58 protein-coding genes and 1 pseudogene (2 of these 59 running past the window's edge) are annotated in these 57,671 nt (G+C 37.4%); 28 read left to right on the top strand and 31 right to left on the bottom strand.

The features are described 5' to 3' along the window. From M2408_RS03515 to M2408_RS03505, 3 genes are all read right to left on the bottom strand, one after another. Positions 1-1,400, bottom strand: the 5' end (the start) of a protein-coding gene (locus M2408_RS03515) for a SusC/RagA family TonB-linked outer membrane protein (RefSeq protein ID WP_259179305.1). It extends 1,915 nt beyond the left edge of the window; the window shows 1,400 of its 3,315 coding nt (coding positions 1-1,400); it begins with the start codon at positions 1,398-1,400; its stop codon lies off the left edge, out of view. Between the two features lie 20 nt (positions 1,401-1,420). After that, positions 1,421-2,467, bottom strand: a complete 1,047-nt coding sequence (locus M2408_RS03510) for a FecR domain-containing protein (RefSeq protein WP_259179302.1) — start codon at positions 2,465-2,467, stop codon at positions 1,421-1,423. Between the two features lie 76 nt (positions 2,468-2,543). Beyond that, complete coding sequence (locus tag M2408_RS03505) at positions 2,544-3,152, bottom strand: RNA polymerase sigma factor (RefSeq protein WP_259179300.1); 609 nt, start codon at positions 3,150-3,152, stop codon at positions 2,544-2,546. 380 nt (positions 3,153-3,532) lie between these two features. Between M2408_RS03505 and M2408_RS03500 the strand changes: the two genes are divergently transcribed. Both M2408_RS03500 and M2408_RS03495 read left to right on the top strand, forming a co-directional pair. Next, positions 3,533-3,961: an ankyrin repeat domain-containing protein gene (locus M2408_RS03500; protein ID WP_310446239.1), complete on the top strand. Its 429-nt coding sequence runs from the start codon at positions 3,533-3,535 to the stop codon at positions 3,959-3,961. After that, the gene (locus M2408_RS03495; RefSeq protein ID WP_259179298.1) at positions 3,958-4,404 is read left to right on the top strand and encodes an N-acetyltransferase; all 447 of its coding nucleotides are present in this window, start codon (positions 3,958-3,960) and stop codon (positions 4,402-4,404) included. The genes M2408_RS03500 and M2408_RS03495 overlap by 4 nt, the downstream gene beginning before the upstream one ends. A gap of 219 nt (positions 4,405-4,623) precedes the next feature. Here the strand turns inward: M2408_RS03495 and M2408_RS03490 are convergent, their stop codons facing one another. Next, on the bottom strand, positions 4,624-5,214 hold the full coding sequence (locus M2408_RS03490; protein ID WP_259179295.1) for a hypothetical protein: 591 nt from the start codon (positions 5,212-5,214) through the stop codon (positions 4,624-4,626). A gap of 241 nt (positions 5,215-5,455) precedes the next feature. On the opposite strand from M2408_RS03490, the gene M2408_RS03485 reads away from it, so the two are divergent. Next, positions 5,456-5,812, top strand: a complete 357-nt coding sequence (locus tag M2408_RS03485) for a hypothetical protein (RefSeq protein WP_259179293.1) — start codon at positions 5,456-5,458, stop codon at positions 5,810-5,812. 218 nt (positions 5,813-6,030) lie between these two features. Further along, a complete protein-coding gene (locus M2408_RS03480; protein WP_259179292.1) occupies positions 6,031-6,807 on the top strand; it encodes a DUF4241 domain-containing protein in 777 nt (258 codons plus the stop codon). A 219-nt stretch (positions 6,808-7,026) separates the two neighbouring features. Here the strand turns inward: M2408_RS03480 and M2408_RS03475 are convergent, their stop codons facing one another. Next, positions 7,027-7,464 (bottom strand): hypothetical protein, encoded by a 438-nt coding sequence (locus tag M2408_RS03475; RefSeq protein ID WP_259179291.1) that lies wholly within the window; start codon positions 7,462-7,464, stop codon positions 7,027-7,029. Positions 7,465-7,723: 259 nt separating this feature from the next. On the opposite strand from M2408_RS03475, the gene M2408_RS03470 reads away from it, so the two are divergent. Continuing rightward, a complete protein-coding gene (locus M2408_RS03470; RefSeq protein ID WP_259179290.1) occupies positions 7,724-7,960 on the top strand; it encodes a hypothetical protein in 237 nt (78 codons plus the stop codon). 24 nt (positions 7,961-7,984) lie between these two features. Next, positions 7,985-8,512: pseudogene (locus tag M2408_RS03465) on the top strand (DUF2711 family protein); the annotation flags it as partial. Between the two features lie 173 nt (positions 8,513-8,685). Here M2408_RS03465 and M2408_RS03460 read toward each other — a convergent pair. From M2408_RS03460 to M2408_RS03445, 4 genes are all read right to left on the bottom strand, one after another. After that, positions 8,686-9,336: a hypothetical protein gene (locus tag M2408_RS03460; RefSeq protein ID WP_259179289.1), complete on the bottom strand. Its 651-nt coding sequence runs from the start codon at positions 9,334-9,336 to the stop codon at positions 8,686-8,688. Positions 9,337-9,346: 10 nt separating this feature from the next. Further along, positions 9,347-10,390 (bottom strand): SMI1/KNR4 family protein, encoded by a 1,044-nt coding sequence (locus M2408_RS03455; protein ID WP_259179288.1) that lies wholly within the window; start codon positions 10,388-10,390, stop codon positions 9,347-9,349. A gap of 124 nt (positions 10,391-10,514) precedes the next feature. Further along, the gene (locus M2408_RS03450; RefSeq protein ID WP_259179285.1) at positions 10,515-11,102 is read right to left on the bottom strand and encodes a suppressor of fused domain protein; all 588 of its coding nucleotides are present in this window, start codon (positions 11,100-11,102) and stop codon (positions 10,515-10,517) included. Between the two features lie 331 nt (positions 11,103-11,433). Continuing rightward, complete coding sequence (locus M2408_RS03445) at positions 11,434-12,180, bottom strand: SDR family oxidoreductase (RefSeq protein WP_259179284.1); 747 nt, start codon at positions 12,178-12,180, stop codon at positions 11,434-11,436. Positions 12,181-12,282: 102 nt separating this feature from the next. On the opposite strand from M2408_RS03445, the gene M2408_RS03440 reads away from it, so the two are divergent. Then, the gene (locus M2408_RS03440) at positions 12,283-12,621 is read left to right on the top strand and encodes a helix-turn-helix domain-containing protein (RefSeq protein ID WP_259179283.1); all 339 of its coding nucleotides are present in this window, start codon (positions 12,283-12,285) and stop codon (positions 12,619-12,621) included. A gap of 303 nt (positions 12,622-12,924) precedes the next feature. Here M2408_RS03440 and M2408_RS03435 read toward each other — a convergent pair whose 3' ends face one another. Further along, the gene (locus M2408_RS03435) at positions 12,925-13,287 is read right to left on the bottom strand and encodes a helix-turn-helix domain-containing protein (RefSeq protein WP_259179281.1); all 363 of its coding nucleotides are present in this window, start codon (positions 13,285-13,287) and stop codon (positions 12,925-12,927) included. A gap of 128 nt (positions 13,288-13,415) precedes the next feature. On the opposite strand from M2408_RS03435, the gene M2408_RS03430 reads away from it, so the two are divergent. The 4 genes from M2408_RS03430 to M2408_RS03415 all read left to right on the top strand — a co-directional run bounded on the left by M2408_RS03430 (position 13,416) and on the right by M2408_RS03415 (position 15,573). Then, a complete protein-coding gene (locus tag M2408_RS03430) occupies positions 13,416-14,207 on the top strand; it encodes an SDR family oxidoreductase (protein WP_259179279.1) in 792 nt (263 codons plus the stop codon). Between the two features lie 23 nt (positions 14,208-14,230). After that, on the top strand, positions 14,231-14,548 hold the full coding sequence (locus tag M2408_RS03425) for a nuclear transport factor 2 family protein (RefSeq protein WP_259179278.1): 318 nt from the start codon (positions 14,231-14,233) through the stop codon (positions 14,546-14,548). Positions 14,549-14,832: 284 nt separating this feature from the next. Beyond that, entirely contained in the window at positions 14,833-15,030 is a 198-nt protein-coding gene (locus M2408_RS03420) for a hypothetical protein (RefSeq protein WP_259179276.1), read from the top strand. 72 nt (positions 15,031-15,102) lie between these two features. Next, on the top strand, positions 15,103-15,573 hold the full coding sequence (locus M2408_RS03415) for an energy transducer TonB (RefSeq protein ID WP_259179274.1): 471 nt from the start codon (positions 15,103-15,105) through the stop codon (positions 15,571-15,573). 44 nt (positions 15,574-15,617) lie between these two features. On the opposite strand, the gene M2408_RS03410 is transcribed toward M2408_RS03415, so the two are convergent. Next, positions 15,618-16,046, bottom strand: a complete 429-nt coding sequence (locus tag M2408_RS03410; protein WP_259179273.1) for an NAD-dependent epimerase/dehydratase family protein — start codon at positions 16,044-16,046, stop codon at positions 15,618-15,620. A 316-nt stretch (positions 16,047-16,362) separates the two neighbouring features. Between M2408_RS03410 and M2408_RS03405 the strand changes: the two genes are divergently transcribed. Continuing rightward, the gene (locus M2408_RS03405) at positions 16,363-17,271 is read left to right on the top strand and encodes an SMP-30/gluconolactonase/LRE family protein (RefSeq protein ID WP_259179270.1); all 909 of its coding nucleotides are present in this window, start codon (positions 16,363-16,365) and stop codon (positions 17,269-17,271) included. Positions 17,272-17,644: 373 nt separating this feature from the next. Then, positions 17,645-18,157 (top strand): ClbS/DfsB family four-helix bundle protein, encoded by a 513-nt coding sequence (locus M2408_RS03400; RefSeq protein ID WP_259179269.1) that lies wholly within the window; start codon positions 17,645-17,647, stop codon positions 18,155-18,157. 70 nt (positions 18,158-18,227) lie between these two features. Here M2408_RS03400 and M2408_RS03395 read toward each other — a convergent pair whose 3' ends face one another. From M2408_RS03395 to M2408_RS03385, 3 genes are all read right to left on the bottom strand, one after another. Further along, positions 18,228-18,512 (bottom strand): hypothetical protein, encoded by a 285-nt coding sequence (locus tag M2408_RS03395; protein WP_259179266.1) that lies wholly within the window; start codon positions 18,510-18,512, stop codon positions 18,228-18,230. A 104-nt stretch (positions 18,513-18,616) separates the two neighbouring features. After that, positions 18,617-20,833, bottom strand: a complete 2,217-nt coding sequence (locus M2408_RS03390) for a S41 family peptidase (protein WP_259179264.1) — start codon at positions 20,831-20,833, stop codon at positions 18,617-18,619. A gap of 742 nt (positions 20,834-21,575) precedes the next feature. Beyond that, positions 21,576-23,558 (bottom strand): S9 family peptidase, encoded by a 1,983-nt coding sequence (locus tag M2408_RS03385; RefSeq protein WP_259179263.1) that lies wholly within the window; start codon positions 23,556-23,558, stop codon positions 21,576-21,578. A 615-nt stretch (positions 23,559-24,173) separates the two neighbouring features. On the opposite strand from M2408_RS03385, the gene M2408_RS03380 reads away from it, so the two are divergent. Then, complete coding sequence (locus M2408_RS03380) at positions 24,174-25,796, top strand: helix-turn-helix domain-containing protein (RefSeq protein ID WP_259179261.1); 1,623 nt, start codon at positions 24,174-24,176, stop codon at positions 25,794-25,796. Positions 25,797-25,885: 89 nt separating this feature from the next. Here the strand turns inward: M2408_RS03380 and M2408_RS03375 are convergent, their stop codons facing one another. Genes M2408_RS03375 through M2408_RS03365 form a run of 3 tightly spaced genes read right to left on the bottom strand, consistent with a single transcriptional unit; the run spans position 25,886 to position 27,738 of the window. Continuing rightward, entirely contained in the window at positions 25,886-26,050 is a 165-nt protein-coding gene (locus M2408_RS03375) for a hypothetical protein (protein ID WP_259179260.1), read from the bottom strand. Positions 26,051-26,057: 7 nt separating this feature from the next. Next, entirely contained in the window at positions 26,058-26,972 is a 915-nt protein-coding gene (locus M2408_RS03370; protein WP_259179259.1) for an AraC family transcriptional regulator, read from the bottom strand. 28 nt (positions 26,973-27,000) lie between these two features. Then, positions 27,001-27,738 carry an SDR family NAD(P)-dependent oxidoreductase gene (locus tag M2408_RS03365; protein ID WP_259179258.1) on the bottom strand — a complete coding sequence of 246 codons (738 nt, stop codon included), beginning with the start codon at positions 27,736-27,738 and terminating at the stop codon, positions 27,001-27,003. A gap of 554 nt (positions 27,739-28,292) precedes the next feature. Here M2408_RS03365 and M2408_RS03360 point away from each other — a divergent pair. Genes M2408_RS03360 through M2408_RS03345 form a run of 4 tightly spaced genes read left to right on the top strand, consistent with a single transcriptional unit; the run spans position 28,293 to position 32,739 of the window. Continuing rightward, positions 28,293-29,381, top strand: a complete 1,089-nt coding sequence (locus M2408_RS03360; RefSeq protein WP_259179256.1) for a phosphoglyceromutase — start codon at positions 28,293-28,295, stop codon at positions 29,379-29,381. 9 nt (positions 29,382-29,390) lie between these two features. Then, complete coding sequence (locus M2408_RS03355) at positions 29,391-30,983, top strand: LamG-like jellyroll fold domain-containing protein (protein WP_259179254.1); 1,593 nt, start codon at positions 29,391-29,393, stop codon at positions 30,981-30,983. Beyond that, positions 30,983-31,954, top strand: coding sequence for a metallophosphoesterase (locus tag M2408_RS03350; protein WP_259179252.1), 972 nt, complete (start codon positions 30,983-30,985; stop codon positions 31,952-31,954). The genes M2408_RS03355 and M2408_RS03350 overlap by 1 nt, the downstream gene beginning before the upstream one ends. A 32-nt stretch (positions 31,955-31,986) precedes the next feature. Beyond that, positions 31,987-32,739, top strand: a complete 753-nt coding sequence (locus M2408_RS03345) for a DUF2490 domain-containing protein (protein ID WP_259179250.1) — start codon at positions 31,987-31,989, stop codon at positions 32,737-32,739. 466 nt (positions 32,740-33,205) lie between these two features. Here M2408_RS03345 and M2408_RS03340 read toward each other — a convergent pair whose 3' ends face one another. Continuing rightward, complete coding sequence (locus M2408_RS03340; protein WP_259179248.1) at positions 33,206-33,577, bottom strand: response regulator; 372 nt, start codon at positions 33,575-33,577, stop codon at positions 33,206-33,208. A gap of 149 nt (positions 33,578-33,726) precedes the next feature. Beyond that, complete coding sequence (locus tag M2408_RS03335; protein ID WP_259179246.1) at positions 33,727-34,311, bottom strand: ferritin-like domain-containing protein; 585 nt, start codon at positions 34,309-34,311, stop codon at positions 33,727-33,729. Between the two features lie 389 nt (positions 34,312-34,700). Here M2408_RS03335 and M2408_RS03330 point away from each other — a divergent pair, with 389 nt between their 5' ends. Both M2408_RS03330 and M2408_RS03325 read left to right on the top strand, forming a co-directional pair. After that, positions 34,701-35,876, top strand: coding sequence for a GAF domain-containing sensor histidine kinase (locus tag M2408_RS03330; protein WP_259179244.1), 1,176 nt, complete (start codon positions 34,701-34,703; stop codon positions 35,874-35,876). Positions 35,877-36,056: 180 nt separating this feature from the next. Beyond that, positions 36,057-36,761, top strand: coding sequence for a hypothetical protein (locus tag M2408_RS03325; protein ID WP_259179241.1), 705 nt, complete (start codon positions 36,057-36,059; stop codon positions 36,759-36,761). Between the two features lie 232 nt (positions 36,762-36,993). On the opposite strand, the gene M2408_RS03320 is transcribed toward M2408_RS03325, so the two are convergent. Continuing rightward, positions 36,994-38,466, bottom strand: coding sequence for a WG repeat-containing protein (locus M2408_RS03320; RefSeq protein WP_259179239.1), 1,473 nt, complete (start codon positions 38,464-38,466; stop codon positions 36,994-36,996). A 193-nt stretch (positions 38,467-38,659) separates the two neighbouring features. Between M2408_RS03320 and M2408_RS03315 the strand changes: the two genes are divergently transcribed. After that, the gene (locus M2408_RS03315) at positions 38,660-39,004 is read left to right on the top strand and encodes a TfoX/Sxy family protein (protein ID WP_259179237.1); all 345 of its coding nucleotides are present in this window, start codon (positions 38,660-38,662) and stop codon (positions 39,002-39,004) included. 127 nt (positions 39,005-39,131) lie between these two features. Here the strand turns inward: M2408_RS03315 and M2408_RS03310 are convergent, their stop codons facing one another. The 3 genes from M2408_RS03310 to M2408_RS03300 all read right to left on the bottom strand — a co-directional run bounded on the left by M2408_RS03310 (position 39,132) and on the right by M2408_RS03300 (position 42,154). Beyond that, complete coding sequence (locus M2408_RS03310) at positions 39,132-39,914, bottom strand: type 1 glutamine amidotransferase domain-containing protein (RefSeq protein WP_259179235.1); 783 nt, start codon at positions 39,912-39,914, stop codon at positions 39,132-39,134. A gap of 202 nt (positions 39,915-40,116) precedes the next feature. Next, on the bottom strand, positions 40,117-40,953 hold the full coding sequence (locus tag M2408_RS03305) for an AraC family transcriptional regulator (RefSeq protein WP_259179233.1): 837 nt from the start codon (positions 40,951-40,953) through the stop codon (positions 40,117-40,119). 526 nt (positions 40,954-41,479) lie between these two features. Then, positions 41,480-42,154, bottom strand: coding sequence for a hypothetical protein (locus M2408_RS03300; RefSeq protein WP_259179231.1), 675 nt, complete (start codon positions 42,152-42,154; stop codon positions 41,480-41,482). A 364-nt stretch (positions 42,155-42,518) separates the two neighbouring features. Here M2408_RS03300 and M2408_RS03295 point away from each other — a divergent pair, with 364 nt between their 5' ends. From M2408_RS03295 to M2408_RS03275, 5 genes are all read left to right on the top strand, one after another. Further along, on the top strand, positions 42,519-43,106 hold the full coding sequence (locus M2408_RS03295) for a hypothetical protein (RefSeq protein WP_259179230.1): 588 nt from the start codon (positions 42,519-42,521) through the stop codon (positions 43,104-43,106). 142 nt (positions 43,107-43,248) lie between these two features. After that, positions 43,249-43,887: a pentapeptide repeat-containing protein gene (locus tag M2408_RS03290; protein WP_259179228.1), complete on the top strand. Its 639-nt coding sequence runs from the start codon at positions 43,249-43,251 to the stop codon at positions 43,885-43,887. A 653-nt stretch (positions 43,888-44,540) separates the two neighbouring features. Continuing rightward, on the top strand, positions 44,541-45,533 hold the full coding sequence (locus M2408_RS03285; protein WP_259179226.1) for an SDR family NAD(P)-dependent oxidoreductase: 993 nt from the start codon (positions 44,541-44,543) through the stop codon (positions 45,531-45,533). Between the two features lie 123 nt (positions 45,534-45,656). Beyond that, positions 45,657-46,487 carry an AraC family transcriptional regulator gene (locus M2408_RS03280; RefSeq protein WP_259179223.1) on the top strand — a complete coding sequence of 277 codons (831 nt, stop codon included), beginning with the start codon at positions 45,657-45,659 and terminating at the stop codon, positions 46,485-46,487. A gap of 321 nt (positions 46,488-46,808) precedes the next feature. Further along, positions 46,809-47,003, top strand: a complete 195-nt coding sequence (locus tag M2408_RS03275; RefSeq protein ID WP_259179222.1) for a hypothetical protein — start codon at positions 46,809-46,811, stop codon at positions 47,001-47,003. A gap of 68 nt (positions 47,004-47,071) precedes the next feature. Here the strand turns inward: M2408_RS03275 and M2408_RS03270 are convergent, their stop codons facing one another. Then, positions 47,072-49,186, bottom strand: a complete 2,115-nt coding sequence (locus M2408_RS03270) for a catalase (RefSeq protein ID WP_259179220.1) — start codon at positions 49,184-49,186, stop codon at positions 47,072-47,074. Positions 49,187-49,429: 243 nt separating this feature from the next. On the opposite strand from M2408_RS03270, the gene M2408_RS03265 reads away from it, so the two are divergent. Beyond that, positions 49,430-49,618, top strand: coding sequence for a hypothetical protein (locus tag M2408_RS03265; protein ID WP_259179218.1), 189 nt, complete (start codon positions 49,430-49,432; stop codon positions 49,616-49,618). An 81-nt stretch (positions 49,619-49,699) separates the two neighbouring features. Here M2408_RS03265 and M2408_RS03260 read toward each other — a convergent pair whose 3' ends face one another. After that, on the bottom strand, positions 49,700-50,140 hold the full coding sequence (locus M2408_RS03260) for a putative quinol monooxygenase (RefSeq protein WP_259179215.1): 441 nt from the start codon (positions 50,138-50,140) through the stop codon (positions 49,700-49,702). Between the two features lie 18 nt (positions 50,141-50,158). Next, positions 50,159-50,725 (bottom strand): sugar O-acetyltransferase, encoded by a 567-nt coding sequence (locus tag M2408_RS03255; RefSeq protein WP_259179213.1) that lies wholly within the window; start codon positions 50,723-50,725, stop codon positions 50,159-50,161. 173 nt (positions 50,726-50,898) lie between these two features. On the opposite strand from M2408_RS03255, the gene M2408_RS03250 reads away from it, so the two are divergent. Then, on the top strand, positions 50,899-51,795 hold the full coding sequence (locus tag M2408_RS03250; protein WP_259179211.1) for an AraC family transcriptional regulator: 897 nt from the start codon (positions 50,899-50,901) through the stop codon (positions 51,793-51,795). Positions 51,796-52,017: 222 nt separating this feature from the next. Here M2408_RS03250 and M2408_RS03245 read toward each other — a convergent pair whose 3' ends face one another. The 5 genes from M2408_RS03245 to M2408_RS03225 form a co-directional block, all read right to left on the bottom strand. After that, the gene (locus M2408_RS03245; protein WP_259179208.1) at positions 52,018-53,157 is read right to left on the bottom strand and encodes a PepSY domain-containing protein; all 1,140 of its coding nucleotides are present in this window, start codon (positions 53,155-53,157) and stop codon (positions 52,018-52,020) included. A 3-nt stretch (positions 53,158-53,160) separates the two neighbouring features. After that, positions 53,161-54,369, bottom strand: coding sequence for a DUF4374 domain-containing protein (locus M2408_RS03240; RefSeq protein ID WP_259179206.1), 1,209 nt, complete (start codon positions 54,367-54,369; stop codon positions 53,161-53,163). A gap of 34 nt (positions 54,370-54,403) precedes the next feature. Beyond that, entirely contained in the window at positions 54,404-56,761 is a 2,358-nt protein-coding gene (locus tag M2408_RS03235; protein WP_259179204.1) for a TonB-dependent receptor, read from the bottom strand. An 83-nt stretch (positions 56,762-56,844) separates the two neighbouring features. Then, positions 56,845-57,531 (bottom strand): hypothetical protein, encoded by a 687-nt coding sequence (locus M2408_RS03230; RefSeq protein ID WP_259179202.1) that lies wholly within the window; start codon positions 57,529-57,531, stop codon positions 56,845-56,847. Between the two features lie 112 nt (positions 57,532-57,643). Next, positions 57,644-57,671, bottom strand: partial view of a hypothetical protein gene (locus M2408_RS03225; protein ID WP_259179200.1) — the end only. The gene runs 1,169 nt beyond the window's last position; 28 of the gene's 1,197 nt are visible here — the last part of the coding sequence; its start codon lies off the right edge, out of view; it ends in the stop codon at positions 57,644-57,646.

The raw sequence follows: 57,671 nt of genomic DNA, 5'->3' as shown, positions 1-57,671 counted from the left end.
TTAACTTTATTATTACGGTAGGTAAGATCAATATTACTTCCCCAATTTTTGCGGTCAGACCCTTTCATTATCCCTTTTATATTCTGGTAATTAACTCCGACACCATATTGAAAAATGTCGGATCCGCCATCGATATAGAGGGAATGCTTATGGGTAAATCCAGTTTGCAAAGGCTTGTCTAACCAATAGGTATTCACGCCGGCACTAACGTTTTTAAGACGCTCGTTGTAGAGGCTATCCAGTAAAAGTAAATTATCTTTGGTTGGATTATAATCCTTAAAACTACTGGTAAAACGGCCTGATTTTTTTTCAAAGTCTAGCTTTTCTGCCGCGTTCATCAAATTATAACTTTGCAGATCATATAACTGGACACGTGTGTCGGCGGTATAGGAGACTCGTACCTGGCCACCCTTGGGTCTAATAGTTTCAATAACAATTACCCCATTGGCAGCCTGAGCCCCATAAATTGCTGTCGATGCCGCATCTTTTAGAATACTAATCGACGCAACCCGGTTCATATCCAAATCCACCAACTTTTGTAATGTTGTCTGGAAGCCATTGAGGATAATAAGTGGCTGATTTGGATCACTTGCAAAACGATCCCTTACATTATTGAGCGATATACTTGACTGTCCCCGAAGTTCTATTTGTGGAAGAGCGTTTGGATTGGCTCCCATATTAATATTTTCAGGCATAACGATGGACGGGTCCAAGGACTTAATACTTTCGAGAATATTCATATTCCCAACTCGCTTTAATTCCTCACCAGAGATTGTAGCCGTAGCCCCAGTAAACGAGTCTTTTTTTCGATTGATGATACCACTATTGACAATCACTTCAGAGAGCTGGTTAGTTTGTGTGGTTAGTTTGACTACGTATTTCGTCTGATTCTCGTTTAATATTACTGTTTTTGTCCCATAGCCCAAACTGCTTATTGTCAATGATTTCACTCCTTTAGGTAGCGAAAACTCAATAGATCCATTGGCACTTGATTTAAAAGAATCTCCATTGGAGAGCTTCATTGTAGCACCTTCGATAACATAATTGGTTATCTCATCCCGGATCTCGATTTGGATTTCACCGCTTTGCCTGAGGTTGCTTTTCAACTTGAGTGAAATAATACCATCTTTTATCGTGTAAGAGATAGGTTGGTTCTTAAAAATCATAGGAAGAACTTCCTCTATCTTTTTGCCGTCTACACGAATCGATACGGGTTTGGCAGCTTCTATCGTTGAACTACTATAGAGAAAAGAGAGATTTGTTTGCTGCTCAATCCTATGCAGTACTTCTTTCAGCGAACTTTTGTCCGTATTGAGCTTGATCTCTTGAGCCCAAAGGTCAAAGCAATAGCCGTTCATCGCTCCCAACAGAAAGAGCAAGCTCATGCGCTTTTTCATCATACTTGTTTTAAGGTAAATGGTTAGTTGTTTTTAATTACAATATGTTGATCTTTTGTTTCAAAGTAGAGTTCATCCGTTGAGGAAAGCAATGCTAGTAACGTTTTCAACTTATTATCCCGGCGAATTCGTCCGGTTAAACGGATATCCTTTTTAAGATAGCTAAGGTCAAACTCCACATTGTACCAACGTCCAATCTCTAAGGCCATCTCTGAAACAGGTATATTATTGAAGTTGAAATATCCACTTTTCCAAGCTATCGGATCAGCATCAGCGATATCTTTAACTGGAATATTTTGGGCGTTTCTCTGTATAACAGCCATTTCTCCGGGCTTGAGTAGCATGCTGGAAAATTGATTACTAAGTTGAACCGAACCTTCCAAAAGTGATACAAGGTTATCTTCCATGTTTGGGTATGCCCGAACATTGAATTTAGTTCCCAATACTTTGATCTCCGTAGTACCTGTTTTTACGATAAAAGGTTTTTCTTTATTATGTGCGACTTCGAAATAGGCCTCTCCTTCCAATCTCACCTGACGCATATTGCCGGTAAATTTTCTCGGATAATTGATCTTTGAATCCGAATTCAGAAAGACCTTTGTTCCATCGGGTAGGGTTAGATCGAAAGAAGCTCCTTTAGGTGCAGTAATTTGAATGTTTTCAATTTTATCTGCGTTTCCTCCAAGTGTGGCCGTTGTTAAATCATGTATCTCCAGCTCCTCTTTGCCACCATCTATGGATAACAATGCATGCCGAGAAGCGGGTTGAATCATGGCGATATTTAAAGGCTCAGGCTTGTCGTTAATAATGGAATAAGTGCCTATTCCAAGAACTACAAAAAATATGGCTGCTGCTGCCCACTTCCAGATCTGTAAGGATCTGACTTTTGGCTCAGGCTTGATACGAACCATGAGCTGTTTCCAAATTTCTTTCTGGGCCTGTTCTTCATTTGGTGCTTCTTTTAGATCATCCACATGTTTTTGATACCACTGATCGACCACAGCCCTCTCCTGCCGCAGCAACGAATCTTGGTTATAATTTTTAAACAGGAGCCGAAAAAAATCCTTCATAGCACAATTGATTAGTGGTCTTTAAATAGATAAACCGGCAAAGGTGGGCTTGGTAGTAGAAAAAAATAAAAAAAAATTATTGCATCAAGATTAGCAGTAGAATAATGGACATTGTTGAAGGAATATTCAATTCATTTTTTAATAGCTTGATTGCGTTATTGATTTGTTTTTTTACTGTTTTATCTGATATATTAAGCTTTTCGGCAATCTCCTTATGGGAAAGATGTTCATTTCGGCTCAGCTCAAATATCGCTTTCATTTTTGATGGAAATAATGCTATCGCCTGATCTAGCTTTCCTTTAAGCTCGGAGTAATTCATTTGATCGATAGTTGCAAAATCCAATTCTTCAAAACTATTCTGTAAATATTCCTGGTGCTTTTTATGAAGCTTGGCGCGTTCCAGTTTTTTGAAAACCAAATTCTTATTTGCAGTGTATAAGTAGGCAAAAATAGAATCTGAGTCCAATTTGATGTCTTTTATCTTATTCCAAAAATTGAGAAATAGCTCTTGGGTCAAATCTTTTGCTTCTTCTTCATTGTTCAAAATTGCGTAGGCTTGCCTATACATTTTGATCGAATAACGTTGATAAAGAAATTCGAATGCGGACAAACTACCTCTTCTCACCTCTTCTATGAGTTCCTTATCGGTAGTATCACTGTTCGGAATTTTGGTTGTCCTTTTCATAATCAACCAAATTTATTAATTCTTATTCCATTGTCCAAAGAATTCTGCTTTTCAATAAAAAAACTGATTTATCAAGTTCATATCTAATACGTTACATAAAATAAAAGAACTTTATGCTAGCCCGTTGTTAGACAAAAATTATAGCGACTGAAACTTATTGCTTTATCAATTGACCTCCTCCCAAAAAACTGGAGTAGTTAAAAGTAGAAAATTCGGTGACGAATTACTAATTTTAAAAGGGAGGCAAACCATTAAAAGACTTAAAGATGGAATTTACAGAATTATTTAAAATGATCTACGAAAATGACATTGATACATAAGAAAAAGCAAGGTCAGAAGGTGTTTATTTCTGCAAAACCGATGCGTATGACCAGAACAGTCTGCTTATAGCATATGCGGGTTCCGGATATGACAAAAGGTACCAAGCGGAAGATCTGATAGATTTTCTTTTACAATGTGGCATTGACATAAATCATAAGCGGAATAAACGTGGCGGTGAACTTGCAGCTCTGCATGTAGCCGTTTCTAAAATGAACTATCGAATTGTAAGCCACTTAATTGATAACGGTGCAGAAATTGATATCCGTGAAATAAATGGGAATACCCCTTTATGGATAGCTGTAATGAATTACCGCGGTCAGGAGAATATGATCAAAATTATAAATCTTCTTGTGTCAAAAGGCGCTTCGCTGGATTTAATCAATTATCATGACCGTTCTGTCAGGGATATTATAAATACTATCGGAGGAGGAATCGATGCTGGGCATAATAAAAAGGAATGGGATCTGAGACATCTGCTAAAAATATGATATTGGAAATCAAATACAGACCCGCATTAAAAATTGACCTCAAGTTTTTGTTGGGTCTCAGGATCCAGACGATGAATCCGCATTTAATTGCTAGTTCCTTACCGGTCTCTGATGAGGCGCATTTACAAAGGGTTGAATATCAATTTGAACATGCCACAATAATTGAGATAAATAAACGTGACATAGGTCTGCTAAAGGTCCACAGACAAGCAAATAACATAGAACTGATACAAATTCAGGTGGCCCCCTCCTACCAAGGCAATGGAATCGGTAGGAGAATATTGAATGATTTGATAAAGGAAGCTATTGAATCAGAGAAATCGATCACATTAAGTGTCTTAAAAACCAATCAGGCAAAGAATCTATATTTAAGCGTGGGTTTCAAGATTGTTGGCGAGACTGATGACTCCTACCTGATGTTGTTTGAAAACTATTGTCCTTGAGAAAAGGTTTTGTAATACTTAAAGAAATTCTTTTGCGATCTTTTTCTATATTAGTTGGCATAAATTGCAGTCTTAAAAACTTGAATTAGCTTTTTGGCTTCATTTCGAAATTTGGCCAAAAGCTACATTGGGTCAAACAGACCGTCATAAAAATGCTGAATTTTTAAATTCAAGATTTTCACCTGCGTTTAGCCAATACTATTTTAGCCGTAGTGCTATTTATTTTTCAAATTTAGAATTTTTCCAGGCATCAATCATCTCTTTTCCACATTTTGGATCGGTAAACATAATATTAACAGTAAATTCCTTTTTATCAAACAGTTTACTGTACATAATTATATCCAAAATCTGATTATTAGGCAAATAAATTTTTGTTTCATATTTGTAGAAAAACAGGCTGTCAATTTTTTCAGTTGAGCTTAAAGTATCAATTCGTGCATTCGGCATATTATCTCTAAAAGTCTGATACAGTGCATGGTTTACATTTCTATTATTTTCACGATAATCTCCATCAATATTTATATCAAAAGGTTGATAGTTTGCCTCAAAATAATTCATATCGTCAGTCTTAAATACAAAAATGGTCTTGGCTTCATTTATTACCTCTTCTCCTGTCGTTTCTTCAAGTGCATTTTCCCCTTTTTGCTGTTTTTCAGCCCATTCTTTTGCACTTACCTTTGTAAAGTCTTTTGGAATTTGAATTGACCATTTAAAATCCTTATCATAAAATTTTGTATCCGTTTTTTGACCACTACAGTTTTGTAGAAGTAGTAAAATTATTGCTAAAAAAGCGTAAATATTTCTTGACATATTATTGGTTAAAGTATTACAGCTGACACCCAAATATACGTAATTTGTCCAATGAGAAAAAGTTTGAAAAAACGCTAAGAGTTATGATCCTTGGATAGCACCAAAAGTAAGACGGACAATCCCTTAGAGATCTTTTTTAGGTTCTATTTGAAGAAGCTTATTAAGATTATAATTAGCTAATACAGCTATTTTTTATATTTTTATTGTTAGTATTTAGAGAAATAACCGCTCACTTTTAACGATGAAAAGTATCACGAATTCAATCACATCTTCTCATTATATACAGAGTTTATCATTTGATTACATTGAAACCTACTCTCTTCAGCGCGGAAATGAATATATCGCTGCGCTGCAAGTGCTAAAACCAGAACGTAACAGGTTAAAAGTGAGAAAGGAGAAATGCAATAATCTCACCGAAACCGAAGAATTTCGACTGAGCGAATTGGACGCGCTATTAAGTGTAACACAATACTTAATTGATGATACAGGTCGATTTCATTTTTCTAGTCAAAGAATCAATACTTTTCACTATGATAATGAGACTGTCAGTCTACTAAAGAATATTTTTCTTGCGAAAACAACTGACGTGTCCCATTAGATGTGTGCTCCTATTTACAGGGATGCTATCGTGTTCTACAAAAGTTCGGGCGAAATTATATCTGCTTTGAATATCTGTTTAAGTTGTGAAGCAATGGCGATAGGTAGTTCCAGTCAGGTTGTCGCTGATAGTAGCTCATATGAAATGCTCAGAAAGTTATTTAAGGAAATAGGTCATCCTGTAGAGTCATGAATTAAACAAAGATAATTATATTCCCTATGTGCAGAAGTATAATAACAATATGTATGGTGGCCATTGCGCTATTTTCGTGTAGTTCGAAAAACAAGGCTCCAAGTAATAATAACGATATCCTTGCACCAACAACCGAATTTGACCTGACTGATACGATCCCGAAAATAACCATTCAAGACAGCACTCTGGCATTCCCAAAGATATTTGAGGGTAGTTTCGCGATGGACACAAAAGTAGCGCAATTCGGCACGGAAATAACGTTTGACAAGGTAGCTGCAGGAAATCTAAAGGTATCATCTGGTCACATTATCGCTACTGATCCCGTTACCTTAAGTAATGCGATTGCTTTTAATGAGAAGTTCCCTATTGGCGAGTTCCCGGTCGAATTGGCAATGGCAAATATCAACGCCAATAAGGATCGAAGGGTCGCATTTGCACGGGTAAAATTCTCCGAAAAGCCGATCCGTAAATGGGAGTTTGCGTTATTACCTGGACAGGCTCCCATCCCCCTCAACTCCAAAGAAATCTATGGATATGGAGTAGATGCAGGACTAGGTCTTTTCGTTGATCAGGTAGCAAAGGATAGTCTGAATACGCTGCTCGATAAAAATTGGGACAATATGTTCTCCGAAAAATTCGAGCATTATTTAAATTACAGCTTTCAGAATCAAAATGCCGTCTTCTTCTCCACTGGGTATGGAGATGGTTTTTATGCTACTTACATCGGAAGGGACAGCGAGGGTAAAATTTGCCAGCTGTTGACTGACTTTGATATTGTACTGTGGCGGAATGTTGCAAAGTAGCGCATGTACCTTTCATGATTCGTCAAAATTTCTAACCTCTTCCCTACTAAGCCATCGAAAGGTGGCTGGCTCATCTGATAATACCTCAATCGCATTGTCTAAATTGTAAATAACAAAATGTTCGATATTTTTCCTTTCTAAAATGTCATAACTTCCCTGTAACCCATTCATATTATGGCTAAATTATCAGACTGTTCCTTAATATTACACGTCGCCTATTTATAGTATTCTTTCTTTTTCTAATGGAGTATTAAGGCTTATTAAATTGCCTGCTTCATCATAAAAATTATAACGTTCAAACTGACAATCTTCCAATTTATAGTTTTCTCCATTAATTATAGAAAAATACTCCCCATTCTTAATTTCGCCCATATTTAAATTAAGTACTGAGACACCTTTTTCTATCTGCTGCCGCCATCCTATTAAGTCTTTTGAATATGACAGTCCATAAAAATGTCTGCCATCTGGAGTAATTATAATAAAATTTTCGCTTAAAACACCTCCATTTTGCGGAATTAAAGGTTTATTAGCAGAAGCAACCATGTTGACAAAATTATCCTTTGTGATTTTTCCATTAATACTTTGAATATTAATATATCTGTATTCCCTAAAATCAAATTCTTCTTTCCCTGGAAGACGTAGGTTTTCTATTTTCATAATAACTAAGGGGTTATTTCAAATCTTACATTAGTTATACCATTTTGCTTAAAGACCTGTGAATAATGATCAGCCAATTCTTGACGATTTGTGTGATATATAACTTCATTTTTTTATCACCCAAAAATTACAAATAATTGTTGTATTTATTTTTTGTGGACCGCATATTTATATTATCGGAAAATAACTAATGAGATCAAGATCTGGCTCTTCTCCAATTTTTAGATCTCTACAAAATTACATATTTAATCAATATCTTATGAGAAACATATTTGACGACGAAAAGTTATACCCTTATGAAGGGGCTATAAAAGAGCATTTCAAAGATCATTATGACACCGTATTCATCGCATTGCTCCCCTTCTTTCAACTTGACAGAGAGGAAACTGATAAAACTAATCTAAAAAAGTCTAAGCTACTATCGCATGAAGAAGCGTTGAAGAAAATTGATTTTTTAAAAATACTTCCGGAGGCGCATAGAGCAATCTATAGTTAGGACAATGGACGATATCCTGCCGATGAAGATATTTTTAGGGGGGCTAAAGCGATATCTTGGAAAAATATCGTGAATGGCTCAACCCTGACGGACTATGCGGAACTTAATATTGCAATAAGGACTTCAATAGGTGGGCTAAACCGAAATTTTACTAGACCGGAGCTCATGGAAAAGCTTAACAATTATACAGACAGCGAAAGTATCTACCACCCGACCGAAGGTGCCTTTGGTATGCTTTCAAAGATGGACATCTACAAAGCTTTCAAACTCCAGGGAAAGAAACAGATCATGATAACTGACGAGTTTTATGAAAATACCACAACTGTGGATCTTGATCGATTAACGGAATATGAATTCTGTGATGAGATTGGCGGTAAAGATTATTACCTGTACTCGGCTGATAAAGAAACTCTGTTTACCATTGAGTGGGATCGCTTCTTCTTTTTAATTGCAACGGATCAGAATAAAATGGACCAGCTTATCGCAAGCAATTTGTTTGAAGGTTTTTTCTGTAATGACAATACTGATCATTATTGGGAATACACCACTTAGAGATAAAATAAAGTATAGCCCGAAAAAAGGTCTATGCCTGCCCTATCGTTTGATATTCATTCTTGAGTATATAGCTCAAAACCTTTACAATATCAACTAATGTCTTGAATTTGTTATCAGCCAGTTCAAACTGCCGATCAGCAAACCTGATGCAAGACCTATTTTTATAATAATTATTCTTTTCGCCATTCAATCCCGGGATACATTTCTCCTGTTAATAAGTAAAACTGCAGTATTTCTAAACCATCTTTATTATCAACAAGCAATGCCGTAGGGTACTCATCCCTTTGTCCATTTGTCAATATAAAGTCTTTAATTTCAATAGTTGTCCCTTTCGGATTATGCGTAGTGCAACCAGCATCGCCGTTGAATCGGAGATATATTGCAAATGAATGAGTTGAATTTCTCAATAATATAATTGTAGTTTCAGCATGTCCACTAAGGGTATATTCGACAAATGCAGTTTCATGAAACTGTGCAACCACAGTTTTTAATTCTGCCAACGTAGTGACGAAAAATTCCTTTCCATTGACAACCAAGCTTAGTGCTGTAGGATTTGAGAGAACTTCAATCCCATTGAAAACACTTGAAACATTTTCCGTTTGTAACACAAAATTTTGGACAGCATTTTTTTCGTCCTCATTGTCAGTGATGCCACTTATTGAAATCGCATGGTCTGCTGTAGCAGAAACACTCAGATTGCAAATATGAAATGAGCTCGAAATCTTATCGCTGATATCTCGTGCTTGAAGAAAAGCCTGTCTGGATTTTATAATTTTTTCCTTAAGTTCATCAGGTAAATGGTCGAATTCAGTTGTATCCATAGTGTCAATATTATTTTTCCGCAATTTCTTTTAAAAAGGTTAGGAAGTTGTCTGCATATAATTCAAATTCCCACTCACCACTCCCGTGTATACTTGTATAAATTGGTGCATCATTTTCTGTTATTTCATTAATGTCTATGCAATACGGGTCAGCTCCTGCATCAGCAATTACAACAAAATTCTTTGGCCAATCCTCAACTGATTTGTTGGTTACCGGATTAAATGAATAGCCTTCCTGTCTATTTATCAGATCAGAAGCTCCATATAAATGCAAACCTTGAAAGTATCTTTTGTTGTCAATAAATACGTTTAAAGGCGAGTAGTTTTTAAGGAATAACAAATAATTTTCCGGTAATTTCCATTTTTTCTTTATATTTAAAATGTCGGTTTCGTCTGCAATTACTAGCCAGTTTGTCGGGTTTGATAGGTCTCGGTTTTTAGCTCTTTGTGCTTCGAGTTTTTTGTTAAGTTTTGAAGCGATTTTTTCAAGTTCTGTTTTTGGGTTTTCTAGCGAAATATGAGTTTTCGGTTCAGGATAGCCACCACCGTCTTGAAAGCCATTTTTCTGCCAGATTTCTATTTCTTCTATTCTTAAATCTGCTACTTCCCAATGTCCTGGGTCTTTAGGTAGTTGTCGGTCAAAAGCTTGTTTGCTAAATAATGAGATACTTTTAATTGCTTTTGCACGGATTGAAGTATTAAAACTTTCGTCTTTTAGAATTTCGATTAGTGCCGGAAATGATTTTTTGCCGTTGGTTTTTAATAGCCCATCAATGCCCCAATAGGTTAATTCAGGCTGAGTGATGCACCATTCGAAAAAGTCAGCGTAGTTAGCTTCATCTTCGTTTACAAGTTCTATAATATCAGTCAGTAGAAAATTTCGCCAATGCAAAATTTGTCCATTCCTTGCGTAATCTGTTAAGATATTCAAAACATATTCTCTGTCAGTTGATGAATATTTTTTCAACAACTTTTCTGTCAGTTTAGAAAATTTAACCCCATCTGTTTCATCAACTATTTGTTGTCTTAATTTTTGTAAGATTTTGTCTGTCATAAAACTACTATCAAAGTTTAGGACGCTTTTTTATAAGTTGTAAATTATATCCGTCTCGGCGTCGTTAAACATAATTTGTATAGGATTTTTTGAATTTGATTTCAAAGCAAGTAATTGATTTACTTTATCCAGAAATTCGCTCCCTATGAATATTATAAAGGTCAAATTTAGGATGTTTCCAAAATTTCTCTAATCCAAGTGTGGAGATAACATCGATCTCCGTTGCATATATGGGGTAAATACCTTTAATATAAATATTATATCCGGCACCAATATCAATATTTTCATAGCTTCTCTTGTCTCTAAAAATGGAGGGCGCAAATACCAAAAAACCGTCCATTTCGGAATCGTTAGCAATCTTTTCCCCAAAATTGATAGGGTTTCCATAGGAAAAAGGGCATTTATTTCGTAGCCAGTTTGCTAAGTAACCCGACACTCTCCCCCAGGCAAAGTCATCTGATCTTACTGTTAATGTAAGTTCAGGCCTTCCATTTCGCCAATCGGGATGATGTCCCAAGGAAAGACCATATGTAAATGATGTAATCATGCCCTTTTCGGGTATATTCTCGTACACAATTGTTGTAACACCCGGAAGATCTTCATCTAAACTGTCTTCTTTAAACAAAAGTGGTGTTTTCTTAAATACACTATTCAAATGATTTAAGTATCGCTCCGCAGGTGTTGCCTTTTTTTGAAATAGTTTCTTGAACATTTTTTCATTGCCCGTTTGTAATGCTGTCCCTAATAGTCAACGTGTCTGTAATATAATGAAGTTTCAGCAAGAAATAAAAAAGAATTTCTACCTTTAGATCGTGTATTCCATAATTTCTGGTCATGTTTTTTTTTGAATCTTAAGTGTAAACAATTTGTTCCACAACAATATTATTCCAGAACGTAAGTAAGTTTTTCCTCATGTTCCAGATGACCTTTGCTGAGCTGGATATCTTAAAGATCGATACTTTCAGTAGTGGGTGTATATCAATAGAAAGTGCTGGAATTTTTTCAAGCTTCCAGCACTCACATTCCAAAAAATAAAACCCCAATTATAAAACCATTCCACCGTCCATAAGGATTTCCGTTCCGGTCATAAAACTTGCCACATTGTTATCTGACAGGTAAATAACAGCTTTGGCAACATCTTCCGCAGTTCCCATTTTCTGTAGAGGGATTCCGCTGATTAACCATTCATCAAGACCTTCCAATGTTTTTTCGTCCAATCCTGCTTTGGTCATAATCTCCGTTTTTGTAGGTCCCGGGCTTACTAAATTTACTCTGATTTTTCTTGGTGCTAATTCTGCAGCAGCGGTTTTTGCAATGGAATTCAATGCTGCTTTGCTTGCCTGGTAAATCGAACTATTGGGCTTAGAGGTTGTCGCGACGTTGGATGAAAGGAACACCACTGAGGCACCATCGTTTAACAGGGGAATAAATTTGCTTAAGGTAAAATAAGCTCCTCTGAAATTGATACCCATTACATTGTCAAAATTTTCGGCACTCATATGTTCGATCGAACCTAAAGTTCCGGTAATTCCTGCATTAATAAAGAGGATGTCAACTTTTCCGAATTGCTTTTCAACTTCGGTTTTGAAATTATCAATATCTTCCAATTTCCCTTGATCCGCCACAAAAGATATAGCCCCTAACTCTGCAGCAGCCTTTTCAATGGCTTCTTTTCGTCTTCCGGTGATAATTACCTTTGCTCCTTCTGCGATTAACTCTTTTGCGGTTGCATATCCTATTCCGCTGTTTCCACCTGTTACGATGGCTAACTTGTTATTCAACTTATTCATTTCTTTGATTTTTTTACAAAGTTATAGGGGAATGATATACTTTTGTTATCAGTATAACAGAGTATATCAGTATCATCAATTATATCATTTAACTTTGTATCCATGGAAAGAGATCAGACTGAAGAACTTAGAGCTTTGCAGGATACCCTTTATTTCATTGGGGGAAAGTGGAGAATCCCTGTCATTAATTCGCTTTGCAACGGCAACCGACGTTTTCGCGAAATTGAAAGAAGTATCCCCGGGATTACCACAAGAATGCTTTCAAAGGAACTGAAAGATATGGAATTAAATAAGTTGGTTAAACGAACTGTTTATCCAGATACTCCTGTTTTAATTGAATATGAACCCACTGAATATTGCAGGACTTTCGGGAATATTATTTCGGAAATGATTAACTGGGGTAGAGATCATCGAAGAGTGATTGTGGAGGATAAGGTTTAGTAAACAGACCATTACAGAGATAATTGATTCTATTTTTCAGAATATATGATTTATTCAGACATGTGGGGATTAAGGTATTTAGGAGATAGCCGATATGAAATATTTAATGCAACGGATCCTACAATTGGAATGACTTCATCACTCACAGAATTTTTGCAACATTTTTTAGAAGGGAATGTCTTCGACCCTGGAGGGTTATATAAATGGCATCAAGAATTGGGTATTTGCGCCGCTAAGTAAATTGAATACTCATTCATAAACGATTAAGTCAAACGACCTGAGAAACGACTATTCCCTCCCATTTCAACATTCTGAAATTCCTTTTAAAATTACTCTTCTCAGTCTATCTTCGTTTTGATCGCCCCAGTGTCCCAATGCGGAAATTACCGGAATTAAACTCATCCCAAAATCTGTGAGCGAATATTCAACTTTTGGTGGAACGACAGGATATATTTTTTTCATGATAAGCTCATGTTCCTCCAGTTCTTTCAGCTGGATATTCAGTACCCGTCTAGAGGCTTCAGGTATTTTACGCTGCAACTCGCTGGGTCTTTTATATCCCTGGTCAATAAACCAGAGCAAGCGTATTTTCCATTTCCCATAAAGCACTTCACCTATCAAGTCAAGTCCGCAGTTCAGGTTCGGAATTATTTTTCTCTCATACATATTTCAAAATTAAAGGTATGTTCCGATTTGTACAATAGGGGAAAAATTTATCCCTATATGAATCGTAATTCCGTACTTGCGCAGGCTGTTTTTATGCCCCAATTTTGTCCTATAAACAATTCGTAAAAATGGAACAATTTAATTTCAACAATGAGTTATCAGACAAGGTTGCCTTGGTAACAGGTGGTACAAAAGGTACTGGAAGAGCAATTGCGGAAAGGCTGTTACAGGCTGGAGCAACAGTTGTGATTACTGCCAGAAATATACCCGAACTGGAAAACAGCAATCTGTATTTCATCGCTTCCGATCTGAGTAAAGCAGAAGGTGCCCGAAAAGTAATCAACGAAGTCCTTACTAAATATGGAAGACTGGATATTTTGATAAACAATCTTGGTGGATCATTAACTCCCGCAGGCGGGTTTGCAGCGCTAAGCGATGAGGATTGGGAATGCACGTTGCAGGCCAACCTTCTGGCTCCGATTCGTCTTGACAGAGGATTTTTACCGCAAATGATCGATCGGAAAACTGGTGTGATCATCCATATTGCTTCAATTCAGGGTAAATTGCCGCTATATGATTCAACTTTGCCGTATGCTGCTGCAAAGGCCGGACTGCGAAACTACAGTAAAAGTTTATCAAATGAAGTGACACCAAAAGGTGTTCGTGTGCTGACGGTCTCGCCTGGCTGGATTAATACGGCAGCATCTGAAGCCTTTTTGAGCGAAATTGCGAGAAACTCGAACAGTACTATAGAAGAAGCACAACAAGGCGTAATGGATGCATTGGGAGGAATACCTATCGGGAGACCTGCCGAACCTGTAGAGGTAGCTGAACTTGTTGGCTTCCTTGTTTCACCGAGAGCCAGTTATCTAACAGGAACAGAATATGTAATTGACGGAGGAACAGTACCGACCATTTAATAATCATCTCAATAATAGAAAGTATGAATTTACCAAACATTATCTCCGAGCTAGTAAAAGCGCAAAACGAATTTGACAGTGGGGCTTACGCGAATTGTTTTAATAAAGATGCAGAAGTATTTGATGAGGGAAAAAATCACAAGGGAAAAATTGAAATTCAAAACTGGATTGACCTAGCCAACAAAGCATACTGCGCGACTATGACACCATTAGATTTTAATGAAAGCGAAAACATTTTATCGGCAGAGATTTCAGGTACTTTTCCCGGTAGTCCCATTGTTTTGAGATATCATTTCCAATTGTCTAACGGCCGAATTAAATACCTGAAAATAACAACTTAACATTGTAATGTGCTATTGGCGCCAATAGCAACATTGCCCGCTTTTGAATCATTATATCGTGAAATCTCTTTACCTATCATGGATTAATATGTTTACGGATATTACTTTCAAGATGATTACAAACCGTTAAATCTAAAATATAGCTTTGAAAGTATGGTTGGCTACGAGGACCCGTAAGTAATTCTATAAAATGAGGATTTTCTTATTTTGTTTTTAGGATGTGTAGTTTTGTTATCCTACGTTTTATCAACCAATAGAATATGGGAAATTAAATAATAACAAAAATGAAAATATATCCTTTAAAAGACGGTGATTTCAGTGTCGATAAGAATAAAAATTTTACCTATCTGGAAGATACTAAAAACGATAAAAATTTAAAAATGGCTGTGCAGCCTTTCCTTATTGAAAAAGCTGGTAATCTAGTATTGCTAGATACAGGATTAGGCTGGATGGAAATAGGAATTTGGTTAACTTGCCGCTAGAACTGAGACCGACAAACGACGAACACTAGCATACTTTATACAATAATTTTCTAGTATCTTAGTAAAAAAAAGATGCAAAGAATAGTAAAGCTTAGCACACTTGTTACAGCATTGCTGTTTAATCTCTCCTGGGTCTTTTCCCAGGAAGCAAAAGTTGTTGATGTTAATAAAAGTACCGTCGAAAACAATGATCTTATATTAACGGTGTCACCACCTAAAAGCGGTGTTCCTGAAATCATGCCTGATGTTAAGGCTGATTTCCAAGGAGGTAAATTGGCGTTAAACCAATTTATTGCTAAGAATCTGAAATACCCAAAGCAGGCAATTGAAAATGGTATCCAGGGTGTTTTGGTGGTAGGGCTCAAAGTGACAAAAGATGGAACTGCAACTTTCGATAAATTTATTAAACAGCTAGGTTACGGTTGCGAAGCAGAGGCTAAAAGATTAATCAAAACAATGCCTAAGTGGAATCCTGCTATGCTTAAAGGCAAACCTATTGACTCCAATTATACGATAATGTTTGCATTTAAGTTTGTCGATTGATGACAGCCTCAATTCCCTTTTTAAAAACTGCGAGGTTAACTGATTCAATCATCTGCTGCATCTTCGGTAGCAATCCTTGGATGCGGGTGATTAACACTGCGATCTTTATCGGTAGTAATTCCATCCTTTACAAATAGCGCAGTGCCAGAAGTGATCAGAAAGGGGTTTTCAGTTCCACGCAGTGCATCACCGATAGCTCCGATCACTTCACCATCTAAAATGCACATTTCCTGAGAACGCCTAAAATCGTGTACAAATCCCAGATGGATAACAGCATCAGAAAGTCTGGCTCCTGACTTTAAGCTTTCAAAATCTGTCAGATCGCCGCGGTGCGCCTCTGCTCCTGCCTCAATTAATTTCTTTACTGATTCTTCCGATCTTGCCAGTCCCAAAACCTGATAACCGGCACCCAATAATTCTTTTACTACAACTGTTCCGACGAAACCTGTAGCGCCTGTAACAAATACTTTCATGTTGAATTTTATTTATAACGCAAAGTCCAGGCTCAAAGAGCTGAAAAATATAGTCAAAAGTGACTTTATTGTAGCCAGATCTATCATAGCACATAAGACTTGCAGTTCATCAGTCTCTCTGTCAGCATCAGAGGTATGCGGTGGAAATCAAACGCAGAATAGCGATATGCATCAATTAATGAAGACGGCTAGAGGTAATATTTTCAGGTCTTTATAAAATTATATATATTGGGCTTGAAATAGAGACTATCCATACTTAAATACTATTCCTTGAATTTTTTTTGGACACACGATAATTTAGTTAATTACTTTTACTATGCTACATTTAATTAATTCCAGCAGGTTCTATCCGGCATTCTTGCTAATATTACTCTTCTCATTAAAAGGCTTAGATGTAAGGGCGCAATTGTTTAATCAAGACAGCCTGAAATTATTATCTCGGCAGTTTGCCTTTACAGAAGGGCCGGCGGTGGACAAGGACGGGAATATCTATTTTACTGATCAGCCCAATAACAAAATCTGGAAGTACAACACGGAAGGTCGTCTTTCTCTTTTTAAAGATTCAGCCGGCCGTGCCAATGGACTGTACTTTAACCATCGCGGTCAGCTACTTGCCTGTGCAGACGAAAAAAACGAAATTTGGTCGATAAGCAATGATGGCAAAGTTACGGTCCTGCTGTCAGATCTAGATGGAAAGAAACTGAACGGTCCAAATGATCTTTGGGCAGATAAGAAAGGAGGTATCTATTTTACAGATCCCTATTATCAGCGTGACTATTGGGTCAGAAAAAAACCAGAGATAGAAGGGCAGAAAGTTTACTACCTTCCTCCGGGAAAAGGTAAAACGCCAATTGTAGTGGCTGATGATGTAGCTAAGCCTAACGGCATTGTAGGATCGCCTGATGGAAAATACTTATATGTAGCGGATAGGGTGCGAAATAAAACTTACAGGTATACCATTGAATCTAACGGTAAGCTCAGCGGACAAAAGGCGGTCATCGACCAAGGCTCTGATGGGATGACATTGGACAATCGGGGAAATATTTACCTTACGGGGAAAGGTGTTTCTATCTATAGTCCGATAGGCGTACTGATAGGACATATTGAGGTAAAAGAACCATGGACATCGAATGTCTGTTTTGGTGGCAAAGATCGAACTGATCTATTTATCACAGCTTCAACAGCAATTTATTGCCTCCCAATGCGTACAAAGGGAGTTGAGTAAATTGTCTGTCTTCAGCAGTTGGCGTAAACGGCAATTTAGTAAGCTCTTCTGACTATATGAACAGTTTCGCATTTGATTATATCAAAAGAGAGACGATTTTAACATAGTTCTAGCTCTTGTGGAAAAATAAATAATCGCAGGATGAATAAGGTGTGTATATTATCATGATATTCCATTAGAATATCATCATTTGCTAGCACTTTCTCAAAAGGACTGAATTGGAAATTAAGGATTTAAAGTCAAGATTAGACTCTATTCAAAAGCCACACATAACCGTACCTAATTGAAAAACAGGTGAAACAAATCATTTCTTATTTTAAGTAAACTCTTTAATAGCTTTTGTAAATTTGGTAAAAATCTATTTCGTCCGATTATGGCTGTACCAGTTAACAAAGAAGAATTACAAAAAGCTATTGAAACGAATCACAACAAGCTAAAAAATGAATTATCGACTATTCCTATTGAACTAACTACCGTCACAGATTTAGAAGGACATGCAAAAGATACTACAATGAGTATCAATAACCTTATTTCTTATTTGATTGGATGGGGAGAATTGGTGCTTCAATGGAATCGGAAAAAAGATAATAATGAGCCGGTAGATTTTCCTGAAACAGGCTATAAGTGGAATGAACTCGGCAAGTTAGCTCAGAAGTTTTACAAAGATTATGAAGGCATTGACTTCAATACATTGTGTAGTAAATTAGATGAAACGGTTTCTGAAATTCTTCATCTAATTGAGCAAAAATCTAATACTGAATTATATGAGGTTTCCTGGTATGAGAAATGGACTTTAGGAAGGATGATTCAGTTTAACACGTCTTCGCCTTATACCAATGCAAGAGGGAGAATTCGTAACTGGAAAAAGGCACATAACATCAAATAAAAATCCTGCCCAAACGGACAGGATTTAAAAACTTGAAAATCAATCCTGATCACTTCTGATTGCATGAAGATTAATTATCCCTAGTTCCATTTTCATAATGATAATGATCTTGACTTGCGGATGTAAATTGTTGGATAAAATTTGGCGACATCTGAGATTGCTTTTTCACATCTAAAAAATTATTAAATAATGCCCAGTCGTACACCCCTTCATCAATTGGATATGCTGTTAAAACTCCTGATAACTTATGTCCATCTATCCATATTTCTGCCTTTTCAATTGAAGTAAAAACTCCACTTGAAAACCGTCCTCCTTCACCATGAAAAACCCAAATTGTATCTAATATATTGCTCATTTTAATTTTATAATTAAACCAACGACCGCATGAGACACCAAGTTAGCCAATTTTCGCAATTGTGCTTTGTTGTATCTGCGATCGAATGGAGTGAAAACTTTCGCCTATTGTTTTATTATCAAATCAATACCTGCCTGTAGTACCTCATCCTGATGCTTCCGTATCCCCTCAATAGTGGGATATACAATCTTATCGGGTACAATACCTATCCCCTGCGTTTCGCTTTTATCAGGATAATACACTCCTATACCCGAAAAAGCAGTTGAATATCCCAGTGGAAGTGGGAGCCAGCTTATATTGCCGTCTGCTCCCGCTGTCTGAGAGCCAACAACCAGAGAGCCGGGTATTGTACGAAATGCCATCACCTGAAATTCAGATGCGCTCTGAGCGCGCTCGTTAACCAAGATAACGACTTTACCGGTAAAAGCTTTCGGATTTACCGCTCCGGCGTTGACCGGATCAGTGTATTTGAACAGTCCGGGGCGCATACCTTTACTCGTCGAAAATATTACAAAGTCTTTTTCTGATGGAAAGATCACATCACGCAATTCATCATGCATGCTCGCCGAAGGATAATTACGATAGTCCAAGATAAGCCCACGTTGTCCTTGCAGGCTGTCTTTTAGCCGTTGGGTATCTGAATTCTTAAAGACACCGATATCGACCACCAAAATGCCGTCTTTCATTTTCCGGATCGCGGGCTTGGGTTCTGCATCCGTATATTTTATTGACTCGATAGCACGCGTGGGGATATAAAAAACCGATTCCCTACCCTCGCGGTGAATCTTCAACATTAATAGGGAATCTGCAGTTCTTAACATCCGACTCGGAAGGTCACGCATTAGCGCACTTTCATTGGAAGCAGCGATGTATGGTCTCAATGAATCAATCATACCCGAAACGGGCTTACCTGCAATCTCCATAATAATATCGCCGACCTTTAACTCCTGCCCAGTTTTAAACTGATCATCTGAGAGCCCTGTGACCACCAACTGGTTCTGAATAAAACCGCTCTTAAATCCTACAGCACGTGGGCCAAATATATCTTTATGATAATAGTCTGAAAGGTAAGAAAATGCATGGGTATCATTGATTTTTGAAAAAAGCTTGAGATAAGTTCCATCCAGTGAAGCTTTGGTTTTCGCTCCGACAAATAGCGGTATAAAATCTGTCAATACTTGATCCCATGGTTGTGCTGAGAGCTTTTGGTTAGGGTTAAAATATTGCATGGCATTCCAATATCGGAATAACCCTAAAAGTCGAAAACCTACGTCTGAAAGCTGAACAGTTTTGTAACTGTATTCATAAAACTGGGGGTTGCCGGCACCTTCAAAATAGTCTATATATTGGTTTGGCACTACTGGCATCACACGGAACAGCGCTGTAAGCTTTGCTTTGAGTTTATTGGAATAAGGCAATTTATCTATCCATTCATCGTTGGTTGCTGCTGCAATTTTTTCGGCAGCAATGGTCGATTGCTCCACAGATGGTTGAAAGGGGCCAAAATGCTGGATCCATTCACTCAAAAGATGTTCGGTAGCAGCCTGATCCTTACCCACCAACAGGTTTGGGATAAATTTGAAAAGCTCCGTATCCATATCCCATTTCCCCGAAGTAACGGCAGGATGAAAATATTTTAACATCCCCCAAATCTGAGCTGTATGGGCTAATTTAGCGATATTATCTGTCGTTAGTGGAATTTCTTTCAACTGTGAATTGAAATTATAAATAGTATCTGCTTTGTTTATGCTTGGGTATTGCAGCGCCTTGGTATAATCCTTACCATCTATTTTAAGGGTAAGATCGGCGAACCAGGCTGTCCCCTTACCAACGATAAAAGTCCCAATGGCAATACTCCGTGTTTCTTTTGGTTTTAACTTAAGCCTGACACCAAATGTTTCCCAGTCATGCGTTCCATTCAATTTCTGGGATTCCATATTCTCGACGTCAACTTTGGGTTTTAATTGGAGAAATAATCCTGCGAATCCATCAGGAGTTATATTCTCTGTCTTGATTTTTCCTTCAAAAGCAATTTCCTTCCCTTCTAGGTTTTCGGGAATATTCAGCATCAAAACACCTGAATAACCATTGCTATCGCGTACACTACTAATTTTTAACTGTGTTTTATCGGCGTACTTGCTATGTCTTTCAATGGTGAAAGAATAGCCTCGGGATTCTGCTAAGAACCAACCTGCAGGCAGTCCATTTTTAATAATCTGCTGATCAACGTTATAGGATTTGATCTGTTGCGCATAGGTAAAAACTGAAAGAAAGACATTCAAAACAAAGGTCAACAGAAAAGGTAATATTACTTTCTCCATAATACAGGTTTATTATCGGATACAATATAGATAATATAATTATGTTGTAATGTTAAATAATATTAAATTAGAAGTCAAAGGTATTGAATTAATATAGCGCTTCTTTTCAGGGTCAAAAGCTTCTATTTTGACGCACTTTCAATGCTGTCTCTACCCCATAAACAGCCCTACTGCAATAGTAAGATGAACAATTCTTTTGGGGATTACTTATGATACTAATTGATAACTCGCGAACATCTATTGACAATAAATCTCATAGACCGAGAAGTTCTGTCTAATTGAATTGGATAACTATAATAGTAATAACAGCAGATGAAAAATTGGTTACAGAAATAAAAAATGCCCAGAATTCCCAGCTTTTAATTTTGATGCCACATTGTAATACTTGAGTTAATGAAATAATACTAATCAACAATTGAATGAGCAATAACCGAATGGTAATGTCCTGCTGATTAATGACAAGTACATTGCTTTCAAAATGCCACCAGTACGCATTAGCAACAATAAGCACAAAATAAGCTGCTATTATAACGCTTAAATAACACATAATTTCGTTATTCAATCTCATCTGTTTTTACTGCAAAAGTTATTCTCGATAATAATAGAATTAATGCAATGTACCTTCTGATATCAGCGGCAAAAATCTTGGACTTCAAACATTGAAGCGTTTTCTTAAAGACTGTTGGTCATAACAGGGTTTATATAGCTCTGCTATGACCAACAAACATATATATCTTAACTTTTATTTTAGATGTTTACTAAAAAATCCCATCATTGCCTTATAAAATTCAATACTATTCTCTTCTTTATAAAACCCATGTCCTTCATCATATTTAACCATATACGGCACATCTACTCCTTTGTCACGCAAAGCTTTTACGATCTGATCTGATTCTGCTATTTTAACGCGTGGATCATTGGCTCCTTGAACCACAAATAAAGGTGCTTTAATTTTGTCCACATGAAAAATTGGCGATACTTCTTTTGCTATTGCTGCTTCGTCTTCTTTTCCCAGATCATACCATACAGTATGTATCAATTCCTTATAGGGTTTCCAATATTCAGGAATTGAGCTTATCAGCGTGAAGATATTAGAAACGCCCACATAGTCTACACCTGCCTTATATAAATTAGGGGTTTTTGTTAAACCTCGTAATACAGCATACCCGCCATGGCTGGCCCCATAAATTGCGATATTATTTTTATCAACCCAGCCCTGGTCGATAACATATTGTATACCATCTTCGACATCATCCATCACTTTGCGACCAACTTGTTTAAAACCAGCACGAAGGAATTCTTTACCATACCCTCCTGATATACGAAAATTCACCTGTAGCGTAGCATATCCTCTGCTAGCGAATAGTTGGCTCTCAGGATTAAAACCCCAGCTATCTCTCAAACCCTGTGGCCCACCATGAGGGTTGACAACTAATGGTACTCTCTTACCATCCAGTGCCTCTTTGGGTAAGGTAATGTATCCGTGTAGTGTTAAACCATCGCGGGATTTAAAAGTGATAGGACGCATTTCGACCATATCCTCTTCTTTCAGCTGCGGCATCAGATCATTCAACAATGTGATCTTTCCACTTTTTGTATCATAATGGTAAAATCGGCCATATAATTTATCACTTCTAACGGAGATTAATAATTGATCTTCATTATCTGTCTTTCCTGAAATAGAGAATTCATAACCTTTAAATTGCGAATCCAATTTTTCATAAATTTTCTTAAAAGTCTCACTGATAGGTTTAATGATAACTTTTTCACCTTCGTAGCCAACAAAATCAATCTCCCAATTCCGTTTTCTGGATAACGAAATCAGATCCGCATCATATTCTTCATTGGTGTATATCTCCCTGATTATTTTTTTGTTCTTTAGATCATATAAAACGATTTTTGATTTATCTGAATCCAAATTGGTCACTACATATGCTTCATCGGGTTTTTTTGATGCATAATTAAATATGACAACGTTAAATGTTTCATCCCACTTGGTCGTATGCAACAATTGAAAACTCGAACTACCTTGTGGTTTATAGAAATATTGGTTATTGGTGCCATTAAACATTTTGGTATAGCCACGAAGATTACCATCTTTATCAAAATCATATCCGACAATCGCATTTTCGGGATCTTCATTATTAAACAGTTTTTCTAAGACTCCTGTGTTGACATTCACTTTATAGGGTTCAAACACCTGCTTATTGTCTTTATTCATCTGGATAATGAGATAATCCTTTTGTTCCTTAATGGAGGTCAATATGGAAGCCTTTACATCGGCAAATGGTGTTAGGTCAATATTATTACTACCATCGATATTGATCGCATAAATATGATTATTCTCATTGCCACCTTGATCCATGACATAGATCAATCGATCATTATTGATCCAAGCCATTCCACGGATCAATTCGTCTTTTTCTTCGATCGCACGAACTATGCTACCTGTTGCAACCTCCTTGATCATCACGTGATTCTTTAAATTTTCATCCTTTTCACGATATGATATGTATTTACCATTAGGCGACAATCGAAAATCCGATTGCTTAGGTTTTGCAAAATAATCTGCAACCTGATACTTGTGATTTCCCCGGTCTAAAGAAATGAGTTCTGCTAATTGTCCCTTTGTCGATACAAGTGTTGTATCTCCTGGTTTGACCTGTGCATTGGACACTGAAATTCCAAAAAAAGTTAGTGCAGCTAAATAAAAAAATTGGTTCATATTTTAATCCTGTTAAGTATATTATACTTCATTATACTACCCCTAAACTAAAGGTTATATCAAATGGAAAAAAAGAAAATACAATAGAATTTCGGAATTTACAATACCAAAAAAAATATATAACAATCTCTTTATAAGTAATTTATAATGCATTTTTTATAGAATATCGGCTATTAATTATAGCGATAGGAGTCAGATAAGAGATTGGTTTACGCTAAAACAATTAGAAATACAAAATAATGTCTAATGGAACTGATAAGGAAGAAATAAAAATAGAACTCCAAAAAAGATGAAACTAAATCGATATTATTAGATGCAACATAGTGTCTTTTATAAAAAATAGAATTAAGTTTGCTAAAATAAATTTTATCGAAATTCTAATTACATGTTAAATTCAAAAAAATCTATTCGCTCAAAAGAAGCTTTATTATTACTGATGAAATTCAACTCTTTTATTTAAAAAGGGAAATAGGAAAGATCAGACTAATTCCCGAAACAAGATATTATATTATTCGTGGTCTTGATACAAATAGCCCTTATATGTCACAAATAATATAGAGGCTCTGGTAAAATTTTTTATGACTCAATAGCATGACCAGCAACAGTCTTCATCAAATGATTTTAACAAAAAAGTTTATCTTTTTATCCGCTTACCTTTTTTTTTCTTTGTGTTTGTCTGCACAGGATAGTAAAATTCTATACAGTGGTATTGAAGATAGAATATACAAACAATATGATATATTAGTGTCAGGCGGGGATCCAGATTCCTTACTTCACAACTTTAGGACACTACGGAAACAATCTGAAAAAGTTGGCTATTCTGAAGGTGCACTCACCTGCACTATACAAATTATAGATATTCTTTCTGATAACAAAAGGGATTTGACACAACTGATCGAAGAATCAAAAATTGGAGAAAGACTGGCGGTCAAACTAAAACGATACGCCGCGCTAATACAAATATATCAGCTCCAAAGTAATGCATATAATGACCTCGGATTAATCGACTTAAGTTTTAAACAGCTTGAGAAAGCCACAACAAGTGCTGAGAACATTTCCGATATAAACGAAAAAAATATAACATTAGCTAATACCTATATAAATATAGCCAACTATTACGGCATTAAAAAAGACAATAAGAATAGATTCATATCCCTCCATAAAAGTCAACAGGCAGTAAAAAATGTTGCGGATACTTCTGAGTATTTGAGGTTAGCAAAAAACAATCTCCTTGCATCACAATTAGAAGCTTTAGCATGTGCCCACGAAGACAGTAGGCAATTGGACTCGGCAGAGACCTATTACCTCGCTGCTTATAAATTACGTAATGAAAAAGATATCCTTTATCTTTTATTCCAAAAAACACAATTACTTTTTAATATCAGTGATTTTTATTTCCGGCAAAAGAATTATAGAACTGCGATCAATTTTGCTCAATTAGGGTTGGACACAAATAAAGAATATATACTTCCGAAGCTAAGAAAGGAATTTTATCAAGTTTTGTACAAGTCATACCTTGAGATCAACAAAATTGACTCCTCTAAGTTTTATTCTAGGTTATTTTCCGATATCGATGATAGTATTACGGAGCAAAGAAAATTAAATTTAAACTCTTTTTTTCAGAAAAAGGTTGCTCAGCAAAAGTCGGATTACAACGAGCATCTAAAAACCATCCTCCTCGTTGTGGCAATAGTATTGATCGTCTTGATCCTATTTATCTGGTACTGGATTCGTATCAGCAAATCCCGAATACATCAAAAATATCAAGCGTTGATCACAAAGCTTAGTCAAAAAGAAACAATGGAAGAAAAACCTAATATTGTTGATAAAGAATATGTTGCATCAAAAAGAAGTACATATATCCCAGATGAAACTGTAGCTCTTTTATTGAAAAAGTTGCAAAAATTTGAGATATCCAATCGATATACCCGAAAAGATCTCACACTGTCCTCATTGGCTCATCATCTTGGCACAAATACGCGATACATCTCTGAGATCATTAAAGCACACCGCGGACAAAATTTTAATGGTTACATCAATACACTACGCATTCAATTCATCACACAAAAACTATATGAGGAGCCGCAATTCAGAAAATACAAGATTGCTTATCTAGCGGAAACAGCTGGATTTTCATCAGCAATAGTCTTTACAACGATTTTTAAGAATAAAACAGGCATGACCCCATACTATTTTATCAATCAACTGGTAAAAAATGATGAAAGTAAAGTGAGCTAATCTGTATCTATTTCCAACGGCAATGTTTTATCAATCCCGACGTATCATTTTATCGAAATGCCAGGTAAACTTATGACCGATCATGGGGTTTACATAGACATCAAAGAGCTGTCAAAAGACAGCTCTTTGACATTAACAGCTACAGCATAAGAAAGCCTGCTCATATAGGAAGTCATATTACTTGTTTCATTAATAATCGCAACACTACGTGTAGCACTTTCGTTTTCCTGGATTCCAAAATAGTTATACGCCAAAAAAGTGTCAGTTAAAAGACTGTCTAAATATTGAAGGTGAAACATTCATTTTTGCCTTAAATAATTTGCTGAAGGATTGTGGATGTTCGAAACCTAACTGGTATGCGATTTCACTAATGGAATTTTCAGTCGTGGACAGCTTTTCCTTAGCTTTATCAATCAGTTTATTATGTATGTGCTGTTGTGCATTTTGTCCGGTCAATGAGCGAAGCATATCGCTCAAATAACTTGGGGATGTATTCAGATGTTCCGCAAGATCGTGTACGGTCGGCAGTGCCTTGCCGAATAGTTCCATACTATTGAAATGATTATCCAAAAAGTCTTCCATTCTAATTAAAAGATCATTATTTACTACTTTTCTCGTGATAAACTGCCTTTTGTAGAAACGGTTGCAGTAATTCAGTAACAAATCAAGCTGGGAAATAATTACCTCATGGCTCAACTCATCCATCCTGCTCTTTAATTCATCATCAATTATTTTAAAGATTGACATGATCGTTTGCTTTTCATGTTCGGACAGGTGAAGTGCCTCATTAGTGGCATAGGAAAAGAATCCATGCTGTTTTATTTTCTTTGCCAACGGATAGGATAACAAAAAATCTGGATGAATAGATAAAACGTAACCTGATTTTGCGCTACGTGGTGGGGCTTCGAATATCTGATGCGGTGCTGAAAATATCAATCCTCCTTCGGCAAAGTCATAGTAATTTTGTCCATATCTTGCCTTTCCTTGCATATCCGGCTTATATATGATCTGATAGAAATCTGTCATAAACGAGCTAAAGGTTTCATCCGGATGAATATGATTAACGGTGATATCGATCAGGCTCACCATCGGATGGAAGGGCATCACCTGTCCCAGCACCCGATGAAAGTCTGACAAAGATTTGAATTTGCGAGGTAATCCTTCTTCCTTTTCCATATGGTAAATTTAAATGTTTTTTTTATGTCTAAAAAGCAACGATACCGGTTTCGGGATTGATCTCTTCGGATATAAATTTCCCTGTCGGTCCATCCTCCCCGATCATAACGTATTTTAAAATACGTTTGCCTGCTGCCTCAATACTACCCGTACCGCGGTGGTTGTTAAAGTCTGTTGCTGTAAAACCCGGGTCAACAGCATTCACCTTAAACGCAGTGTCGCGCAATTCAAGTGCAAGTGCGATCGTGTACATATTGAGTGCTGCTTTTGATGGTCCATAAATACCGCCCACATAATCGCGGTATTGAAAATCGGGGTTGCTGCAAAGCGTCATGGATGCCATCCCAGAGGTTACATTAACAATACGTGGTTGCGAAGAATTTTTCAATAGATCTATAAAAGCGGTTGTCGTTCTTACCGTTCCATATAAATTAACATTAAAGACTTCGTGCAAAACTTTAAGATCTACAGATGCCGGTTTCTGTGGCATCCCGCCACTTATTCCTGCATTATTAATAAGAACATCTAATATCTCTGTTTTTCCGCCAATTTCTTTTCGCGCTGCATCTACCGACGCCTGGTCAGTGATGTCGATTAGGATAGCTTCAACATTACTCAGGCCTTCCGATTTCAACTTTTCAATAGATTGCTGGCCATTCTTCAAATTGCGGGTTCCCAAATAGACATAATACCCTTTCTGTAGCAATTGGCGAGCAGTCTCGTAACCAATACTTTTGTTCGCTCCTGTAATAAATACTTTTTTCATTTCTTTAATTTTGATGATGAAACAAAGTTCTGAAAACGGTTTTCGTGGGACGTAGCCAAAAAGAGAAATTGCTAAGCCAAAACAATATTATCATGAAATCTTCTATTAAAGCTGTTTACAATTCACATTTGTCAAATAATCGAATTAGATAACACTAGTCCGAGTATGTTATTGGCTATTTTTAGAATTAATGGATTGCGAGTACCTCCTAAATGAAATAATTCAATAGGTAACAGAGTGAGCGGTGTTGTAATAAAAATTTTATATAAAAAAAGTTAAACATATTTAAACATTGTTTAGTATTTATATATATTTACAATGGTTAATGAAAGCCTTAAAATTAAGACTATCAATGTTACCGCCCACTTTGAATATATATTGTTAATACCGGTCTTTAATCCGGGGCTTTAGTTATGAACCAGATTATTTTAAGAACTCAAAACCTAATGTTAGTATTTAATCCCTGGATTTTAATTAATTGAAACCCGCAGGACATTTAAGCAAGGCTTAATTTAAGATGAATAAATATCCCATAAAACCTCAATTTTCAACTCATGAAAAAATTAAATAGCTTATTATTACTTCTTTGCCTCATACAGAGCGCCTTTGCACAAAGACGTGCGCATGCAGACAATCTGGTGATCATTTCGGTAGATGGTCTACGCTGGCAAGAGGTATTTAAGGGCGCAGAGAAAGATCTGCTGTTAAATGCAAAATTTAATTCGCAGGATTCCCTCGAAAGAATAGCAAAATATTGGTCTGATGATCTAATTCAAAGAAGAACTAAGCTAATGCCTTTCACATGGAGCATTATCGCTAAACAGGGACAGATTTATGGAAACAGGGATCTGGATAATAAAGTTAATGTCAAGAATCCTTATTGGATATCTTACCCCGGCAGAAGCGAGAATCTTACAGGCTATGCCGATCCTAAAGTAAAATCCAATGACCATCCTAACAATGGGAATAAAAATATTCTGGAATTCATCGATCAGAAAAAGGGGTATAAAGGTAAAGTTGTCAGTTTTGCTTCCTGGGATGCTGTAGGTCGGGTCATAAACAGAGATCGGAATGGTTTACTGGTTAATATTCCCGGTGAAAATATCGCTGGTCGTAACCTGAGTGAAGGAGAAAAGCTGAGCAACGAAATCCAGCACTACGAACCCAAAATATGGGGAAGCGGCGAACGTTTGGATGCCACTACGTATGCGCTGGCCAAATCCTATATGAGAGCCAGACATCCTAAAGTGGTTTATCTCGACCTTGCGGATACGGATGAATATGGGCATAGCGATGAATATGATTTCTATCTTGATGCTACCAGAAATATAGACGCCATGATCAGCAGCCTCTGGAGTTATCTGCAGGAAGATCCCTTCTATAAAGATAACACAGTATTAATGGTTATGCCGGATCACGGAAGAGGTGTCGGAGATCAATGGACAAGCCATGGTGCAAGCATTCCCCATGCAGATGAAACCTGGCTGATTGCTATGGGGCCGCACGTAAAGCCTTTGGGGGAAATAAAGAGTGCCGGACAAATTTATCACGATCAGTTTGCCAAAACAATGGTGAAATTACTGGGCTTTGATTTTACATCTGAAAACCAGATCGGGGAAACCATCAATAGTTTATTAAAATAGAAGCATTGTATGAGACTGATCACAATACTAATTTTAATGTTTTTTGTTCGTCAGGCCAGTGCGCAGCAGCCTGTCTATTATCTGAACTTTGACGATTTCAATTTTAAGAAAGATACTCCACTGCGTGACAGTGCCTATTATAATGTTGATCTGCTACAGTCACACTATGCAAAAGGCTTAAGTGGGCGGGCATTAGATCTTTCAGCAAATGCAACTTTGAGAAGACCGGTTCGGTTGGCAGAGAACACTATTCCCCGGTTTGACGAAAAGACATCCTTTTCTGTACAGATCTGGGCAAAGACACTGCCGAATGCCAAAATGGGCACTCCGCTCATGGGAAATAAAATTGCAGACGATCTGTCGACTCTGGGATGGCAGCTCTATACCCGGGAAAACGGCGCCTGGGCATTGCTGTTGAATGATGGGAAAAAGCGTTACGATTATCGTCCCACTGCGGAAAGACAGCGTATAAATGACGGTAAATGGCATCAGATCGTCTTTACTGTGGATAAAAATAAAGAGGAAGTGTGGCTGTACCTTGACGGGAAAAATATGGCGATCTATAACACGCCCGGTCTTCAAGGTCTTGACAGCAAATATGCCACCGTAGTCGGTGGTTCAGATGAGAAATGGGAATACGGATCAAATGGACAGTGGAACGCATTTAACGGATTTATAGATGAGGTAAAAGTTTGGAAAACGGTGATTTCAGCGGGGGAAGTAGAAAAAATGTATCAGGAGTTTTTTCCAAACGCAAAGGTGAAAGGTGAAATAGCCGATCCCTCTCATTTGAATGTATTCTCCTGGAACATTTGGCATGGCGGTCATCGCTATGGTCAGGCAGTAGGATTAGAGCGCGTAATTGAAACCATTAAAGCGACAAATCCAGATATTGTTGGTCTGGTGGAGACATACGGATCGGGAGAAGTGATTGCGGATTCTTTAGGTTACTATTTTTATTTAATTAGTTCCAATCTTTCCATTATGAGCCGTTATCCAATGACAGAAACTGTCAAGGTGTTCCGTCCCAGTAATTTCGGTGGGGTACAATTGGACCTGGGCGCCGGTGGAAAGCTTGTTTACTTTAACACCTGGTTAGACTATCTACCCGACGTTGACGCAAGTATCCGCCAGCTGAATAAAACTCCCGAACAATTGGTTAAGGATGAAGGGGCAACCAGGCATGCGGAAATAAAAGAAATTCTAAAAAAGATAGACCCATACCTAAAAAATTCAGATAATTTACCGCTGATTATGGGTGGAGATTTTAATATGGGATCACATCTGGATTGGACCGAGGTAACCAAAGGCATACATTACAATCGTGCTGTTGGCTGGCCTGAAAGCAAAGAAATGATTAAAGCCGGCTTTTCGGACAGTTACCGTGAACTACATGTCAACCCGCTATTGGATCCGGGCCTAACTTGGGGAATCAGGGCCGCAAACAATACGGATTTGTACGGCCTAAGAGACCGAATAGATTTTATCTATTACAAAGCAAAGAAACTGATTCCTATGGAATCACGGGTTATTGACTACCACCCTATCATGTTTCCCTCGGATCATGCCGCAATAATGACAAGATTTTACATAAATAAATAATGGACAGAAAAGAGTTTTTAAAAACTACCGGGCTAGCAAGTGGCACTTTACTTTTTTCAAAGTATCAAGGATTAAGCTCAGCAGTAACAAAAATCAGGATCGGAATGATTACTGATCTACATCACGACATTATGCATGACGGCATTGAGCGTTTGTCTGCTTTTATCAAAGAGATGAATGAATTGAAACCAGATTTTATTATCCAGGGTGGCGATTTTTGTATGCCCAAGAAAAACAACCGCGCGTTGATGGATGTCTGGAATCAATTTAGTGGTCCCAAATATCATGTCATCGGTAATCACGATACCGATGGAGGATTTACGCGCGATCAGGTCGTCGAATTTTGGAATGCTAAGGCAAAATATTATTCATTTGACTCGAATGGATTCCATATTGTTGTGCTCGATGGTAATGAACATAATGAAAGCCCCGATCGTCCCAATGGATATGCACGCTATATTTCTCCTGTACAACTGGACTGGTTAAGAAAAGATCTGGCGGAAACTTCCTTTCCTACAATTGTGTTTTGCCATCAAGGACTGGATAATGATGCCGGCGGATTGGAAAACGGAACATTGTTACGTTATGCACTGGAGAAGGCAAACGAAAAGTCCGGCAAAAAGAAAGTTATTTTGGTCATCAGCGGACACCACCATCAAGACTATTATAACCATATCAATGGAATACATTATGTGCAGATTAATAGTGCCTCATACCAATGGCTTGGAGACGATTTTAAAGAGATGCGTTATTCCGCAGATGTCGATAAAACACACCCCAATATCAAATACACTGTTCCATACAAAGATCCGATATGGGCAATGATCGAAATTGACGCCAAAGGCGTTATCAGGATCAAGGGCAAGAAAACCGTATTCGTGGGGTCGTCTCCTGAACAACTGGGCGTGAACATGGACAATTATGTTTATCCGATTGTTCCTTATATTTCAGATAGAAAGCTGAATAGTTAAATCCATCCACATTTACCTATGAAATGGACTAAATGATCAGGTTACTATTCTGCTTCCTGTTGCTCAATGTAATTGTAATGCCAACAGCAATCTACAGCCAGACGAGTAGTTATAATCAGTTTTGGAATGATTTTCAATTTGTGACACCTATAAAAGGAAAATGGAGTAATGAAATTAATATTGGACAGGTATGGACTAGTGTACCAATTGGCGATGATCTTTTTCACACAAATGCGCAACTGTATGCCCGAGTGTGGCTTCATTACTCCTTTGCAACGTTTAAAGTGTCATTATTTACGGGATATAATCACAATCCTGAGATTAGGTCTGTAGAGCAAGATGGGCTTCCGGAGATCAGGTCAGCAATACAGGGAATTTATTATTTTAAGAAGACCCCAGTTACATTATCGGCTCGGTTGCGAATAGAAGATCATCTTGATAAAAGAAGACAAAGAGGTTTCGAAGAAAATTTCCGGGTAAGGAGCCAGTTGAAATTGATAAAACCATTGAATACCCTGGAGATCGCTAAGGGAACAATTTATTTAGCCGCTTCCGAGGAGGTTTTTACGCAGACAGGCACCGATATTTTGGAACATCCCCGATTTGGAAGCAACAGGATAACAATTGGATGTGGGTACGCCATTACTAATGATTTTTTGATTGAGATGGATTATTCCAATGATTACTATCCCAGCAAGATTCAGCACCTTTCCTACAATGCAATACAGGTTAACCTAAGCTGCTACAACTGGCTTAAAAATATAAAACGTACTTTAACTAAATAACCACAGGATAAGCTACTTGTAAATCAATTACTTAGATTGGGATCAACATTGGCATTATGCATAACCTAATGCCAATGTTGGTACCTAAACTCCAATCCCGCTAGTTGATCGCGGCAAATCTGATCACTTCCCCTGCCAAAAAAAATATCTACCGCTGTATTTCTGCCATCTCTTGTCGCTGGCCAGCATCTTCTTGTATGCGCTATCGATAATTTTCAGCAAACAGATCAACAGCTAGCTGTTAATTCCCAATTTTTCAGTAAGCTTTGATAAAAAAATCAAGGAACGATTATTAACTTTTTCCCTAGCCAAAATATTTTCTATTTCAATAGCTTTGTCTATATTTTTCATTTGAAATTTCAATTTTCTTACTTAGATCTATTATTATACCGCTTCTGGAATAAACGATTTTGACTGTATTTGTAATTGTCCCAAAATTTCGTATAACTTAAACCACGCGGCATTATTATTCATTCTCATAAACAAATCTTCGGATGTAGTTTTCCAGGTCAGTAAGGTCAAAAGGTTTCGCTAAAAAACCATCCGCTCCACATGCTAATGAAATACTTCGTCCATCGATATGACCCGAAATCATGACCACAGGCAGCTTATTATGTTTAGATGAGCTCCTGAGATCACGCAGTATCAGGTCCCCATTCCGTGCAGCCATATGTATGTCCAAAAAGAGTATATCAGCATGTAGACTATCCAACACTTCCATTAGGACTAAACTGTTTGCTACAGTTACGACGATTGTATCTTGATCCTCTAGCACCATAGAAAATACATTCAGTATTTCTTTATCATCATCACACACCACAATTTTCTTTTTCATCATGATTTTTTTCTATTACTATCGATCAGAGATAAATTTTCAGAGATCATCATTTATAAAAAATGGATCTTACAGACGTAAGATCCATTTTTTTGTCTTTCCGTCGGAGCTGCCCAAAACTTTGCTCGCCTCTTTGTTTCTTTTAATCTCTTTTATTTAGCTTGTGTATTGAGGTTAGTGTCTGCCAAAGCAGTTAAATCTGTATCACATTTTTTTTCTTCTGCAAGAGTTTCAAGCAGAAAGTCCAGTGCCTCATTGTATTTCAAGACCTTAGCAAATGCAGCGAGTGTGCCGTAAGTGGCAATTTCGTAGTGCTCAACTTTTTGGGCAGCAGCGATAATACCTGCATCTCTAACAGTTCCTTCTTCGGTTTCCTCAATAATGTGTTCGCCCTCTTCGATCAATCCGGCCATCGCTGCGCATCGCTCTGCTTTGGGCTTTAACTCCAAACTTTCAAAACACTGTTCTAAGCGTTTCACATGATTTTCGGTCTCCAAAAGGTGTTTGGAAATCGCTTTTTTTAGCTTATTGGCGGTAGCATTTTTTTCCATTTTTGTCAATGCTTTTGTCAATGCCTTTTCTGCCCAATAAATGTCTTTGAGGCCGTCTTCAAAAAGCTCGGCCAAATCTTTTGCAGCATCAGATACTGCGCGTTTTTTTTGATGGTCTGTGGATTGTTTCGTCATCGTTCCATTTTCAGATTTTTCACTTGCGTTACTTTTAGTTGTTGTTGCCATGTTTAGTAAATTTACTGCTCTAGAGCTTTCTGAAATGGAACATCCTTCAAACAGCTTTGGTTCTAATAGCATGGCTATCACCGCTACTTCACGTGTATATTCCGACGAAGACGTATAAACACGTCTCCTGTAAATTGAAACTCGAGGTCTCTTTAAATAGAAATCTAAAGTATCCACAATTAGGATTCTCACTTCTTTCGCATGTGAAAAGAATAGAAAAACTGATAAAATATTGCTTATATTTAAACAAAAGATCCGCTAACACAAGATTCTAACAGGAATTCCAACATCTTATTCTCCATACAATTTGTATTTAGCTAGTTAGCCGTTAAAAATTCATATATCTTTAGTCTTGAAGGTTGATTTCTTTTTTACTAAACACAATAGTTATGAAAGAAAATAATGATTCAATCTCCCATCTGCTTATGCGGATCGAAGATATCCCTGCAGTAAAGAATATATTGAACACAATATGTTTGTATACAGGCATGGATCTAGGGCTGGTGACCTCCCACAATGGCCATCAATGGATAGCCTGTGCTGTACGTGATTCGCTGGGGGTTGGGGTCTCTGTGGGCCAGCAACTGGAATTACATTATACCTTGGGAGATGAAGCACATGGTAAACATGCACCTATCATTATTCCGGATATCGACCACTGTGAAAATGAAGATTGGAAAAGAAAATTGCATGCAAAAGGTTTTAAAAGTTATATCGCATTCCCGATAGTTGACAAGGACGGATTGTTCTTTGGAACACTCTGTACGATAGATTATAAAGCAGTGTATATCGATAAAGAACGGATAGCACCACTATTTGAACTTCTATCTGAACTGATCAGTTTTCATTTGGGTTCAATTGCAAAAATCAAAAATACAGAAGCACTGCTGGGTGAGGAATTGCAATACTCTGAACGCAGGGATACCCTATTATCAGTTTTGGGACACGACCTGAAAAATCCATTGAGTGCTGTCATTACCTTATCGCAGTATCTCGCCGACAAACTCGAAAATGCGAAACATAAACAGACGGCCAAGCTTATATACGATTCATCCTACAGAATGAAAGGTTTAATCGATAACATACTGGACTTTGCACGCAGTAAGCTAGGTACGGGTATTCATCTGAACAAAAATGTGGTCCAATTAGATCAGGTGATCCTTCAGGCTCTTCGTGAGATCCAAACAAGTTCGCTAGAAAGAAAGATACTCACACATCTTGGAGCAAAACTTCCGGTCAAATGTGATCATGAACGTATGGCACAGGTGTTTTCAAATCTTATAGGAAATTCATTTCGCCATGGATCTGCAGAAAATACAATCGTTATAAACTCTTCCATTGAAGGTGGGAAATTTATCTTCCAGATAGAAAATGATGGAGATAAGATAACAGATTCTATATTAGATAACCTATTTAAACCTTTTGTTGGAAGAAAAAATCAGAATGAAGGCGGCCTGGGATTGGGCCTTTATATCTCCAAACAGATAATCACCGCGCACAAAGGTGATATCCATGTCAAATGCTTTGATGAAAAAGTGGTATTTAGCCTTTGGATCCCAATATGATAGGTGCTTCGATCATAATCGCACAATTATTTCGGAGAAAGTATAAGTGGCAAGTTGGGAAAATTGTGAAAAACTAATGGGAAATTGGTAAACAATTGGCGAATCAAAATACATGGTTAGATTTATTTTTTTCATTTACAGATTTTTGAATATATTTAGCAATGGAGGGAACTTAGTCGAATGAAGAACTATGCCAACAGTATTGCTTATGGAAAATATTTGGAACAATACAATTATATTTTTGAAAAAACCTATTTTATAAAACAAGCAATCCATTCTTTGACAGAAGACATCAAATTGATTATCGACAACTACAATCATTCTTATGATATTACACACAATTATGGAAAATCAATTAGTTGTCAAAATATAACACTGCAAGATAAAACCGGTAATGAAATATTTACAGCTAGATATGCGTTCGGGAAATTGTTTCATCAATATATAAAGCATTCAAACAACAATGAATACTTTATTGCGGGTAATGACTTGATGGAGTTTTCTATCTATAACATCACAAAAAGCGAAGAATATAAATTTGTTAGTGAATGTCGGATTGACGAAGAATCTGATGAAGGTTGTGACAATGAATTCTGGTATATAAAAGAATGGATTTATAATCCAACAAATAATCTCATTGCAATTAACGGACAAGATTTGATGAATTGTGCTACGATAACAGTTGGTGATTTTACTAATCCAGAAATGCTCCCCTTAAAGTTTAAAAATCTCCATAAGGTATTAGCTGACCAATATGGAGACGGACCCTGTAACGCAATACGTTGGACGGACAGAAATTGTTTGGAGCTAGAAGTCTGTGAAGAGAATACAAGGACCGTAAGTTTGACAGAGCAGGAAATTGTTAGCATATTGAGGACAAAGTAAGAACACGAATATGGTTGCTTAGGTGATAGATAGGGATCAACCGAAATCACAGATTTCGAGGCCTGCCCCTATTGAACTTCTATCTGGCACAGTTGGTGTTACACTCCCGGTACTGCGCCACATGTTATTATATTAAATAATTTTGTAAACGATATTGCATCTACACTATGCAGGATTTGAAATTCGTTTGTATAAACTTATAAGTTTTTCTGACAGCTATTCAAGATCAAACTTACAATGTATTATCTGTAGGCTCAAAATTTGATATTTCGTCGTATTTAGGATTAACCACCACGTTGCCTTTTAGATTGACAAGCCCTATTTTGAAATGAGATAGCTGTTCATTACCATTACTGAGATGGCGAAACTGGATTAAACCAAATTGGTACGACATGTATTTTCGACCTTTGTTTTGGCTAACATTAAATGGTATTTGTTTGTTTAAACCGACAAGTTCCAATGGTTCGCCTTCGGCATTTATTAGGGCAAACAGGCCATTTCCCAAGTCGGTAAGGCCCTTATCCTCTTTTTCAAGGGATAAAATCTTCTTTCCTTGGGCATTAATAATTAGGGTTTCACTTGGATCTTTAATGCTCATAGCCATAAGATGTTTACTGTCTAAAAGTGCTAGCTGTTTCCAATTGTAACCCAGCACAAATTCTCCTTTGGTATTAATCAAGGCGTGGTCCAGCTCCCCATCGTCTTTATCGTCAAACCTAGCTACTACCGCCATACCATCATAAAATTCCGTCGCTTTGGCCAGCCCTAGCTTCACCACCTCTTTTCCGTTTGTATTGACATAGCCATAGTTGGGATAAAACTCCTTAAAATTCTTATCTTCCTTATAAACCATAACCCTGGCTAAGCCATTGTTAAAGCTTGAAATCTCTTTATAAATTGGCGGTGTGACCATTTGGCCCTTGGTATTCATTAGTCCAAGGAGCAAGTCTCCTTCTGGCAACCAAAAGCTGAACAAGCCATTTGAAAAAGTGTCATCTATATCATATTTGGCATCTGTCACTATCTCTCCTTTCGGGTTGATGATCCTGCCAATACTATTTTTATTATACTTTTTGGAAGTATATTTCTCCCACACCTGCGCAAACCCGTTTTCAAAGGCTTTTGCATTTACGTATTGAAGCTTAATAACTTCTTTGCCTTTTAAATTGATGTAGCCATACAGGTCATTTTTAGCTACTACCGCCAGTCCTTGTGAAAAATGTCCTATCTTATCGTACACAGGCTGCACCACTATTTTTCCGCTGGTATTGATAAAGCCCCATTTACCATTTATCTCAACGCCCGCAACTCCTTCATTAAAAAAAGTGGTATTCGTAAACTGAACAGGAATAACCAATGTACCCGATGTATCGCAATAGCCCCATTTGCCCTTCTCTTCTTTTTTTATATCAACGGTTTTGTATTGCTCATCACGCTTGACAGAATCTTTTGGGTTTACGTTCGATGGCGAAACTAACAACACTGGATCGGCATCAGGCACATACTTACCTATATTTACGGGCACAAGGTTATTGCCCCAAGAACCGGCATCGTCATAAACAAGAGGAATTACCTCACGACCAAGAGCATCAATAAATCCACATTTTCCATTTAGGCGAACCAAGGCCAAGTGCATTTTTTCTTTTTGTGCAAATGCGACCGAATAAAATCCGATCAATAACAATAACAACAATGGAAATTTCATATATGAAGTTGTTTACAGAAATTAAATCTACTTAATTTATCCCTCGCATCCAACCCTAGTCAAATTAATAGCTTTTGCCCCTTATTTCTTGCCGACAAACTTATCTTGTTATAATTCTATAAATTATAATAAATAAATATCTCTTGACAATCGTAGTTTTTAGTTAATTTTAAATAACAGACAAATTGAAGTGATGGCTTATAACAATGAACTAGTCAACCGGGTCCGTGAAAGACTTGCAATAGATGAAAATATTGAAGTTGAGGAAAAGAAAATGTTTAGCGGATTATCTTTTCTTGTGAATGGGAAAATGTGTATCAATATCAGCCATGACAATCTGATGTGTCGTTATAACGCTGAACTAGAAGATGAGGTTTCGGAAAAAAAAGGCTTCTTACCGATGATTATGAAAGGAAAGCAATTGAAAGGGTATTGTTATGTAGAACCTATTGGTTTTCAAAAACCTGATGATTTTGAATATTGGATAAAAATCTGCCTGGATTATAACCCAATTGCAAAAGCTTCGAAGAAGAAATGAAAAATGAACCTGGGTCAATAGAATGTAGGTAATATAACAACTGCAAATGGATGGGCTTGATGCCCTGGAAATCTGAATATCAAAATGGGCGTGTTGTAAATAGACTTAGTTATTGCTAATGGTTTTCTTAGTGCCAATTTTCTATTTTAGCGAGAAGCTTTTTACCTAGTTCTTTTGCACTATACGGGTCTTGTCCAGTTATCAGTTCTCTATCATTGATAACGTTACTTAAACTTAACATTTTCGTGTGTACTTTTCCTCCTAGTCTTCCTAGAATCTTTACTGGATAATCTGGCATATGTCCACCAATACCAAAACATGGAATATCCTCTGTTACAAATTCTGCGGCCATACTCACGCATGTCATGCTATATCCTTCATAAATCCACTTGCCATTTATTATTGGCGCAGAACCCAGTGCTGCAGAGCCATGACAAATAGCAGCAGTAATTTTGTTGGCTGTATGGAAATGAAATAACAATTCTCCGGTTTCTTTATTGTAGTCATTATTTACGAGCCAATTGCGGTGTAATACATCAGTCATTGGGGCATGACCGCCGGGAATAAAAAGAACATCATAGCTGTTTAATTTTTCTTTGTCTTCTAATAAATCCGACAATTTTTGTGGAACACCTATCCCTAGGTCTTGTAATTTGGTCTCAAAATAATGTTTTGCATGCTCCATCTTTTTTTTTGAAAGCCCCCAATTACTAAGATTATATGATTTTTCATCTATTACGCAGCCTTTACCATCAGGACTTACAAACTCTATTTCATAACCAGCTTCAATCAGTGGTTCAATTGGATCAACCAATTCTCCAAGAAAAATCCCCACGTTATGTGTTCCGCCCTCTTTAAGTGGAATTTGAGTGGCAGAAGAAGTGTAAACTAAAATCTTATTTTTTTTCATTTTTAACTTTTTTTATTAATATCAATAACTATTGCAATTGCGTGTAGAAATTAGCACCCCTTTCAGCTACGGAAGGCTGATTGGCTTGGACTACAAAGTTTGCAATTAGAATGCTGTTCATTTCTCTCTATTTTTGATAAATTAAAGATACGACGCACAAGTTGGACAGATATTATAAAAATTAAAGCTAGAAGTGCAAAAATCAAAGTTGCATTGATTTCCTGTATTGCATGGGCGTAATTTTTTCCCACCTTTTAAAGAAATTAGCGAAGTGAGAAGCTTCTTTGAAAGACAAGTGATATGCAATTTCCTTTATTGAATAATCTGTTTGTAGCAATAAAGTTTTGGCCGCGGATAAAAGTGCTGCGTGTATATGTTCTTGTGCTGTTTTACCTGTATGTTTTTTAAGTGTGGCGCTTAAATGATTTGGGTGTGTAGAAAGTTTATCGGCGAAATAGGCTACAGAAAGATCCTTATTTTCTAGTGACTGAACATCTTTTTTTACGTGCGACAGGAAGTTATGTATCAATCTCTCCCTTGTAGTATCTACTGTGGATATTAATTCTTTATCAGAAAACAATGAATTTTCATAAATCTGTTTGATATGTAACAACAGTATTTTTATATAGGCAGCAATAAGATTAAATTGTTCATTGGATTGTGTCTGATAGCGCTGATGGATGTTATCAAATACATTTGTTAGTACAGCAATATCAGTTTCATTTACACGGAGTGGAATAGCTTTATCGAGCTGGAAGAAGGGAAAATCAAAAATGATGTTAGCCAGTTCCTGATGCTGATTAATAAAATTCTCGGTGAATATTACAGCATATTTTTTGGTAACATGGGGATCAAAATTCCACGATACGATCTGATATGGAGTTTTGATGTATATGATGTTTTTTTTCTCCGTTGATTTCCAGAAACCTGAATTAAAGACGCCCTCTCCTTCCAATAAGAGGGAAATAGCATAAAACCGGTGTCTAAATGGCTTTGTTGGAGCATTATAATGATCATCTTTGCTTTCAATTTTTTTCAAAATGAATATCTTTATAAGGAAAAGGCTCAATCCCTAAGTACCGGCAAAGGCTGCTGAAATCATAAAATTCAGGAATATCGGTTGTCGGTGCTTTACTGTTCATTTATTTTTATAAAATAGTGCATATTACAAATATGTAAAAGGGTTTCATGGTATAGCGGCTTAATAACCTTTTATCAATAAACAAGATACCTGTATCCTAACTATAAAACTTTGACCAAGATTCGAAATATGGTTGTAGCTCTTCGCTCAGATTCATCTTGATCCATTGCCTATTATCCCCCCTCCTCCGTGTATAATATTTCGAGGATAACAACATGTACGATATTGATGATTTCACAGTTATGACTTTTCCCAATAAAATTAATATAATCAAAGAAACTTCGCTCGAAAAGACTTATTTTGTCCTTTACTATTTGCGCCCCTAAGTACATTGCATATTCATTTATAAACGAACACGTCAAACGATCTGAGTTAAATATACGCCATATCCCGTTTTTTTCTCCACGGGATATGGAGATGGTTTTTAATTTCCTTTCATCGGTGGAACATCAGAAGCATCAGATTTTGAATAGTTTTCTAAATATTTTAATATATCAAGTTTAAAATTTTCACACACATATATTTTTAGAATTGCATAGTTGAAATAGTTATCTATCCCTTTTGTAAAATTGGAAATAAAATCTTCCTTACTTTTCTTGTTAAATGAGTCAAAAATAAATGTCAATTTTGTAAAATTCTCATCAATTTTTTCAATGTTAATTTTCCATTTAAGTATTCCATTCTTAGAAAAAGACTCATTAATCGTTGGCTTTATTGGATATTTAAGTGTTTCCTTATTATATTCACCTTTGTAAAGCATGATTATGTTTGATTCAAAAGATTTCTCTCGAATTGTTTTCTGATATAAATTTAAATCCGTAATGATATTGGCGGAAACATAATTTTTATTTTCTGTAAGATAAAGAGTAGCAATATTTTCATTTCGGCTTATAGAATCAATTTTCGTTTCTTTCAAACTATATTGAAGTAGGGAAGAATTGTTGAAATTATCAAAATAATGTACAACTTTTTTTAGTGGTAATTTTATTGTTTCTGTTTGACTGATATTGATAATTTCTTGTCCATATAAACTTAAGTTTGAAATAGATAATAAAATTGCGATAACTACTATAAAACTTAAATTTGCATTTTGTTTCATTTTTTTGCTGGTTTATAAAACATGCTCCAACTCACTTATTAATGCATGTTTTTCAGTGCGTAATTGTTTATTTTCACTTCAAATTTAAAGTATCTCTCCTATATCAGCCCAAAAGCATTTATGATTCGCTGGCTTTGTTTTACGATTTGCAAAATGTGCAATGGATAGACGGATTTTCTGTTCAGGCGACCTTTCACACGGGTATCCCCTGTTTAGCACAACATTTACAACCTCAGATTGAGATAATGTAGGTATATAAACTAAATATAATATTGGGATTCGTTTTTTTTCTTTGACTTTTTGCATATTAGCTATCGGAAAAGCAAATCATTTAAGCTAGTAAAACTTATAAATATCAATGCATATGGAAAGAACTTATAACGGCATCTCCACCCTTTATGAAACCCCAACCGGATATCATATCACGATACCTGCAAAAAAACATTTGCCTGTTATTATTTTCCTTACTTTGTGGCTGGTTGGTTGGGTGATGGCAATTAATTTTGTTGGTTCATCATTCGGAAATGATTTTTATAATATCATAAATGGAAAATTGGCATTTGATAGCTTGTTTATGATGGTTTGGCTGGTCTTTGGGGGAGCAGCAGGCTTGTTCGTGATTAAAACTTTGGTCTGGTACCTAATTGGACAGGAGATCATTATGATAGACCACGAACAAATAAGTATTGCTAGAAAAAATGATGTATTCTTCAAGCCGAGAATATACGATCTAAGAGAAGCAAAGAGATTCCATGTTGAGGAAGAGCATTTTGAGTTTTCCTTTTGGGGGCAGCAGGATCATTTGTCATTGTTTAGAAACAGGGGTTCTATTCGATTTGAATATGGTCTGAGAACTATAAAATTTGCGAATGATATGGATCAAGCTGAGGCAAACTACATCTTGAAAACATTAAGATCGTCGGGGTATCTGACAGCCACTAATTTTGATTAAATATTATCGTTTTTAATCTTCTGCTTTCTTCCATTGTAAAAGACCATTTTTTAAATGGCACATTTTTTTATTTGAATCCTATGAATGATTTTTCAGAGGATGATGAAACAGTAATACATAAATAAAATTCAGATTTAGCCATATGAATACAGACTATATAAATAAGACTTTAGAGCGAAAAACAAGATTTTCAAATCAAAACTTTGTGGATTATGATTTCACAAAAACGAATTTCAATAGTTCTGTATTTGAAAACACTAATTTTAACAACTGTTTATTTGAATCTTCAGTTTTAAAGGGTTCTAAAATTTTTTATGAATCAAACTTTGAAAATTGTGTTTTCAAAAACATTAATTTATCAGAGACAACCTTTGGTTGCCACAAAGGAATTTATAAAGATTGCATTTTTGAAAACTGCGAATATAAAAATAGAGGGTTTAATTTTACTAAGTTTATCGATTGTAAATTTATAAAAGCAAAATTTATAACTGTCGATTTTAACGGCAGTCAATTTCGTGGTTGTTTTTTTGAAGGCAAATTCAAGGATGTTACGTTTAACGGTATCTATGATTCTAACCCAGATTCCAAGGCATGTTTATATAATTGTGATTTCTCCAATTCTAAATTCGGAAATTTTGTGAGTTTCGAAAATTGTGATTTATCAACCAGTAAAGCACCAAAAGACACAACATTTAAAGAAATTTTATATCAAGTTGATGCATCAAATCCTAGATTATTAAGTACAGGAACTCCCGATAGACTTATAATTGGGGGTTTATAACCACTTAGCGAAAACTGAATTTTAAGCAACCCGAATTAAAATATCTGTATTGTTTAAGTTTAGAATGAACAAACGAATAGAGTAAATTTTAGGAATAGATACAATAGGATAATAATAGCTTTTATAGATATGTTAATCATTTTAAAATTATTGGGTAGAAATCATGGTTCCGGTTTTAAGGTCATGATTTCTTATTTTCTCCATTTATAATAAATTTGACCTTAGCATGTATCTAACAACGAATACTTTAAATAGATCCAACCTAAATTTAGGATATTTCTGATAGTTGCTAATGACACCTTTATATTCGCTGAGTAATATTTATTATTCGTTTTAAAGAAATACAACTATTTGGTCGCCCCAATTTCTTTGCTATTTTTTACCATTCGCTTTCTATGAGACGAATGTTTCAGGTATGCCTCAGCTAAAACAATGACATTTTAATCTCCATGTTTGCAGTACCTTTTCTCTACCATCTTCCAGTCTCCACAAAGGATTCCTAAAACCTCCAAAGGAAAGCTCTGTAGAATTGTGGCGCAAAGAAATAATGATCCTCTGTCCTTTTAAACAAAGTTAAATAGGCCTTTTGAACAAAACAAAACATCTTGATCCTAACTAATTTTGTCTCAGTAATAACAATTAAACTATTCAAAATGGAACAGAATAATTACCAGGGAGCTCAACAACAACCTATAGGTTCGGGCTTCAATGCAAGATCAACAGCCAATGATGTCATTCAAAACATCAATCTTACCGGAAAAGTAGCTATTGTCACTGGCGGTAACACAGGGATTGGACTGGAAACAACTAAAGTGCTCTCATTGGCAGGAGCTACAGTAATAGTACCTGCACGTGATATCGAAAAAGCTAAGAAGAATCTGGAAGGGATTGCCAATATTGAAATTGCATCAATGGATTTGATGTCTCCCACATCTATTGATGCCTTCACGGAAAATTTTATAGCTTCGGGAAGGTCTTTACATGTACTTATCAATAACGCAGGCATTATGTGGGTGCCATTACGTAGAGATGAACGTGGTATAGAGTCACAGCTGGCGACCAATTACTTCGCATTGTTCCAGCTCACCTCCAGATTATGGTCTTCACTACAAAAAGCTAACGGGGCACGAGTGGTTAATGTTTCTTCTCATGGTCATCATTTCGCGCCTTTTAATTTTGACGATCCTAATTTCCTACACAGGGAATATGAAACCTTACAGGGATATGGACAATCCAAGACCGCTGTCAATCTTTTTTCAATGGAACTGGATGTGCGAGGGCAATCTTCCTATATCAGAAGCTATGCAGTTCATCCCGGTTCGATTGGCGGAACAGAATTAGGCAGAGAAGCCCCACTGGAGCTATTCCAAAAAATGGGTTTTGTAGATGGACAGGGTAATATGCTCCCCGAAGTTGCCGCATCGCTAAAAACGGTACCACAAGGAGCCGCTACAACGGTATGGTGTGCAACCAGCCCTTTATTGGATCATATTGGTGGCGTTTATTGTGAAGATGGCGATATTGCCGCAATTTCATCGGACATAACCGACCAAAAAGGAATAACCCCCTATTCATTGGATAAAATTCATGCGCAGAAACTATGGGAGCTAACCGAAGAGATGACAGGCCTTCGCTTCAATCCGTAAATCAGCTTACATTTGGGGCAAAATCAGCATTTTGCCTCGCTTTAACAGTTTATTTTAAACAATGTAAATTATGTTATTTCTTATCTTTACCTTATTGATTTCCCCCATAAAAAAGCAAAAATCATGGAATACCAAGCACGTTACATTACCGAAGATATAAAGCTTTCCTATTACGAAGACAACTTTTTCAAATCGGACATTATGTTTGACCAGCATATGTTGGTATGGTTTCTTTCTGGAGAAACCAAGATTGTACAGGCTGACGCTACCTATGTATTCGGAAGAGGAGATATCTTTTTAATTCCTAGAAACCAGCTGGCCACTATTATTAATTACCCTAAAGATGGTGAACCGCATAAAACTGTAGTCATGCATTTGTCCATAGAAACATTAAAGAATTTTTATGCTGGTAAGACCACGGATCTCCAGCCAAAAGATTCACCGGGAATTTTTTGTTTCAATAATCATCCCCTTCTGGAAAGCTGTCTGGCATCACTCATCCCTTATTTTGACATGAAAGATATCCCCAAAGATATTGCCTCCATTAAAATCACCGAAGCCATAAGTATTCTTAGAGTGCTGGACAAAAGGATCGATCATATACTTGCTAATTTTGAGGAACCGGGAAAGATCAATCTTGTCGATTATATGGAGAGGAATTTTATGTTTAATCTTCCGCTGGAAAAGTTTGGTTATTTAACAGGTCGAAGTTTGACAACATTTAAGCGAGATTTCAAAAAGGCTTTTACCATGACTCCACAACGCTGGTTAACACATAAACGTTTGGAACTCGCTTATTATCAGTTAACACAAAAGAAAAAGAAACCGCTGGAAGTTTGTTATGAGGTAGGGTTTGAAAACCTGTCCCATTTTTCTTTTGCATTCAAGAAGCAGTTTGGAATTGCTCCAAGCTTATTAATAAGCCACTCTCTTGCTTCACAGGAGAAAAAATAACATTTTTCGCATGTCATGTTATCCGCTTAAAAAGGCATTGTTATCACTCGTCCTTTATATAATCCTTTTGAAAACGTAAACAAAACTGCATATCCTCCAGCACCATCACTATTTACTAATGTGATGTATAAAATGTCATTTAGTTCATCATAATAACATGCTGCAAACTCATTGTTGATATTAAATAGGTTCTCAATTTCCTTTTCTGGAATTTGGATACTTCTCCCCTATGCAGCGATATACAGAACAATTTATAAATGAAATGCTTATTGGTATCCCTCAATGGAATTAACCAAAGTCAATATAATATAACAACCACAAATGAGCGATATTGATGATTTTATGATTGGATTGCACGCTGGAGTTGTTCCACATTTACAAAATGTCTTCGATGACGACAAACTCTACCTCCAAAAGAAGTCTGATTTGTGGAAGTCTGATATCCGTGTTCAAAAAGAATTGAATTCACAAGCGTCAGGTTTTGTCGATGTTGACTATCCGTTATTCAATGACTAACCATTTACGATTTCCATAATATATAAGAAACAAATAGTCCTTCTTCCGAAGGGCTATTTGTTTTTACTTTAGGAAGGCACTTTTCTTGATTTTTCTCTCTCCCATACGCGGTGGCTTTTCATAATCGCTATAAAATCCGCCGTTAGATTATCCGTACTTTCGAAAATAACACCTTTGTCTTTTTTAATAAATGATCTTTCCGCTAACTCTTCAGCACCTTGTGCAAATGCCAAAGCCTTACAGTGTCGGTAACCTTCATTGATAAAATGGAGGTAATCGGCATTTTGCGCAAGAGTTTTTACCGATTCACCCGCTGGTGTGAAGAAGGCATCGTAACAAACTGATGCCTCCGTAAGGTAGGAATGCTGGATATCTTCTTCTGTTCCTTCCTTGAACCGGATCTTTCCTACATGAGATGCGATCAGTACGCCTTGCGCCCCTTCCCTTTCGAGGGCTGTTTTCATTTTATCTATAGAAGATTTACTAACTCCATTATCAACAAGGAAGGCAACCTTTCTGGTCTTGATTGTACCCTCACCGTCTCTCACCTTCATGCTCAAAGCAGCAGACTTTTCAATCTCTGGTTTGACGGGTTTAAGAGGATATTTGGGATGGTTTTGCCGTGCAAATTTGAGGGTTAATGGATCAAGTTCTTTTGGCGGGGTAAGCTCGAGGTTTACACCAACATTTTTTGCCAATTTTTGGTCTATCTGGTTCAAAATAGCCAGTTGTCGCCTTCGTATATTGACATCGTTCACTTTCGAAAGCTCAAAACTCAGAGCATTGACCATGTGGTCCTGTTCTTCTGGACTCTGTGAATTAAAAAATAGTTTTGCTTGCGTAAAGTGATCTGCGAAGGAATCTGAGCGAGCCCTAACTTTTGAACCATCAATAGGCTGATTTTGGGATTCAAATCCTACCCCATCATTAAGCATTGCATGATAAGGGCAACCTACAGCCTTACTGTTAGGGAAATAACTCACAGCACCTTTAGGAATCTCAGCCCGGGCAAAACCATCTTTTTGATTATTATGTTTACCAGTCACTGGACGATTGATAGGAAGTTCATGGAAATTTGGCCCACCTAATCGATAATTTTGGGTATCCATGTAGGAAAATATCCGTCCTTGCAAAAGCGGATCATCCGAAACATCTACACCTGGCACCAACCTACCGGGGTCGAAAGCGGCTTGTTCGGTCTCTGCAAAAAAATTCTCTGGGTTGCGATTTAGTGTCATCGTTCCTATAATCTGAACTGGCACCAATTCCTCAGGAATAATCTTGGTTGCATCAAGAATGTCAAACGAGTATTTCAATTCATCCGCTTCGGGAACCAATTGAACGCCGAGATCCCATTGCGGAAAATCTCCTTTGTCAATAGCTTCATAGAGATCCCTTCGATGAAAATCGGCATCAAATCCTGAAATCTTTTGGGCCTCATTCCATGCGACTGAATGTACACCTAATCTCGGTTTCCAATGAAATTTAACGAATGTGCCTTTTCCTTGGGCATTCACAAATTTAAATGTATGGACGCCAAAACCTTCTATCATCCTTAAACTTCGGGGTATCGCTCGATCAGACATAGTCCACATGATCATGTGTGCAGATTCGGGCATCAGCGAGATAAAATCCCAAAAGGTGTCATGTGCAGATGCCGCCTGCGGCATTTCGTTGTTCGGTTCTGGCTTTACAGCGTGGACCAGATCTGGAAAGTTCATCGCATCCTGAATAAAAAAAACTGGAATATTATTCCCAACGAGATCGTAATTACCTTCTTCGGTATAGAATTTAACAGAGAAACCTCGTACATCTCTAGCAAGGTCGGTAGAACCTTTGAAACCCGCTACAGTCGAAAATCTTGTAAAAAGGGGCGTTACTGTTCCTTTTTTTAAAAATGCTGCGCTTGTATATTGGGATAAATCAGCTGTTGCTTCGAAAATACCATGGGCTCCCGATCCACGCGCATGAACAACACGTTCTGGTATACGCTCACGGTCAAAATGCATCAGCTTATCGAAATAAATATGATCCTGCTGTAATGATGGTCCCCTCTCGCCCGCCTTTAATGTATTGTTGTTGTCAGAAATAGGCACTCCATCGTTGGTGGTCATAATCTGCTGGGAATTGTCCACTAAACGTTGATCAATCTCAGCCGTTTTTAGATTCTTTTCTTTTTTCATATCCAATTATTTTCTAGTTTATACTAGTAAGGGAAAATAAACTATCAATTCGCACAAAAGTTATACATGAAATAATACTTCTATCGTAGTCTAAGAAGAAATCACAATAATATAACTTAGAGTAAATTACATCGTGATAAAATCAAGTTTTTGATTTTATTGTGTGCTGTGAAAGTATTTGTTCAGCAATTGCATATTTAAAACAAATGGTATCTTAAAAACGTTTGAATTTTGCTAAAAAAGGTGAGTAAAAAATGGAAATGCATCGGATTCAAGGAAAGTGCAAGTTGGCAAATCACATTTATTCCTTCCCAAAAGGATGACAAAACGACAATTTCAATTCGCATTGATCAATTAGAAAATGAAAATCAGGGTGAAGAGGCTAAGAAATATTGGACAAGAAATCATTGGAAATATTCCAGCATTGCTTAACACCAAAAGACCTAATATATTAAAGTCTAGCGGGTAAACATGTCTCTCAACTTCATTTACCCTGTTCGTTATTCATCCGATCTAGTTCTTCAGTTTTCTAAATAGCTGAGTTGCTGTTTCCATATCCAGTGCTTCCATATCCACAAGGTTTAATGATTTGACCATGTGGAGCGTACCTGTTTTATACTTTTGGAAATGTTCGGCTTTCAGATGGGACTGATAGCCTTGCTGATCTTTGTACATTTCTAGTATCCTTATCTGTGTTGGCTTGTCCTTTTGGAACATAGGGAAAATGGCAATAACACCCGCTTCAAGCCTTATGGATGCTTCGGCCTCGATTTTAAGTATTTCCTTGTACTTTTCCAAATGTTCGGGATATATTTCAATTTCTGAAATCCGCACCATTATTTTCGGCTGTTGAGAATGAGCATAGTTACTCATACAGAAAAACATTACCATTGCCAGTGCAGTTTGCAACGACCATCCAAGCCAATTATTATATCGAAAAATATTTTTATCCATATCATTATTTCATTTATCTTAAATTGATTTAATAATTTTTGCAGGTACTCCACCTACTATCGCATTGTCGGGAATATCTTTTGATACTACCGCTCCTGCTGCCACTATTGCATTTTCGCCAATGGTTACACCTGGCAAAATGGTTGCATTCGCTCCAATCCAAGCATTCCTTTTGATATGGACATGCCCAGGAACAAGGGACTGCCTATGCTCTGCTGCTACGGGATGGCCCTCTGAGAGTAAACTGACTTTGGGAGCAATGAGTACATTATCTTCGATTGTGATACCTCCTAAATCCAAGATGGTACAGTCAAAATTTATAAACACGTTTTTACCTATTTTAGTATTTTTACCGTAATTGATATAAAGCGGGGTAAAGATCGTAACGCTCGCATCAATTTCACGGTCCGTTATTTGACTTAACAGTTTTCTAATTTCTATTGGATCGGTGGAGTTGTTCATCTGAAGGAGATGTACTTTTGTGGCGTTAGAAGCCTCGCGCATCTTATAGGCTTGTGGATCATCGGACGAGATGGTTTCTCCATTTCGTAACCGCTGAAAAATGTCGACTATGTTTGATTCCATTTATTTCATAAAATTTAGTAATTACTTCCAAAATGACTATGCAAATTTCGTCTCTTAACCAGATTGATTTTTTATATAGGATACGGATATATTTACCAGTTTTACAGATTCTGCCTGATTATGGAAATATACAGATTCAGGTTTAGTAGATTTGAATTCTAATTTATTGCATTATGGAACAGGTCGAAAGATATGATACGGTTAAGCAATACAATGACAGTATGGGTGTTGACACATTGCATCCCCTGGTCAGTGTCGTCAATTTCAATGAAATACCCACTGTTCAAAATTTTATGCGTTACATGGGCATATATGCCGTATTTTTGAAAAACATTAAATGTGGTGATATGCGGTATGGATGTCAACCATATGACTATGAAGATGGAACACTCGTATTCATATCTCCCGGACAAATTTATGGAATTGATAGTAAAGGTATCGCTATAAAGCCTTCAGGATATGGACTGGTCTTTCACCCAGACCTAATAAAGGGAACCAATCTAGGAAAGAACATTAAAAACTACACCTTCCTTTCTTATGAGGTGAACGAGGCCCTGCATTTATCAAAAAAGGAACGTAATACAATTGTGGACTGTTTTGAAAAAATAGCGGAAGAGATTGATCAAAATATTGACAAACATAGTAAAACGCTTATTGTCTCCAATATTGAACTTTTGCTAAATTACTGCCAGCGATTTTATGACCGTCAATTCATTACAAGAAGTAATGTCAATAGTGATATTTTGGTGCGGTTTGAGAAGTTATTAAACGATTATTTCAAATCAGACAAAGCATTTCTACTAGGGCTTCCATCAGTAACTTATTGTGCAGATGAACTGCATCTTTCTCCTAATTACTTCGGCGATCTTATAAAAAAGGAAACAGGCAATACGGCATTGGATTACATACAATCGAAACTAATTGACGAAGCGAAAGAGCGTATATGTGACCAAACCAAAAGTATCAACGAAATCGCCAGTGAACTCGGCTTTAAATATCAGCAACATTTTACCCGTCTGTTCAAACAAAAAACCGGCATGACACCAATAGCATATAGATCCTCAAATTAGATGTGGGCCCCACAGAAATCGTTACACTTCCCCAACTAGCATTGTATCAAAAACCAGATTGTTTCTTTTGATTACATAAAAAACGGTTGGAGGATTAAGGTCAACGTATTTATAACAAATCTTCATTTTTAAAAAAAAATGAAGATTCAGTTGAGTTTCTGAAAAAACATCCTATACCTAAGGAATATTTCGAAAAATAAAATCGCTCAGAAAAAATAAATCTTAACGTTTTTTTGATTTCTTGCCGAACTTGCGATTATACCAGATAATAAAACCTGTTACAGGCAGCGAGGCACCAATAAGACTGGCAAAGAAAGCGATAATTTTTCCGGGAAAACCCAAGATCCGTCCTACATGGATGTCATAGTTCATCCTCCTGATTTTAAGCCCGGTGCCCGCCTCTTCAAAGCTCTCAGCATAATAGGCCGGACGGGCAATTTCCTCAGCGGTGTAGCGATCGAAACAGAAGTTTTGATTTGCGTAATAACTGTTCAGTTTCGGATAGACATCAATCTCAATAGCAGCCTTCAGATCGAGGCTGTCCGGCATCCTAAAAAAATATCCCGCACTCAAGGGAAATCGTTTTCTGACCTTTCCCATCGCTAGATCAAGTGCCGCCTCCAATTTTAGTGTTTTTAATGCTGTACTATCAGATGCAGGCGCGGACCATTCCGGCATGCTGTTGCCCGTAGTAGCCAGGTAAACGCCATTACTGTACCACTTGATCCCATATATCATCCCTGTGAGGGATAAGAGTAATAAAATGAGCAGCGCGTAAAACCCCAGGACATTATGCAGATCGATGTTGATCCGTTTCCATTTTGCCTCCCACTTGATCTTAAAGCTCTTGTTTCGGGTAGAACGGTTCCATTTCTTAGGATACCACCATATTAGTCCTGTAATGAGTAACACAACAAAGATCAATGTCCCATAATTTACTACTGCCCTACCCAATTTAAACGGTAACCACAGATTTCTGTGTCCAGCCTCTATCCAATAGAAAAAAAGTGTCAGACGGTCTTCAAGGATTCGTTTATAAAGCACTTTGCCAGTGTAGGGATCTAAAAAAACAAGAAGTGGGTCATTCCCCCACTTCCTGATCAATACCTCAACAGCAGAACCGTCTTTATAAAAAACGGTATTAATAGGTTCCCCTGGATAGAGTCTGTGCACGATACCGCTGATGTCAGATGGACTGATGATCGGCTTGTGTTGCTTATCAACTATAATAGGCGGATCTATGAGGTCTCTAATATCATCTGCAAATACCCAAACAGCTCCAGTCAAGCATACCACGAACATAATTATTCCTGAAATAAGACCTAGCCATAAATGCAACCAGTTATTGATTTTCCTGAACATCTATTAATTGAATCTTGAAATCCAGTTTACATTATCTACGCCTTTAATCTCCAGCCCTTTGGTCAAGCTGCCGCTTGCAATATCATAGGTGTAAACAAAATTTCCGCTGGTGGAAGAGGCTACAGCAATATAGGCCTTGCCATTCTCAACCAGTACTGGAGAGGCATGTACGACTTTGCTTAAAGGCAGGTTTAGCTTAGTTTTTGTTTTCGCGACCACGTCTACGAGATAATATTCAAAAACATCCGTTGAAAAATAGTCCTGAAAAGTTTTTAAAAGGTCCGTCCGTCCCAATCTGGTGATCGCTTTGCCGTTACCCAAGTCCCAAAAGCCATAAAACTCGCGGTTGCCGGAACTGATTGCCGAAAGATCGAAAAAGTACGAAGTATCAAAAGTGTTCGCTCCAGCTTTGATCCTGTATACAGCGCTCGGTTTGTTTGGCGTCACACCCCACCTGTCACCAGTGTTTGTCAACATGTAGATATCGCCGTTAAGCAATGCCGTTGAAGGGATGACAGCTGAAAAAGAGCCCGCATAAGCTGAGCGTGTATCTGTTGAGATGCTCAGGTTGGTCATTGCCGGATAATCTACAGAGGCGAGATAGGATACCTCGGTTGACGTCCAGTCCGAATTATAAACAGCATAAGGTAGATATAAGCGGCCATTCCGCAGTATACAACCGCTCAAATAAATCGCTTTATCTCCTGTCGCTAGACCGCTAAGGGAAAGATTACCCGTTTTAGTCACCGTCATATTGGATACATTAACTATACTATAGGTCATTACATTATTGGGAGCCGAAGCAATACCATTCCAAACAATAAGCGTTTCATCGTTGATCCAATAAGAATAAAGTGCTGCACCTGTTACTGCAACCTGTGCGGACGATGTCAGCAGATTGTTCTCATACTTGTATTTGGTCAGGGTTCCATTGGCAATATTATAATAATTGCCTTTTTTGAACAGTCTGGCAGTTCCTGTTACTTCTGAACCTTTTCCTACCGCGGTAACCGATCCGCTTGCCAGCGTCCCTGAACTAAGAAAATAAAGTGCTGAGGGATTGGTAACCTCTCCAACAATAGCATATGCATTACCGTCCTGACTCTCCCCGCCTTCTTCGGGCACCTCTGAACTTTTTGTACATGAGGATATAGAAAGGGTAAGACCTAGTGCGACAAGGAGCAGGTTGCTCAAGGTAGTTTTTGTTTTCATTTTAAGATGGTTTTTATAATAAAGAATGATTGAATTATTTGATAAAATAGCGGAGTTTGACCAGAAATGACCGCCCTGGCTTTTGCAGCCTAAAACTGTCATAAGCTGTTTCATTAAAGATATTTCTCGACTCCAGGGATAGATTGTATCGGCCTTGCTGAAAGGAATAGGTAAGCGTGGCGTTATGGATGGTCTGCGTAGGAATTCGGCTTTTGCCTTCTGTAAATCCGCGACTTGGCCAGTTGAGGTAAAACCAATGGGTATACTGGGTAAACCAGTTGAACTGGAGGCGTGTGTCTTTTCCAAATAGCTCATTCTTCCCTAAACTTAAATCGGCATTTCCAAACAGCCAAGGTTGGTTGGGAATTCTGTCTTCAAAAACGGTTGAGCTTTTGTCCGCATTAAGGGCATTCATATAGCTACCGTTTACCGTAAAGTTCAGCCAGTCCTTATAGCCATATTTAAGTTCTCCATCAAAACCGGTGATATTGACCTTGCCGATATTTATAAAGGATGAATATATGCCCCCCGGTACTGCATTGATAAAATCTTTTGCTCCACGATAGAAACCGGAAGCTTCCGCTGAAAAGTGATGCTCACCGATCTTTCTACCATAATAAATGCCAAGATTGAAATTGTCGCTTTCTTCGGGCTTCAACTGGGGGTTGGCCAGTACCGTTACCCCATCCCCAAAGAGTTCTTCCACATCCGGCAAACGGTAGGCATGCTCAAAGGATGCTTTAATACCGGCCCCGTCTGCCAGTTTAAACCGTGTAGCGATCCCATAACCATAATAGTCCGTACTTTGATCGGCTTCTTCCTTTACATATCCGCTACCGTTATAATAAACAGCGGAACGGATATAGGAATGGATATGATATTGTTTTGCAAAGACGGATGTCGTTAACCGTTCGTCAAATAATCGATTTTGCCAAGATAGTCCAAGAACACCCTTATCAAGTTTATTGGGTATATCCAGCGGGTTATTGTCTTGCCCTGCTCCTTGGTAGGTGTTGATTCCCGTTCTACGGCCAGCAGTGAGTGAGTAGTTCAGGTCAATGGAATTGCCGGTATTAAGCGCATAAGCTACATTCGTCCGGACAACAAAAAATTTATTGGTATATTTAAAAAGTGAGAAAGCACCCTGCTCGGCAAAGTTTTTATCAGTAGAGATTATATTGCCCTCCCAGTTATATTTTGCCGCCGAGGTATCAACGCTTGTGGTCCTGTCTTTGGCATAGGAAGCAAAAACGCTAACATCAAGCCCCTGTAAGAACAGATTTTTTTTCTTATACTTTAGGCTGGGCATAAAAAAATTGCCGCGCGAATGCACTTGGCCGAATACAATATCCTGCTGGGCACCGGTCTGCCTTTCCTTGTATCCGGAAGAATAGAGTGCTCCCAGAAGGAAAATATCTGCCCATTCTTTATTCCTGAAACCCATCTCTACCTGTCCCATTGTGGACCGAAAGGCATCATGGAAGCGCTTGACGTCTTTGATCTCATTTCCTCCCGAAGCCAGTCTCACCGTCATATCCCGCATCAGGTAATTATTGTCTGAATAATTATAAAAACCACTGGCATTAATTGTAAATCCCGTTTTAACATCGGTATAGCGCCCACTTAAAGCTGCCCGGTGGGTATTAAAAGAACCATAACCATAACTGGCATCGAAGTATTTGTCAACATTTTGATTGGTTACGATGTTAACGGCTCCCCCCAGCGCATCTGCGCCAAGCTCAACGGGAACCACGCCTTTATAGACTTCTATGCGCTCGGCAAGATTGACCGGAATATTGTTGAGCGACATCGAATTGCCGAAATTCTCCATTGGGATACCATCAATAAAAAACTTCACTTGTTTTCCGGAGAGGCCATTAATGGAAAAATTGAAATCAGAACCTAGTCCGCCACTTTCCCTCACCCTTACACCGGTACTGCGACTCAATATCTGATTCAAATCGGTAGCGCTGTTGGCTAGTGATTTGGTCTCGATCGCATTTACATTAAAGCCGCTATGGATAAGCTTTGTCTTTTCGGTGATCCCGTTAACATCTACCGTTCCTAAAGATCGGGAGTTTCTCTCCAGCATGATGTCCACTGAACTGGTATCCGTGGGTTTCAATAAAACCTCCTTTTCCTGACTTAGGTAACCTACTGCACTGATCTGTAGTACATAAGACTTAAAGCTGGATAGCTTTAACTCGAAGCTGCCGTTGTCAGCACTAACCGTTCCGAATTTTGTTGATTTGACCAGGACTGAAGCCCCTTGGACAGGCTGGCCGTCCCGCCCTGAGACTTTCCCGCGTATCAATGTCTGGGAAATCTGGGCAATAGATAGAGAATTTACGGAAAATAGAAGTCCCGTCAACAGAAATTTATTAATTTGCATTGATTTTAATTGTCATACTTTAAAATTAACCCGGCATCCGGGATCGGCCGTACTGTTACCAGCAGTGCGGCTATTTTTTTACTTTATATCTGTCTTAACTCATTGTTTATTTTTATAGCAAGGTTTAAGGGTAAATAATCTTCCATATAACGTTGATCCACGACGATGATTTCGGGCGATATACTGCTCATTTTAAGAGCAACATAGCTGATTCCCTTTTTGCAGATAAAATTCTTTTGACTTTTTACCCCATCGGTGCAGGTTGAGGCGAAATCCAGCACGACATCCTCAACGGAACGGTTTTCAATAAACATCACCTCACAAAAGGTAACATTACCTGAAGAGTTGCTGATCTTAGCCTTGATATCCCCTTTTGGCAGCGCAGTCAAAATAAGTCCGTTTACATACTGTGCCTTAGCAAACTGTCCATTGAGGTTATCGATACGTACTAACTGAGGTGAAGCCTTAAAAAAGCCGGAACGGGTGGCGACAACGGCGGAAGCAGCTATCAACAAAAGGCTCGCTGCTACACTCAGCCATAATGGCTTCACCCTAAATTTCTTTAGGGGAGCCTCTTTTGAAACAGTATTTTTCTGAAGCCTATCCCAGAGCAGTAATTCTAGCACTGCTTCCTGCTTGGGGTCGTGGAGGAAGGAAAAATCTTCTTCAGGATCTTCTAACCATGCCTCAACCGCAGCCTGCTGTTCAACCGAACACTCGCCCGAATGATAGCGCTTTAAAAGTTCATCTGTAATTTGAATATACTGCATCTCAAAATAACAGTCGATCTCGTGGACATTTACCCCTACGTGTTATTTAGATTTTTTCCAAATAATTTTAAAAACAGTGTTTAACCGTAATAGAAGCTTATATTTTGTGCATTTATTTTGGAGAGATCAAGAGATAGGAT

Source organism: Sphingobacterium sp. BIGb0165, from assembly GCF_024810095.1.
GTDB lineage: Bacteria > Bacteroidota > Bacteroidia > Sphingobacteriales > Sphingobacteriaceae > Sphingobacterium > Sphingobacterium detergens.
Note: the sequence above shows the minus strand (reverse complement) of the source record. Positions and strands in the feature narration are given on the sequence as shown.

What these genes read in the sequence shown, in the direction of transcription:
- M2408_RS03510 (WP_259179302.1), bottom strand. Translation starts at nt 2,467, where the DNA reads ATGAAGGATTTTTTTCGGCTCCTGTTTAAAAATTATAACCAAGATTCG.
- M2408_RS03505 (WP_259179300.1), bottom strand. Translation starts at nt 3,152, where the DNA reads ATGAAAAGGACAACCAAAATTCCGAACAGTGATACTACCGATAAGGAA.
- M2408_RS03495 (WP_259179298.1), top strand. Translation starts at nt 3,958, where the DNA reads ATGATATTGGAAATCAAATACAGACCCGCATTAAAAATTGACCTCAAG.
- M2408_RS03490 (WP_259179295.1), bottom strand. Translation starts at nt 5,214, where the DNA reads ATGTCAAGAAATATTTACGCTTTTTTAGCAATAATTTTACTACTTCTA.
- M2408_RS03485 (WP_259179293.1), top strand. Translation starts at nt 5,456, where the DNA reads ATGAAAAGTATCACGAATTCAATCACATCTTCTCATTATATACAGAGT.
- M2408_RS03480 (WP_259179292.1), top strand. Translation starts at nt 6,031, where the DNA reads ATGTGCAGAAGTATAATAACAATATGTATGGTGGCCATTGCGCTATTT.
- M2408_RS03475 (WP_259179291.1), bottom strand. Translation starts at nt 7,464, where the DNA reads ATGAAAATAGAAAACCTACGTCTTCCAGGGAAAGAAGAATTTGATTTT.
- M2408_RS03470 (WP_259179290.1), top strand. Translation starts at nt 7,724, where the DNA reads ATGAGAAACATATTTGACGACGAAAAGTTATACCCTTATGAAGGGGCT.
- M2408_RS03460 (WP_259179289.1), bottom strand. Translation starts at nt 9,336, where the DNA reads ATGGATACAACTGAATTCGACCATTTACCTGATGAACTTAAGGAAAAA.
- M2408_RS03455 (WP_259179288.1), bottom strand. Translation starts at nt 10,390, where the DNA reads ATGACAGACAAAATCTTACAAAAATTAAGACAACAAATAGTTGATGAA.
- M2408_RS03450 (WP_259179285.1), bottom strand. Translation starts at nt 11,102, where the DNA reads ATGTTCAAGAAACTATTTCAAAAAAAGGCAACACCTGCGGAGCGATAC.
- M2408_RS03445 (WP_259179284.1), bottom strand. Translation starts at nt 12,180, where the DNA reads ATGAATAAGTTGAATAACAAGTTAGCCATCGTAACAGGTGGAAACAGC.
- M2408_RS03440 (WP_259179283.1), top strand. Translation starts at nt 12,283, where the DNA reads ATGGAAAGAGATCAGACTGAAGAACTTAGAGCTTTGCAGGATACCCTT.
- M2408_RS03435 (WP_259179281.1), bottom strand. Translation starts at nt 13,287, where the DNA reads ATGTATGAGAGAAAAATAATTCCGAACCTGAACTGCGGACTTGACTTG.
- M2408_RS03430 (WP_259179279.1), top strand. Translation starts at nt 13,416, where the DNA reads ATGGAACAATTTAATTTCAACAATGAGTTATCAGACAAGGTTGCCTTG.
- M2408_RS03425 (WP_259179278.1), top strand. Translation starts at nt 14,231, where the DNA reads ATGAATTTACCAAACATTATCTCCGAGCTAGTAAAAGCGCAAAACGAA.
- M2408_RS03420 (WP_259179276.1), top strand. Translation starts at nt 14,833, where the DNA reads ATGAAAATATATCCTTTAAAAGACGGTGATTTCAGTGTCGATAAGAAT.
- M2408_RS03415 (WP_259179274.1), top strand. Translation starts at nt 15,103, where the DNA reads ATGCAAAGAATAGTAAAGCTTAGCACACTTGTTACAGCATTGCTGTTT.
- M2408_RS03410 (WP_259179273.1), bottom strand. Translation starts at nt 16,046, where the DNA reads ATGAAAGTATTTGTTACAGGCGCTACAGGTTTCGTCGGAACAGTTGTA.
- M2408_RS03405 (WP_259179270.1), top strand. Translation starts at nt 16,363, where the DNA reads ATGCTACATTTAATTAATTCCAGCAGGTTCTATCCGGCATTCTTGCTA.
- M2408_RS03400 (WP_259179269.1), top strand. Translation starts at nt 17,645, where the DNA reads ATGGCTGTACCAGTTAACAAAGAAGAATTACAAAAAGCTATTGAAACG.
- M2408_RS03395 (WP_259179266.1), bottom strand. Translation starts at nt 18,512, where the DNA reads ATGAGCAATATATTAGATACAATTTGGGTTTTTCATGGTGAAGGAGGA.
- M2408_RS03390 (WP_259179264.1), bottom strand. Translation starts at nt 20,833, where the DNA reads ATGGAGAAAGTAATATTACCTTTTCTGTTGACCTTTGTTTTGAATGTC.
- M2408_RS03385 (WP_259179263.1), bottom strand. Translation starts at nt 23,558, where the DNA reads ATGAACCAATTTTTTTATTTAGCTGCACTAACTTTTTTTGGAATTTCA.
- M2408_RS03380 (WP_259179261.1), top strand. Translation starts at nt 24,174, where the DNA reads ATGATTTTAACAAAAAAGTTTATCTTTTTATCCGCTTACCTTTTTTTT.
- M2408_RS03370 (WP_259179259.1), bottom strand. Translation starts at nt 26,972, where the DNA reads ATGGAAAAGGAAGAAGGATTACCTCGCAAATTCAAATCTTTGTCAGAC.
- M2408_RS03365 (WP_259179258.1), bottom strand. Translation starts at nt 27,738, where the DNA reads ATGAAAAAAGTATTTATTACAGGAGCGAACAAAAGTATTGGTTACGAG.
- M2408_RS03360 (WP_259179256.1), top strand. Translation starts at nt 28,293, where the DNA reads ATGAAAAAATTAAATAGCTTATTATTACTTCTTTGCCTCATACAGAGC.
- M2408_RS03355 (WP_259179254.1), top strand. Translation starts at nt 29,391, where the DNA reads ATGAGACTGATCACAATACTAATTTTAATGTTTTTTGTTCGTCAGGCC.
- M2408_RS03350 (WP_259179252.1), top strand. Translation starts at nt 30,983, where the DNA reads ATGGACAGAAAAGAGTTTTTAAAAACTACCGGGCTAGCAAGTGGCACT.
- M2408_RS03345 (WP_259179250.1), top strand. Translation starts at nt 31,987, where the DNA reads ATGATCAGGTTACTATTCTGCTTCCTGTTGCTCAATGTAATTGTAATG.
- M2408_RS03340 (WP_259179248.1), bottom strand. Translation starts at nt 33,577, where the DNA reads ATGATGAAAAAGAAAATTGTGGTGTGTGATGATGATAAAGAAATACTG.
- M2408_RS03335 (WP_259179246.1), bottom strand. Translation starts at nt 34,311, where the DNA reads ATGGCAACAACAACTAAAAGTAACGCAAGTGAAAAATCTGAAAATGGA.
- M2408_RS03330 (WP_259179244.1), top strand. Translation starts at nt 34,701, where the DNA reads ATGAAAGAAAATAATGATTCAATCTCCCATCTGCTTATGCGGATCGAA.
- M2408_RS03325 (WP_259179241.1), top strand. Translation starts at nt 36,057, where the DNA reads ATGAAGAACTATGCCAACAGTATTGCTTATGGAAAATATTTGGAACAA.
- M2408_RS03320 (WP_259179239.1), bottom strand. Translation starts at nt 38,466, where the DNA reads ATGAAATTTCCATTGTTGTTATTGTTATTGATCGGATTTTATTCGGTC.
- M2408_RS03315 (WP_259179237.1), top strand. Translation starts at nt 38,660, where the DNA reads ATGGCTTATAACAATGAACTAGTCAACCGGGTCCGTGAAAGACTTGCA.
- M2408_RS03310 (WP_259179235.1), bottom strand. Translation starts at nt 39,914, where the DNA reads ATGAAAAAAAATAAGATTTTAGTTTACACTTCTTCTGCCACTCAAATT.
- M2408_RS03300 (WP_259179231.1), bottom strand. Translation starts at nt 42,154, where the DNA reads ATGAAACAAAATGCAAATTTAAGTTTTATAGTAGTTATCGCAATTTTA.
- M2408_RS03295 (WP_259179230.1), top strand. Translation starts at nt 42,519, where the DNA reads ATGGAAAGAACTTATAACGGCATCTCCACCCTTTATGAAACCCCAACC.
- M2408_RS03290 (WP_259179228.1), top strand. Translation starts at nt 43,249, where the DNA reads ATGAATACAGACTATATAAATAAGACTTTAGAGCGAAAAACAAGATTT.
- M2408_RS03285 (WP_259179226.1), top strand. Translation starts at nt 44,541, where the DNA reads ATGGAACAGAATAATTACCAGGGAGCTCAACAACAACCTATAGGTTCG.
- M2408_RS03280 (WP_259179223.1), top strand. Translation starts at nt 45,657, where the DNA reads ATGGAATACCAAGCACGTTACATTACCGAAGATATAAAGCTTTCCTAT.
- M2408_RS03275 (WP_259179222.1), top strand. Translation starts at nt 46,809, where the DNA reads ATGAGCGATATTGATGATTTTATGATTGGATTGCACGCTGGAGTTGTT.
- M2408_RS03270 (WP_259179220.1), bottom strand. Translation starts at nt 49,186, where the DNA reads ATGAAAAAAGAAAAGAATCTAAAAACGGCTGAGATTGATCAACGTTTA.
- M2408_RS03260 (WP_259179215.1), bottom strand. Translation starts at nt 50,140, where the DNA reads ATGGATAAAAATATTTTTCGATATAATAATTGGCTTGGATGGTCGTTG.
- M2408_RS03255 (WP_259179213.1), bottom strand. Translation starts at nt 50,725, where the DNA reads ATGGAATCAAACATAGTCGACATTTTTCAGCGGTTACGAAATGGAGAA.
- M2408_RS03250 (WP_259179211.1), top strand. Translation starts at nt 50,899, where the DNA reads ATGGAACAGGTCGAAAGATATGATACGGTTAAGCAATACAATGACAGT.
- M2408_RS03245 (WP_259179208.1), bottom strand. Translation starts at nt 53,157, where the DNA reads ATGTTCAGGAAAATCAATAACTGGTTGCATTTATGGCTAGGTCTTATT.
- M2408_RS03240 (WP_259179206.1), bottom strand. Translation starts at nt 54,369, where the DNA reads ATGAAAACAAAAACTACCTTGAGCAACCTGCTCCTTGTCGCACTAGGT.
- M2408_RS03235 (WP_259179204.1), bottom strand. Translation starts at nt 56,761, where the DNA reads ATGCAAATTAATAAATTTCTGTTGACGGGACTTCTATTTTCCGTAAAT.
- M2408_RS03230 (WP_259179202.1), bottom strand. Translation starts at nt 57,531, where the DNA reads ATGCAGTATATTCAAATTACAGATGAACTTTTAAAGCGCTATCATTCG.